Annotated in this window: 52 protein-coding genes (2 of these 52 cut by a window edge); 32 read left to right on the forward strand and 20 right to left on the reverse strand. The window is 64.3% G+C overall.

The window, feature by feature from the left end; translation table 11 throughout:
* The 7 genes from prfB to JYG34_RS05890 all read left to right on the forward strand — a co-directional run.
* Positions 1-306 (forward strand): peptide chain release factor 2 gene (prfB, locus tag JYG34_RS05860; protein ID WP_213659852.1); it begins 790 nt to the left of the window's first position. Within the gene, positions 1-306 belong to an annotated coding region that runs on past the window's edge; the region does not span the whole gene.
* 93 nt (positions 307-399) lie between these two features.
* On the forward strand, positions 400-1,902 hold the full coding sequence (gene lysS / locus JYG34_RS05865; protein ID WP_011532564.1) for a lysine--tRNA ligase: 1,503 nt from the start codon (positions 400-402) through the stop codon (positions 1,900-1,902).
* 191 nt (positions 1,903-2,093) lie between these two features.
* Positions 2,094-2,798 (forward strand): TetR/AcrR family transcriptional regulator, encoded by a 705-nt coding sequence (locus tag JYG34_RS05870; RefSeq protein WP_213661119.1) that lies wholly within the window; start codon positions 2,094-2,096, stop codon positions 2,796-2,798.
* A gap of 29 nt (positions 2,799-2,827) precedes the next feature.
* Positions 2,828-3,376: a hypothetical protein gene (locus JYG34_RS05875; RefSeq protein WP_213659853.1), complete on the forward strand. Its 549-nt coding sequence runs from the start codon at positions 2,828-2,830 to the stop codon at positions 3,374-3,376.
* Positions 3,377-3,450: 74 nt separating this feature from the next.
* On the forward strand, positions 3,451-4,728 hold the full coding sequence (locus JYG34_RS05880) for a flavohemoglobin expression-modulating QEGLA motif protein (protein WP_213659854.1): 1,278 nt from the start codon (positions 3,451-3,453) through the stop codon (positions 4,726-4,728).
* Entirely contained in the window at positions 4,700-5,623 is a 924-nt protein-coding gene (locus JYG34_RS05885; protein WP_213659855.1) for an alpha/beta hydrolase, read from the forward strand. Before JYG34_RS05880 ends, JYG34_RS05885 begins: the two co-directional genes overlap by 29 nt.
* A complete protein-coding gene (locus JYG34_RS05890; RefSeq protein ID WP_213659856.1) occupies positions 5,620-5,946 on the forward strand; it encodes a hypothetical protein in 327 nt (108 codons plus the stop codon). Before JYG34_RS05885 ends, JYG34_RS05890 begins: the two co-directional genes overlap by 4 nt.
* A 348-nt stretch (positions 5,947-6,294) precedes the next feature.
* Here JYG34_RS05890 and JYG34_RS05895 read toward each other — a convergent pair whose 3' ends face one another.
* The 3 genes from JYG34_RS05895 to JYG34_RS05905 form a co-directional block, all read right to left on the reverse strand.
* Positions 6,295-7,083 (reverse strand): OmpA family protein, encoded by a 789-nt coding sequence (locus tag JYG34_RS05895; RefSeq protein WP_213659857.1) that lies wholly within the window; start codon positions 7,081-7,083, stop codon positions 6,295-6,297.
* 45 nt (positions 7,084-7,128) lie between these two features.
* Complete coding sequence (locus JYG34_RS05900) at positions 7,129-7,542, reverse strand: DUF4398 domain-containing protein (protein WP_213659858.1); 414 nt, start codon at positions 7,540-7,542, stop codon at positions 7,129-7,131.
* A gap of 265 nt (positions 7,543-7,807) precedes the next feature.
* The gene (locus tag JYG34_RS05905; protein WP_011532572.1) at positions 7,808-8,152 is read right to left on the reverse strand and encodes a hypothetical protein; all 345 of its coding nucleotides are present in this window, start codon (positions 8,150-8,152) and stop codon (positions 7,808-7,810) included.
* Positions 8,153-8,296: 144 nt separating this feature from the next.
* Here JYG34_RS05905 and ppc point away from each other — a divergent pair, with 144 nt between their 5' ends.
* The 6 genes from ppc (at position 8,297) to JYG34_RS05935 (ending at position 14,754) form a co-directional block, all read left to right on the forward strand.
* Positions 8,297-10,924 carry a phosphoenolpyruvate carboxylase gene (gene ppc, locus JYG34_RS05910; protein ID WP_213659859.1) on the forward strand — a complete coding sequence of 876 codons (2,628 nt, stop codon included), beginning with the start codon at positions 8,297-8,299 and terminating at the stop codon, positions 10,922-10,924.
* 258 nt (positions 10,925-11,182) lie between these two features.
* A complete protein-coding gene (adk, locus tag JYG34_RS05915; RefSeq protein WP_213659860.1) occupies positions 11,183-11,833 on the forward strand; it encodes an adenylate kinase in 651 nt (216 codons plus the stop codon).
* A 90-nt stretch (positions 11,834-11,923) separates the two neighbouring features.
* Positions 11,924-12,598 carry a tRNA (adenosine(37)-N6)-threonylcarbamoyltransferase complex dimerization subunit type 1 TsaB gene (tsaB, locus tag JYG34_RS05920; RefSeq protein ID WP_213659861.1) on the forward strand — a complete coding sequence of 225 codons (675 nt, stop codon included), beginning with the start codon at positions 11,924-11,926 and terminating at the stop codon, positions 12,596-12,598.
* A 131-nt stretch (positions 12,599-12,729) separates the two neighbouring features.
* Positions 12,730-13,020 (forward strand): hypothetical protein, encoded by a 291-nt coding sequence (locus JYG34_RS05925; RefSeq protein WP_213659862.1) that lies wholly within the window; start codon positions 12,730-12,732, stop codon positions 13,018-13,020.
* Between the two features lie 3 nt (positions 13,021-13,023).
* The gene (locus tag JYG34_RS05930; protein WP_213659863.1) at positions 13,024-13,893 is read left to right on the forward strand and encodes a DUF72 domain-containing protein; all 870 of its coding nucleotides are present in this window, start codon (positions 13,024-13,026) and stop codon (positions 13,891-13,893) included.
* Between the two features lie 30 nt (positions 13,894-13,923).
* On the forward strand, positions 13,924-14,754 hold the full coding sequence (locus JYG34_RS05935; RefSeq protein ID WP_213659864.1) for an isocitrate lyase/PEP mutase family protein: 831 nt from the start codon (positions 13,924-13,926) through the stop codon (positions 14,752-14,754).
* 395 nt (positions 14,755-15,149) lie between these two features.
* Here JYG34_RS05935 and JYG34_RS05940 read toward each other — a convergent pair whose 3' ends face one another.
* Positions 15,150-15,770, reverse strand: a complete 621-nt coding sequence (locus JYG34_RS05940; protein WP_213659865.1) for an energy transducer TonB — start codon at positions 15,768-15,770, stop codon at positions 15,150-15,152.
* Between the two features lie 94 nt (positions 15,771-15,864).
* On the opposite strand from JYG34_RS05940, the gene JYG34_RS05945 reads away from it, so the two are divergent.
* Entirely contained in the window at positions 15,865-16,647 is a 783-nt protein-coding gene (locus JYG34_RS05945) for a class I SAM-dependent methyltransferase (protein ID WP_213659866.1), read from the forward strand.
* An 84-nt stretch (positions 16,648-16,731) separates the two neighbouring features.
* Here JYG34_RS05945 and JYG34_RS05950 read toward each other — a convergent pair whose 3' ends face one another.
* Positions 16,732-17,196, reverse strand: a complete 465-nt coding sequence (locus JYG34_RS05950) for a CopD family protein (protein WP_213659867.1) — start codon at positions 17,194-17,196, stop codon at positions 16,732-16,734.
* A gap of 98 nt (positions 17,197-17,294) precedes the next feature.
* Here JYG34_RS05950 and dinG point away from each other — a divergent pair, with 98 nt between their 5' ends.
* The 5 genes from dinG (at position 17,295) to pdxH (ending at position 24,754) form a co-directional block, all read left to right on the forward strand.
* Entirely contained in the window at positions 17,295-19,439 is a 2,145-nt protein-coding gene (gene dinG, locus JYG34_RS05955; protein ID WP_213659868.1) for an ATP-dependent DNA helicase DinG, read from the forward strand.
* Between the two features lie 80 nt (positions 19,440-19,519).
* The gene (locus JYG34_RS05960) at positions 19,520-21,739 is read left to right on the forward strand and encodes a beta-galactosidase (protein ID WP_213659869.1); all 2,220 of its coding nucleotides are present in this window, start codon (positions 19,520-19,522) and stop codon (positions 21,737-21,739) included.
* A gap of 134 nt (positions 21,740-21,873) precedes the next feature.
* On the forward strand, positions 21,874-23,019 hold the full coding sequence (locus JYG34_RS05965) for a serine hydrolase domain-containing protein (protein ID WP_213659870.1): 1,146 nt from the start codon (positions 21,874-21,876) through the stop codon (positions 23,017-23,019).
* 99 nt (positions 23,020-23,118) lie between these two features.
* Complete coding sequence (locus tag JYG34_RS05970) at positions 23,119-24,087, forward strand: OmpA family protein (RefSeq protein ID WP_213659871.1); 969 nt, start codon at positions 23,119-23,121, stop codon at positions 24,085-24,087.
* A 19-nt stretch (positions 24,088-24,106) separates the two neighbouring features.
* Entirely contained in the window at positions 24,107-24,754 is a 648-nt protein-coding gene (pdxH, locus tag JYG34_RS05975; protein ID WP_213659872.1) for a pyridoxamine 5'-phosphate oxidase, read from the forward strand.
* A gap of 30 nt (positions 24,755-24,784) precedes the next feature.
* Here the strand turns inward: pdxH and JYG34_RS05980 are convergent, their stop codons facing one another.
* Positions 24,785-25,015, reverse strand: a complete 231-nt coding sequence (locus tag JYG34_RS05980) for a hypothetical protein (RefSeq protein WP_213659873.1) — start codon at positions 25,013-25,015, stop codon at positions 24,785-24,787.
* Positions 25,016-25,163: 148 nt separating this feature from the next.
* Here JYG34_RS05980 and JYG34_RS05985 point away from each other — a divergent pair, with 148 nt between their 5' ends.
* Complete coding sequence (locus tag JYG34_RS05985) at positions 25,164-25,628, forward strand: glycine zipper 2TM domain-containing protein (protein WP_198744839.1); 465 nt, start codon at positions 25,164-25,166, stop codon at positions 25,626-25,628.
* A gap of 94 nt (positions 25,629-25,722) precedes the next feature.
* On the opposite strand, the gene JYG34_RS05990 is transcribed toward JYG34_RS05985, so the two are convergent.
* The 7 genes from JYG34_RS05990 to JYG34_RS06020 all read right to left on the reverse strand — a co-directional run bounded on the left by JYG34_RS05990 (position 25,723) and on the right by JYG34_RS06020 (position 33,277).
* Positions 25,723-27,330: an NAD(P)/FAD-dependent oxidoreductase gene (locus tag JYG34_RS05990; protein WP_213659874.1), complete on the reverse strand. Its 1,608-nt coding sequence runs from the start codon at positions 27,328-27,330 to the stop codon at positions 25,723-25,725.
* Between the two features lie 103 nt (positions 27,331-27,433).
* Entirely contained in the window at positions 27,434-28,111 is a 678-nt protein-coding gene (locus tag JYG34_RS05995; RefSeq protein ID WP_213659875.1) for a COG3650 family protein, read from the reverse strand.
* A 169-nt stretch (positions 28,112-28,280) separates the two neighbouring features.
* Positions 28,281-28,982 carry an ABC transporter ATP-binding protein gene (locus JYG34_RS06000; protein WP_011532591.1) on the reverse strand — a complete coding sequence of 234 codons (702 nt, stop codon included), beginning with the start codon at positions 28,980-28,982 and terminating at the stop codon, positions 28,281-28,283.
* A complete protein-coding gene (livG, locus tag JYG34_RS06005) occupies positions 28,983-29,750 on the reverse strand; it encodes a high-affinity branched-chain amino acid ABC transporter ATP-binding protein LivG (protein ID WP_213659876.1) in 768 nt (255 codons plus the stop codon).
* Positions 29,747-31,003, reverse strand: coding sequence for a high-affinity branched-chain amino acid ABC transporter permease LivM (locus tag JYG34_RS06010; RefSeq protein ID WP_213659877.1), 1,257 nt, complete (start codon positions 31,001-31,003; stop codon positions 29,747-29,749). The genes livG and JYG34_RS06010 overlap by 4 nt, the downstream gene beginning before the upstream one ends.
* Complete coding sequence (gene livH / locus JYG34_RS06015) at positions 31,000-31,923, reverse strand: high-affinity branched-chain amino acid ABC transporter permease LivH (protein ID WP_011532594.1); 924 nt, start codon at positions 31,921-31,923, stop codon at positions 31,000-31,002. Before livH ends, JYG34_RS06010 begins: the two co-directional genes overlap by 4 nt.
* Before the next feature lie 238 nt (positions 31,924-32,161).
* Positions 32,162-33,277 (reverse strand): branched-chain amino acid ABC transporter substrate-binding protein, encoded by a 1,116-nt coding sequence (locus JYG34_RS06020; RefSeq protein WP_213659878.1) that lies wholly within the window; start codon positions 33,275-33,277, stop codon positions 32,162-32,164.
* Between the two features lie 360 nt (positions 33,278-33,637).
* On the opposite strand from JYG34_RS06020, the gene JYG34_RS06025 reads away from it, so the two are divergent.
* On the forward strand, positions 33,638-33,943 hold the full coding sequence (locus tag JYG34_RS06025) for a DUF2288 domain-containing protein (RefSeq protein WP_213659879.1): 306 nt from the start codon (positions 33,638-33,640) through the stop codon (positions 33,941-33,943).
* A 231-nt stretch (positions 33,944-34,174) separates the two neighbouring features.
* Here the strand turns inward: JYG34_RS06025 and JYG34_RS06030 are convergent, their stop codons facing one another.
* Positions 34,175-36,358: a hypothetical protein gene (locus JYG34_RS06030; protein WP_213659880.1), complete on the reverse strand. Its 2,184-nt coding sequence runs from the start codon at positions 36,356-36,358 to the stop codon at positions 34,175-34,177.
* A gap of 192 nt (positions 36,359-36,550) precedes the next feature.
* Between JYG34_RS06030 and JYG34_RS06035 the strand changes: the two genes are divergently transcribed.
* Positions 36,551-37,438 carry an NAD(P)-dependent oxidoreductase gene (locus tag JYG34_RS06035; protein WP_213659881.1) on the forward strand — a complete coding sequence of 296 codons (888 nt, stop codon included), beginning with the start codon at positions 36,551-36,553 and terminating at the stop codon, positions 37,436-37,438.
* On the opposite strand, the gene JYG34_RS06040 is transcribed toward JYG34_RS06035, so the two are convergent.
* Both JYG34_RS06040 and rapA read right to left on the reverse strand, forming a co-directional pair.
* Positions 37,338-39,602, reverse strand: coding sequence for a putative bifunctional diguanylate cyclase/phosphodiesterase (locus tag JYG34_RS06040; RefSeq protein WP_213659882.1), 2,265 nt, complete (start codon positions 39,600-39,602; stop codon positions 37,338-37,340). The genes JYG34_RS06035 and JYG34_RS06040 overlap by 101 nt on opposite strands.
* A 235-nt stretch (positions 39,603-39,837) precedes the next feature.
* The gene (gene rapA, locus JYG34_RS06045) at positions 39,838-42,684 is read right to left on the reverse strand and encodes an RNA polymerase-associated protein RapA (protein WP_213659883.1); all 2,847 of its coding nucleotides are present in this window, start codon (positions 42,682-42,684) and stop codon (positions 39,838-39,840) included.
* Between the two features lie 127 nt (positions 42,685-42,811).
* Here rapA and JYG34_RS06050 point away from each other — a divergent pair, with 127 nt between their 5' ends.
* From JYG34_RS06050 to JYG34_RS06075, 7 genes are all read left to right on the forward strand, one after another.
* Positions 42,812-43,507 (forward strand): M949_RS01915 family surface polysaccharide biosynthesis protein, encoded by a 696-nt coding sequence (locus JYG34_RS06050; RefSeq protein ID WP_213659884.1) that lies wholly within the window; start codon positions 42,812-42,814, stop codon positions 43,505-43,507.
* 112 nt (positions 43,508-43,619) lie between these two features.
* Entirely contained in the window at positions 43,620-43,946 is a 327-nt protein-coding gene (locus tag JYG34_RS06055) for an aspartate-semialdehyde dehydrogenase (protein WP_213659885.1), read from the forward strand.
* Positions 43,947-44,012: 66 nt separating this feature from the next.
* Positions 44,013-44,174 (forward strand): hypothetical protein, encoded by a 162-nt coding sequence (locus tag JYG34_RS06060; protein WP_213659886.1) that lies wholly within the window; start codon positions 44,013-44,015, stop codon positions 44,172-44,174.
* Positions 44,175-44,309: 135 nt separating this feature from the next.
* Positions 44,310-44,426, forward strand: coding sequence for a cytochrome c oxidase subunit CcoM (ccoM, locus tag JYG34_RS26425; RefSeq protein ID WP_011532604.1), 117 nt, complete (start codon positions 44,310-44,312; stop codon positions 44,424-44,426).
* A gap of 254 nt (positions 44,427-44,680) precedes the next feature.
* Positions 44,681-46,669 carry an FUSC family protein gene (locus tag JYG34_RS06065; protein WP_213659887.1) on the forward strand — a complete coding sequence of 663 codons (1,989 nt, stop codon included), beginning with the start codon at positions 44,681-44,683 and terminating at the stop codon, positions 46,667-46,669.
* The gene (locus JYG34_RS06070; RefSeq protein WP_213659888.1) at positions 46,656-46,862 is read left to right on the forward strand and encodes a DUF1656 domain-containing protein; all 207 of its coding nucleotides are present in this window, start codon (positions 46,656-46,658) and stop codon (positions 46,860-46,862) included. The genes JYG34_RS06065 and JYG34_RS06070 overlap by 14 nt, the downstream gene beginning before the upstream one ends.
* A gap of 11 nt (positions 46,863-46,873) precedes the next feature.
* Positions 46,874-47,743, forward strand: a complete 870-nt coding sequence (locus JYG34_RS06075; RefSeq protein ID WP_213659889.1) for an efflux RND transporter periplasmic adaptor subunit — start codon at positions 46,874-46,876, stop codon at positions 47,741-47,743.
* 99 nt (positions 47,744-47,842) lie between these two features.
* On the opposite strand, the gene JYG34_RS06080 is transcribed toward JYG34_RS06075, so the two are convergent.
* A complete protein-coding gene (locus JYG34_RS06080) occupies positions 47,843-48,571 on the reverse strand; it encodes an SDR family oxidoreductase (RefSeq protein ID WP_213659890.1) in 729 nt (242 codons plus the stop codon).
* Positions 48,572-48,672: 101 nt separating this feature from the next.
* On the opposite strand from JYG34_RS06080, the gene JYG34_RS06085 reads away from it, so the two are divergent.
* Positions 48,673-49,452 carry a LysR family transcriptional regulator gene (locus tag JYG34_RS06085; RefSeq protein ID WP_213659891.1) on the forward strand — a complete coding sequence of 260 codons (780 nt, stop codon included), beginning with the start codon at positions 48,673-48,675 and terminating at the stop codon, positions 49,450-49,452.
* A 4-nt stretch (positions 49,453-49,456) separates the two neighbouring features.
* Here the strand turns inward: JYG34_RS06085 and JYG34_RS06090 are convergent, their stop codons facing one another.
* A complete protein-coding gene (locus JYG34_RS06090) occupies positions 49,457-50,215 on the reverse strand; it encodes an SDR family NAD(P)-dependent oxidoreductase (RefSeq protein WP_213659892.1) in 759 nt (252 codons plus the stop codon).
* Positions 50,216-50,334: 119 nt separating this feature from the next.
* Here JYG34_RS06090 and JYG34_RS06095 point away from each other — a divergent pair, with 119 nt between their 5' ends.
* Positions 50,335-51,252, forward strand: a complete 918-nt coding sequence (locus JYG34_RS06095; protein WP_213659893.1) for a LysR family transcriptional regulator — start codon at positions 50,335-50,337, stop codon at positions 51,250-51,252.
* Here JYG34_RS06095 and JYG34_RS06100 read toward each other — a convergent pair.
* The gene (locus tag JYG34_RS06100) at positions 51,191-52,405 is read right to left on the reverse strand and encodes a GAF domain-containing sensor histidine kinase (RefSeq protein ID WP_213659894.1); all 1,215 of its coding nucleotides are present in this window, start codon (positions 52,403-52,405) and stop codon (positions 51,191-51,193) included. The two genes, JYG34_RS06095 and JYG34_RS06100, sit on opposite strands and share 62 nt — an antisense overlap.
* Positions 52,406-52,592: 187 nt before the next feature.
* Here JYG34_RS06100 and JYG34_RS06105 point away from each other — a divergent pair, with 187 nt between their 5' ends.
* On the forward strand, positions 52,593-52,919 hold the full coding sequence (locus tag JYG34_RS06105; RefSeq protein ID WP_213659895.1) for a DUF2025 family protein: 327 nt from the start codon (positions 52,593-52,595) through the stop codon (positions 52,917-52,919).
* Positions 52,920-52,930: 11 nt separating this feature from the next.
* Here the strand turns inward: JYG34_RS06105 and JYG34_RS06110 are convergent, their stop codons facing one another.
* On the reverse strand, positions 52,931-55,482 hold the 3' portion of the coding sequence (locus JYG34_RS06110; RefSeq protein ID WP_213659896.1) for a bifunctional diguanylate cyclase/phosphodiesterase. Its footprint extends 31 nt past the window's final position; the window shows 2,552 of its 2,583 coding nt (coding positions 32-2,583); the start codon falls outside the window, past its right edge — the gene reads right to left on this strand; it ends in the stop codon at positions 52,931-52,933.

Consider the following 55,482-nt stretch of genomic DNA (forward strand, 5'->3'; position numbering starts at 1 on the left):
CACGTGCCCACCAACACCGTGGTGGCCTGCCAGAACGAGCGCTCCCAGCACGCCAACAAAGACACCGCCATGAAAATGCTGCGGGCCAAGTTGTACGAGCTGGAAATGCAAAAACGCAACGCCGCCTCGCAGGCGCTGGAAGACAGCAAGTCCGACATCGGCTGGGGCCACCAGATCCGTTCGTACGTACTCGATGACTCGCGCATCAAGGACCTGCGTACCGGCGTCGAGCGCAGCGATTGCCAGAAGGTCCTGGACGGCGACCTCGACCAGTACCTGGAAGCGAGCCTCAAGCAGGGGCTGTAATCCGCACACCACCGCCGCGATATGAAGCCGTCGGCCCGTATCGCGTGCCCTGCCCGACAGGGGCAACGAACACCTGATGGAAAGAATGACGACATGAGCGACCTCAAGACCGAAGCGCAAGACCTGCAACAGGAAGAAAACGCCCTGATCGCCCTGCGCAAGGAAAAACTTGCCGCAGAGCGCGTAAAGGGCAATGCCTTCCCCAACGACTTCCGCCGCGACAGCTACTGCAACGACTTGCAGAAACAGTACGCGGACAAGACCAAGGAAGAGCTGGAAGCAGCCGCCATCCCGGTCAAGGTCGCCGGTCGCATCATGCTCAACCGTGGCTCGTTCATGGTCATTCAGGACATGACCGGTCGCATCCAGGTCTACGTCAACCGCAAGACCCTGTCGGAAGACACCCTCGCGGCGGTCAAGACCTGGGACCTGGGCGACATCATCAGCGCCGAAGGCACCCTGGCCCGTTCCGGCAAGGGCGACCTGTACGTCGAGATGACCAACGTGCGCCTGCTGACCAAGTCGCTGCGCCCGCTGCCGGACAAGCACCACGGCCTGACCGATACTGAACAGCGCTACCGCCAGCGCTACGTCGACCTGATGGTCAACGAGGAAACCCGCCACACCTTCCGCGTGCGTTCGCAGGTGATCTCGCATATCCGCAAGTTCCTCATCGAGCGTGACTTCCTCGAAGTCGAAACCCCGATGCTGCAGACCATCCCGGGCGGCGCCGCGGCCAAACCGTTCGAAACCCACCACAATGCACTGGACATGGCCATGTTCCTGCGCATCGCGCCTGAGCTCTACCTCAAGCGGCTTGTTGTTGGTGGTTTTGAAAAAGTGTTCGAGATCAACCGCAACTTCCGCAACGAAGGCGTGTCGACCCGGCACAACCCCGAGTTCACCATGCTCGAGTTCTACCAGGCCTACGCCGACTACCGCGACAACATGGACCTCACCGAGGAACTGTTCCGCGAGCTGGCGCAGCTGGTGCTGGGCAGCACCGATGTGCCGTACGGCGACAAGGTGTTCCACTTCGGCGAGCCGTTCGTGCGCCTGTCGGTGTTCGACTCGATCCTCAAGTACAACCCGGAGCTCACCGCCGCCGACCTGCAGGACGTCGACCGTGCCCGCGAGATCGCCAAGAAAGCCGGCGCCAAGGTGCTGGGCCACGAAGGCCTGGGCAAGCTGCAGGTGATGATCTTCGAAGAGCTGGTCGAGCATAAGCTGGAGCAGCCGCACTTCATCACCGAGTACCCGTTCGAAGTCTCGCCGCTGGCCCGTCGCAACGACGACAACCCGGCCGTGACCGACCGCTTCGAGCTGTTCATCGGCGGCCGCGAGATCGCCAACGCCTACTCCGAGCTCAATGACGCCGAAGACCAGGCCGAGCGCTTCCTCGCCCAGGTCGCCGAGAAAGACGCCGGCGACGACGAGGCCATGCACTACGACGCCGACTTCGTCCGCGCGCTGGAATACGGCATGCCGCCGACTGCAGGTGAAGGCATTGGTATCGACCGTTTGGTGATGCTGCTGACCAACTCGCCGTCGATCCGCGACGTGATCCTGTTCCCGCACATGCGTCCACAGGCCTGAGCGATGTGAACAAGCCGCCTTTCGAGGCGGCTTTTTCATGCCCGGCTGTAAGTTGCCTGTAGTGGTCCTTTCGCGGGCAAGCCTGTTCTCACATGGGGCGCGCTATACCTGTGGGAGCGGGCTTGCCCGCGAATGGGTCGGTACGAACGCTAGATGACTTGAATCATGAGGTACCCATCGTGACACCCGCCATGCCCCACCAGGGCGCCGCCGGCATCGCCACCGCCGTCGCCGAGAGCGTGCAATACCAAGGCCGCAAGACCGCCCGCCAGGGCAGCGAGCAGCGCCGCCAGCAGATCCTCGACGCCGCCATGCGCATTGTCGTGCGCGATGGTGTGCGTGGCGTGCGCCACCGCGCCGTGGCCGCCGAGGCCGGTGTGCCGCTGTCGGCCACCACCTATTACTTCAAGGATATCCAGGACCTGCTGGCCGACACCTTCGCCCAGTACGTCGAACGCAGCGCGGCCTACATGGCCAAGCTGTGGACCAACACCGAAGGCGTGCTGCGCCAGTTGCTGGCTCAGGGCGACGGCACGCCCGAGGCCCGGGCACGTCTGGCCGACGAGGTGGCGCGCATGCTGGCCGACTACGTCCTGCGCCAGCTCAATAATCGTCGCGACTTCCTCATGGCCGAGCAGGCCTTCCGCCAGGAGGCGCTGCTGTGCCCACGTCTGGCTGAACTGGTGCAGGCCCACGAGCAGATCCTGCTGCATGGTGCGCGGCAGATCCTCCAGGTGGTCGGCTCGCACCAACCCGGGCAGGACGCCCAGATGTTGACGGCGATAATCGAGCAGATGGAATATCAGGGCCTGCTCAAGGCTGCGGATGCGCCGGCCGATGAGCAGATGCTCGCTATCCTTGTCCGATACCTGCAGATGGTGCTGGCATCGGCCTGAGCGGCACACGAATTTCCAAGGAGAAGCGGATGAAAGCCTGGCGTGTGGTGTTGTTGACCTTGTCATTCCTCCTGCTGGGCGGTTGTCTGGTGACTTTCGACGAACCGCTGCCCGGCAACCAGGTGGCGCCCAAGGCCTTGCTTGGCCAGTGGAGCAGCAAGGATGCCTGGGGCCAGCCGCTGAAGCTGAACATCAGCCGAGCGGGTGGCAACACCTACAAGGCTGTGGCACGTGCCCGGGGTAAGGCGCCCGAGGAGTATGCCTTCACCGTGGCTCGTCACGGCAACCGCTGGTACCTGTCGGCGGGCGTGCCCAAGCGTTTGGGCGGCCGCTTCCTGATTGGTGGTTTCGAGGTGGTCGATGGCAAGCAGTTGGTGGTCTACAACCTTGACGTAGAGCAGGTGCAGCAGGCGGTGGACAAGAAGGAACTGAGCGGGCGCAGCACCGAGGTGCCGGAGGGCAACGGCCCGGGCGTGCTGATTGACAGTCCGTCGGAGCGGGTCCTGGCTTATCTGGACGACCCGGCCAACTCCGACCTGTTCGTCGAAGTGGCGCGTTTTGAGCGCGTGGCTAAATAGCATGGGCTGTTCGTCGGCAAGGCGGCGAACAAGGCCCGACTGATTGCAGGGCAATCCGATTCAAGGAGTCCCCGGTGGACGAGTACCAGCAGACCATACGCGCACTGTCCGATCGCATCGTCACCGCGCAGACCCCCATCCGCGTGCTCGACGCGGTGAAGTGGGACGACGGCATCCGCCAGGGCTTTCTCAAGACCAAGGGCAAGGAGCCTCCGGCGGTGGACCGCGCGTACTACCAGAACCGCCCGTTGTCGTTCGACTCCAGCGCGGTGAAGGCCGAATTCCAGAACATCGAGCGTGACATCACCCGTCAACTCGGCCAGTTCAACCCGGTCGGGCAGATCATGCGGCGCATGTGCAAGGAGTACCGCATGGTCGTGCGCATGCTCGAAGCACGCGGTACCGAGGACTTCGGGCTGATCTCGCAGGAGCTCTACGGTGCCGCCTCCGACGCTTTCCATGCCGGCGACCCGACCCTTGCCGACCTGGGGCTGATGCTCTCGGACTACCTCAACAATATCGATGGCCGTGGCGACCTGAAGGACGAGCCGAAGAACCTCACCGCGAAGGAGGCCGTGGAAATCCTCCAGCGCCGCTTGAACAAGGTGTTCGGCGAAGCCGAGGAAACCATTCGCGTGTTCGAGTCCGACGGCATCGTCGCCGATGCTGCGGCTGGCGCCGACTACATCAAGGTGCGCGCCGACGCCATGTTCAACAGCCGCGACGTGCGTGCGCTCGAAGTACACGAGGGCCTGGTGCATGTCGGTACCACCCTCAACGGCCTGAACCAGCCGATCTGCACCTTCCTGGCCAAGGGCCCGCCCTCGTCGACGGTGACCCAGGAGGGCCTGGCCATTCTCATGGAGGTGATCGCCTTCGCCTCCTACCCCAGCCGCCTGCGCAAGTTGACCAACCGCACCCGCGCCATTCACATGGTGGAGGAGGGCGCCGACTTCATGCAGGTCTACGAGTTCTTCCGTGGCCAGGGCTTCGAGATGGGGCAGAGCTACAGCAATGCCAGCCGGGTGTTCCGTGGTTCGGTGCCCAACGGGCTGCCATTCACCAAGGACTTGTCCTACCTCAAGGGCTTCATCATGGTTTACAACTACATTCAGTTGGCCGTGAAGAAGGGCAAGCTGGAGCAGATCCCGTTGCTGTTCTGCGGCAAGACCACCCTGGAAGACATGCGTACCCTGCGCCAGCTGGTCGAGGAAGGCCTGGTGGAGCCGCCCAAGTACCTGCCGGAGCAGTTCCGCGACCTCAACGCGCTGTCGGCGTGGATGTGCTTCTCCAACTTCCTCAATCACCTGAGCCTGGACCGCATTGAAGCCGACTACGCGAATATTCTCTGACGCCTGCTGTCACCTCGCCGTCGGCCTCGGGCTGCTGCTGTTGTGCGGCTGCAGCAGCCTGCTGTTCTACCCCGAGCGCGGCCAGCCGTTCACCCCGGAAAAGGCCCGCCTCCAATACCAGGACCTGACGATTGCCGCCGCGGATGGCACGCGCCTGCACGCGTGGTGGTTGCCGGCGAAGGAGGGTGTCGAGGTCAAGGGCACCGTGCTGCACCTGCATGGAAATGGCGGCAATCTCGCCATGCACCTCGGCGGTAGCTATTGGTTGCCGAAGGAAGGGTATCAGGTGCTGATGCTCGATTACCGTGGTTATGGGCTGTCCCAGGGCAAGGCAACCCTTCCGGCGGTATATGGCGATATCGAGGCGGCGCTGGCCTGGCTCGACAAGGCACCACAAGTGCAGGGCAAGCCCTTGGTGCTGCTGGGCCAGAGCCTGGGCGGCGCCATGGCCATCCACTACCTGGCGCAGCACCCCGAGCAGCGCCGGCGCTTCAGCGCCCTGGTGTTCGATGGCGTACCTGCCAGTTACCGTGCGGTGGGGCGTTATGCCCTCAGCATTTCGTGGATGACCTGGCCGCTGCAGGTGCCGCTGTCCTGGCTGGTGCCCGACGGCGACAGCGCGATCAACTCGATCGAGCGTCTGGACAGCCCGCCAAAGCTGTTCTTCCACAGCATCGACGACCACCTCGTACCACTTGAGAACGGCCTGCGCCTGTACCGGCATGCGCTACCGCCCCGAGTGTTGCAACTTACCCGCGGCGACCATGTGCAGACCTTCGCCGACCCGACCTGGCGCCAGGTGATGCTGCGCTTCCTGGATGACCCCACGCATTTCAACGGCCTGCGCCGCCTGGCCGAAGTCCCCAATTACCCTGACGAGAAGAACGCGCAATGAGTGAAGAACGCAACGCCATCCCGCTGATCCTGACCGGTATCGGCAGCATCATCGTGACGGTGGGGACCCTCTGGTACTACGGCTACCTGCATTTCGCCAAGCCACAGGACGCCCTGTTGCTGCAAGACTTCACCATGCTCAAGACCATCCCGGGCGAGGACTACAAACTCTCGCTGACACCGGCACCGCAAGTGGCGCAGTGCATCGATGGCGTGTTAGTGCTGTTCGATACCGAGCAGAAGGGCCTGACCGGCGTGCTGGTGGACAACCGCAAGCGCGCGGTGCGCTGCATGGGGCAGGAGACGCCGCAGCAGGTGCACTGATCGGGCCTGTGGTCGCAGAGGTGCAGTGGCTGTGAGATTGAGCGCCGCCTGTGCGGCGCATCGCGGATGAATCCGCTCCTACGGCCAGGCGGGGCGGCGGCGCCAGCCGAAACATCGCGTCGGGCCAATCAGGCTGGCAACCGTGGCCTCACAGGTGCGGCACGTTGCAACCGATGTAGGAGCGGATTCATCCGCGATGCGCCGCGCGGGCGGCGCTCGATCTGGAGTGCGCTGCAAGCCAGTCGTCTAGCGCTTCGCGACGCACCATGATTTGAGGGCCGGCACGAAAAACCCCGCCATAGAAAAACCCCGCCATAACAGCGGGGTTCCTCCCTCAAGCATCAGCCATTACTGAATCTGGCTCACCGTCCGCGGTGCCACTGGCTGGTTGTCGTTGGAGATGGTCACCTCCACCCGACGGTTCTGCGCGCGCCCGGAGTTGCTGCTGTTGTCCGCCACCGGATACTCCTTGCCATAGCCTTGGGCAACGATACGCGCCGGGTCCACACCCGCCCGCACCAGCGCCATGCGCACGCTGTTGGCGCGACGCTCCGACAGGGTCTGGTTGTAGTTGGCCGAGCCGACACTGTCGGTGTAGCCCTCGATGATCACCTTGCGCTCCGGGTTCTCCTGGAGGAACTGCGCCAGCTTGGTGATGTTCGGGTAGGCGCTGGTCTTGAGGTTGGCCTTGTTGAAGTCGAACAGTACGTCACCGAAAGTCACCAGGGTGCCACGGTCGGTCTGCTTGGCGTTCAGGCTGTCCTGCAATTTCTTGATCTGCGCGTCGCGGGCATCGAGCTTGGCCTGGGCGCGCTGGGCGGCGGCGTTTTTCAGCTCGGCTTCGGCGGTGCGCAGGGCGATGGTCTGCTTGGCCACCTCGACACGCTGGTTGGTGAGGTAGGCGAGCTGGTCGACCTTCTTCTCGTTCTCGCGCTCCATGTAGGCCTTGTCGGCCTTGTTCAGCCAGTCCTGGGCGTCCTTGGTCTCGAGCGCAGCCACTTTGCTTGACTGCGGATCGCTCTGTAGCGCGGAGAAGTTGGTGCGAGCCGACTCGAGGTTGGCATTCGGGTCGTGGGAGCAGGCGGCCAGGCCTACGCTCAGGGCCAGCAGGGCGGGAATCATGACGTAGTTGCGCATAGTGTTCATCCTTTGATCTTCAAGAGGGGGGCAGTGGCCGGCAGCTCATTCAGCGCTGCGCAGGCCTTCCTCACGCACGTCGCGGACACCCTGGCGAGCATCCTGCACGGCTTTCTGGGCCTTGGCCGCCTGGGCCTTGCGCTCGGCGACGCGGGCGTCCCACTCGGCTTGCTCGGCCAGCAGTTTCGCCTGGTCGTATTGCTTGTCATGCATGGCGATCTCGGCCTTCTTGAACTTGTCCTGGGCCGCTTTCATTTCCACTGCCGCGAACTCGGTGCCGCCGGCACTTACCGCCGAATTGACCGCCGATTGGGTCACGGCGTACTGCTCGGAGGGTGGATTGCCGGCGCAACCGGCCAGCACCAGGCTGCTGCCCAGCGCCAGGGCGGCCAGCTTGAGCCCGCGCAGGTGGGTGGAGGTGGGGTGTGCGATGCGGGTCTTCATGAGGGTCAACTCCATGGGGTCACTCCTGTTAACGACGATGTCCGCAATGGGCCTATCGCTGTTTCCTTGTGCCAAGGCGAGCGCGGCAGCGCCTGTGTCTACAAGGTTTGGCCGTGATGGCTATTGGCTGTGACCGAGGCGTTTTTTCAAAGGTTCAGAAAAATTCGCACGCTAACGATATTTTTTTCTGACTAATCAGTCAGCGCGAAAAGGCTGGAACTTTCGGCTGTAGGAGGGGTATCCGAGACCCTCGGGCAGGGCCTCGGTCGAAAAGCGGAGGTCAGTGGCGCTTGTTCTTTTCCAGGCTGCCAAGAGCTTGCAGATGACGCCTGGACAGCGCCAGGAAGCGTGGCGTCGGACCGATATCCTCATATAACGGATCACCTTCCTCATCAGTCGCGATCACTTGCTGGCCCTTGATGTAGGGGAAGCTGGCCTCCAGTTCCTCGAGCGCTGCGGCAACCAGTTCGCCCAGCAGTTCCTCGGGGCTGCGCTTGGGGTACATCTCGATCAGCGCGGCCAGGCGCGCTTCGGCTTCCATGTCCAGATGCAGGACATGGCCGGTGGGGCTCAGGCGGCCGGCGGCATTCTGTTCCCAGTGCTGGGCGAGTTCGCGGATTTTCATGATGACCTCTGTCAAAGCCTTGGAAGGGGCATTGCTTCGGATGACCTTCCTTCACTTTAGTTGCTTTGGTGGTTCGCGGCTTGCCAGCCGAGGCCTGCCATAGGCACTCTTGGGGCCTGCTGTTTCCTGGAGTGGAGAAGCCCGATGAGCGATATCGATCAGCGCCTGCGTGAGGATGTGCATCTGTTGGGGGAACTGCTCGGCGAGACCATTCGCCAGCAGCATGGCGAGGCGTTCCTGCAGAAGATCGAGGACATCCGCCACAGCGCCAAGGCCGACCGGCGCGGGGAGGGCGAGCAGCTCAGCTCCACCCTCGGCGACCTGGCCGAAGACGACCTGCTGCCCGTGGCGCGGGCGTTCAACCAGTTCCTCAACCTGGCCAACATCGCCGAACAGTACCAGTTGATCCATCGTCGCGACGCCGACCAGCCGGAGCCGTTCGAGGCCCGCGTGCTTCCCGAGCTACTGGCGAGGTTGAAGGCGGCCGGGCACGGCAACGATGCCCTGGCCCGGCAACTGGCCAGGCTCGATATCCAGCTGGTGCTCACGGCCCACCCTACTGAGGTGGCTCGCCGCACCTTGATCCAGAAATACGATGCCATCGCCGCGCAACTGGCGGCGCAGGATCACCGCGATCTCATTCCTGCCGAACGCCAGCAAGTGCGCGAGCGCTTGCGCCGGCTGATCGCCGAGGCCTGGCACACCGAAGAGATCCGGCGCACCCGGCCCACGCCGGTGGACGAGGCCAAATGGGGCTTCGCAGTGATCGAGCACTCCTTGTGGCAAGCGGTGCCCAATCACCTGCGCAAGGTCGACAAGGCGCTGTTCGAGGCCACTGGCCTGCGCCTGCCGCTGGAGTCGGCACCGGTGCGCTTCGCTTCGTGGATGGGCGGCGATCGCGATGGCAACCCCAACGTGACGGCTGCCGTCACCCGGGAGGTTCTGCTATTGGCGCGCTGGATGGCGGCCGACCTGTTCCTGCGCGATATCGATTACCTGGCCGCCGAGCTCTCGATGCAGCAGGCCAGCGACGCCCTTCGCGAGCAAGTCGGCGACAGCGCCGAGCCCTACCGCGCGCTGCTCAAGCAACTGCGCGACCGCCTGCGAGCCACCCGCGCCTGGGCCCATGCTTCGCTGGCCGGCCCGCAACCGGCCAGTGCCGCGGTGCTGGTGGACAACCGCGAGCTGATCGCGCCGCTGGAGCTCTGCTACCAGTCGCTGCACGCCTGCGGCATGGGTGTGATCGCCGATGGCCCGTTGCTCGACTGTCTGCGCCGGGCGGTGACCTTCGGGTTGTTCCTGGTGCGCCTGGACGTGCGTCAGGACGCCGCCCGGCACCGCGATGCGTTATCTGAGATCACCGATTACCTGGGCCTCGGGCGCTATGCCGATTGGGACGAAGAGCGCCGCATCGAGTTCCTCCAGCACGAGCTGAAGAACCGCCGGCCATTACTGCCGGCGCACTTCAAGCCGGCTGCCGAGACGGCCGAGGTGCTGGCCACTTGTCGAGAAGTCGCCGCCGCGCCGGCCGCTTCGTTGGGGTCGTATGTGATCTCCATGGCCGGCGCCGCTTCGGATGTGCTGGCCGTGCAACTGCTGCTCAAGGAGGCCGGGCTGACCCGGCCGATGCGCGTGGTGCCGCTGTTCGAGACCTTGGCCGACCTGGACAACGCCGGGCCGGTGATGGAGCGGTTGCTGGGGTTGCCGGGCTATCGCGCCGGATTGCACGGCCCGCAGGAAGTGATGATCGGCTACTCCGACTCGGCCAAGGATGCCGGCACCACGGCGGCAGCGTGGGCCCAGTACCGCGCCCAGGAGAACCTGGTGCGCATTTGCCGTGAGCACCAGGTCGAACTGCTGCTGTTCCATGGCCGTGGTGGCACCGTGGGGCGCGGCGGTGGCCCGGCCCACGCGGCGATCCTGTCGCAGCCGCCAGGCTCGGTGGGCGGTCGTTTCCGCACCACCGAGCAGGGCGAGATGATCCGCTTCAAGTTCGGTCTTCCAGGCATCGCCGAACAGAACCTCAACCTGTACCTCGCCGCAGTGCTGGAGGCGACCTTGCTGCCGCCGCCACCACCTGAACCTGCATGGCGCGCGCTGATGGACCAACTGGCCGCTGACGGCGTGAAGGCCTACCGCGGCGTGGTGCGGGACAACCCGGATTTCGTCGAGTACTTCCGCCAGTCCACCCCGGAGCAGGAGCTCGGGCGCCTGCCGCTGGGCAGCCGCCCGGCAAAGCGTCGGGCCGGTGGGATCGAGAGCCTGCGGGCGATTCCGTGGATCTTCGGCTGGACCCAGACACGCCTGATGCTGCCGGCCTGGCTGGGCTGGGAGACCGCGCTGAACAATGCGCTGGCGCGGGGGCAGGCCGACCTGCTGGCACAGATGCGCGAGCAGTGGCCATTCTTCCGCACCCGCATCGACATGCTCGAGATGGTCCTGGCCAAGGCCGACGCGCAGATCGCCGAGGCCTACGACGAACGTCTGGTGCAACCACGGCTGCTACCGTTGGGCGCTCACCTGCGCGACCTATTGTCGCAGTCGTGCCAGGTGGTGCTGGGCTTGACCGGGCAGCAGGTGCTACTGGCGCACAGCCCGGAAACCCTGGAATTCATCCGCCTGCGCAATACCTACCTGGACCCGCTGCACCGTTTGCAGGCCGAGCTGCTGGCCCGTTCGCGCAGCCGCGAAGCCGCTCTGGACAGCCCGCTGGAGCAGGCCTTGCTGGTCACCGTGGCGGGTATCGCAGCCGGTTTGCGCAACACCGGCTGAATTGCCCGGGAGGCCCGGGCAAGGGTTGTGCCTGCCGCTGTCGGGCAGGGCAGGGATGGCGGGTTGCGCCGGGCGCAACCCGCACCCCGGCAGGCCGCGATTGGCGCGTTCCTGCCACTTTGGGACGCTTGTCGGGGGGGCGGGCGCTGTGTATCTTGAGCAGCCTTTTGACCGATTTTGCGGTCTCGTCCGATTTTCCGGAGTTGGCCTTGTGCGCCGAATCCGTTGATTTGCATAGAAAAATATGAGGAGCACAAGATGCGCGTAATTCTGCTGGGAGCTCCCGGGGCCGGTAAAGGTACTCAGGCAAAGTTCATCACCGAGAAGTTCGGTATTCCCCAGATCTCCACCGGTGACATGCTGCGTGCCGCCGTCAAGGCCGGTACTCCGCTTGGCCTGGAACTCAAGAAAGTCATGGATGCCGGCCAGCTGGTCTCCGACGAGCTGATCATCAGCCTGGTCAAGGAGCGCATCGCCCAGCCGGATTGCGCCAAAGGCTGCCTGTTCGACGGCTTCCCGCGCACCATCCCGCAAGCTGAAGCCATGGTCGCCGCCGGTGTCGACATCGACGCCGTGGTCGAGATCGCCGTGGACGACGAAGAAATCGTCGGCCGCATGGCGGGCCGCCGTGTACACCTGGCTTCGGGCCGCACCTACCACATCGTCTATAACCCGCCGAAAGTCGAAGGCAAGGACGATGTCACCGGTGAAGAGCTGATCCAGCGTGACGACGACCGGGAAGAAACCGTGCGTCATCGCCTGTCGGTCTACCACAGCCAGACCAAACCGCTGGTGGATTTCTACCAGAAGCTGTCGGCCGCGAACGCCGGCAAGCCGAAGTACAGCCACATCGAAGGTGTCGGTTCGGTCGAGTCGATCACCGCCAAGGTGCTGGCAGCCCTGAGCTGATCCAACACCGTGCGTCACGACGGCCCGCTTGCGGGCCGTTGTCGTTTATACTGCCGCTCTTTTTCCCCTGTCGCTTGGATACCGCGTTCGATGACCACCCTGCTGGCCCTGGATACCGCCACCGAAGCCTGTTCCGTTGCCCTGCTGCATGACGGCAAGGTGACCAGTCACTACGAGGTCATCCCGCGTATGCATGCGCAGAAGCTGCTGCCGATGATCAAGCAGTTGTTGGCTGACGCTGGTGTGCCATTGAGCGCCGTCGATGCCATCGCCTTTGGTCGTGGGCCAGGTGCTTTCACCGGCGTGCGCATCGCCATCGGCGTGGTCCAGGGGCTGGCCTTCGCCCTGGAGCGTCCGGTGTTGCCGGTATCGAACCTGGCCGCCCTGGCCCAGGGCGCGTTGCGCGAGCGTGGCGTGCAGCAGGTGGCGGCGGCCATCGATGCGCGCATGGACGAGGTGTACTGGGGTTGCTACCAGGCGCAGCAGGGCGAGATGCGCCTGATCGGCCAGGAAATGGTGCTGCCACCGGAGCGCGTGGTGCTGCCGGAAGGTTTGGGTGGCGAGTGGTTCGGCGCAGGCACCGGCTGGGGCTACGCCGAGCGTCTGGCGGCGCAAGTCGGCGCCAGCGATGCGGCGGCATTGCCCAACGCCCTGGATATCCTCAGCCTGGCCACCGGCGCCTGGAACCGAGGCGAGGCCGTCGCCGCCGAGCAGGCGCAACCGGTGTACCTGCGCGATAATGTAGCTACGCCCAAGGCGCGCTGAGGCATTTCGTCGGCTATCGCCGTTCGAGATAAAACCTTTTGCGCGAACTGTGGTCCAGTTATCAGTTCGGGCATTAGCGATGGATCCCTGATGCTGCTAAATTGCCATCATTGATCCTGAGTGCCCAGTCCATGCGTATCGACGGCTTTTCCTCGCATAGCTACCCCATCAAGCGCGCACCGCGCAAGGCGTCGGTGCGTGATGAAGCCGTCGATGAGGCCGATGCCGAGATCATCGACGAAGTCGAGGTCCAGGTGGCCCGTAGCAAAAGCCGTGGCAGCAACCTGCCAGCCCGCCAGCAGGACCTGATCTTCCCCCGTGCCCGTGACCGGCGCACTTCCACCGCCCTGGCCAGCTATCTCACCACTGCGGGCTTCACCGACTGGGAGATGGAAGTGCTGGGGCTGGACCTGTACATTTGATGGATGACACCATCACCCCTCCCTTACTACCTCGGTTGTCCGTCCTGGAGCGAAAACGCCTGGCGCGATTACCTGTACCCCACCGATTCCCGCCCCACTGAATTTCTTGGCCTGTACAGCCAGGTGTTCAATGCCGTTGAAGGCAACACCACCTTCTATGCCCGTCCTGCGCCCGCCACGGTGGAGCGCTGGGCCCAGGTCATGCCGCCCGGATTTCGATTTACCGCCAAGTTTCCCGGCGATGTCAGTCATGGGGGTGATCTGCGTGCCCAGCTCGATTCGGCTATCGACTTCACTCGCCTGATGGCGCCGCTGGGGGAGCGGGTATCACCTTACTGGCTGCAGTTGCCCGCGCAGTTCGGTCCGGCGCGCATGGGTGAACTGGCCCATTTTCTCGACGAGATCGGCGTGCCGGTGGCCGTGGAGGTACGCAACGATGCGTTCTTCGCCCGGGGTGAGGAAGAGCGCCAGCTCAACCGGTTGCTGCATGACCGCGGGGTTGAACGTATCTGCCTGGACCCACGGGCCCTGTTCAGCTGCACTTCGCGTGACCCCGGTGTGCTGCATGCCCAGTCCAAGAAGCCCAAGGTACCGCCGCGCCCTTGCGCCTTCAGCCTGCACCCGCAGGTGCGCTTCATCGGCCACCCCGAGCTGGCCGCCAACGATACCTTCCTCACCCCCTGGGTCGACAAGGTCGCGGCCTGGATCGAGGAGGGTCGTAGCCCATACATGTTCCTGCATACTTCGGACAACCGCCTGGCCGCCGCCCTGGCCCAGCACTTTCATCAGCGCCTGATGGTGCGCTTGCCTGGGTTGGCCGGGTTGCCGGAATTGCCTCGCGCTCCAGAGGTCGAACAACTAGGGCTACTCTGACCACACTGTTCATTTGCCGGAGGTTGGACCATGGATGTGCAAACCCTGCGAGCCGAGGCCTTCAAGGCGTTGCATGAGCGTGAGGGCGCGTTCGTCATCCCCAACCCGTGGGATGCCGGCTCCGCCAAGCTGCTGGCGAGCCTGGGCTTCGAGGCGCTGGCCAGTACCAGCGCGGGCCTGGCGTTCAGCCTGGGGCGGCCGGATGCGGAAGGCGCCCTGACCCTTGATGAAACCCTCGCGAACGCCCAGTCGATTGTCGACGCCACGCCTTTGCCAGTGGCCGCGGACCTGGAGAATGGCTTCGCCGACCTGCCCGAAGACTGCGCCCAGGCCATTTTGCGCGCCGCCGGGGTGGGCCTGGTTGGCGGTTCGATCGAGGATGCCAGCGGCCGTAGCGATGTGCCCATCTACGACTTCGAGCTTTCCGTCGCCCGGGTGCGCGCAGCGGTGCAGGCCGCACGCAGCCTGCCATTCCCTTTCACCCTCTGTGCCCGCGCTGAAAACCTGTTGCATGGGCGCCTGTACCTGGATGACACCATCAAGCGCTTGCAGGCGTATGCCGAAGCTGGCGCCGATGTGCTGTACGCCCCTGGCCTGCGCAGCGTCGATGAAATCCGCGCGGTGGTCCAGGCGGTGGCGCCGAAGCCGGTGAATGTGCTGATGGGCATGCCGGGTGTGGCGCTGAGCGTGAATCAATTGCAGGACCTGGGGGTACGGCGCATCAGCGTGGGGTCGTCACTGGCGCGCGCCGCATTGGGTGCTTTCCAGCGGGCGGCGCAGGAAATCCGCGAGCAGGGTACGTTTACCTATGGTGAGCAGACCTTGCCGTTCGCCGAGCTCAATGGGCTGTTTCGTCGTTAAAGCCAGTGCGTTCAAGGTGCTCGCCGTTAGAGTTGCAGTGCTCTGGCGATCGAGCGCCGCCCGCGCGGCGCATCGCGGATGAATCCGCTCCTACGTTTGTTTCGGTCCAGCCATGCCTGGGAGTGCACCGGTGTTCGCCTTGTTGGCAACACGCGGTTTATCGGCTGGCGCTACCGCCGCCCCGCCTCATTCAAGCCATGCGCCAAGGCTGGCAACCATGGCCTGACAGGTGCGGCACGTTGCAACAGATGTAGGAGCGGATTCATCCGCGATGCGCCGCGCGGGCGGCGCTCGATCTCGAGACCGCTGCAAGGCCATCGCCAAGCGCCTCGCCGCCACCACTGATCAATAACCTTGTGGCCAAACACCTAAAACGGGCTGGTGGTTGAGAGCGCTCAGGCCTGCACGCGAACGTTGTTGAGAACCACCGGGCGCGCCCAGTGGGTATCGAACTCCAGTTCGTTCTGCTGCTTGGCGAGGGTGGGCGCGTCGAAGGGTTCCGGTGCCGGGTCGAGCAGGTTCATCTCGAACTCGGCGATCGGCAGGAACAAGGGGCGGGGCGAGGGGGCCGGGCCAGGCTCGGGAAGGGGGTGGCCCTGGCTCATCACTAGCGGGCGCAACCAGCTGTTGTTCAGGTCGAGCTGGCGCTGCTGTTCGATCAGTTCAACCGTGCTGTAGGGCTCCGCAGCGGGCTCCAGCAGGTTGGCTTCGAGCTCCGCCTTGGGCAGGAACAGGGGCTCGGGTGGTGTCACCTCGGTGTCCTGCACCGGCAGGGCGCGCTGGGCGTCGATCAAGGCCAGGGCCTTGGCGCCGCCGATGGGTTCGCCGCTTTGCTGGTCGTACTGCACCAACGCCAGGTTGAAATCGTCGGTTGCGGCACCTTGCTGCTCGGCCATGGCGCGGGCAAAGAAATCCTGCCACAGGTGGCTGACGCCACCCAGTGCCTGGGTATTCTGCCGACCGTAGTTGCCGACAGGCGACAGGTAGGTCAAGCCGATGGGGAGAGTATCTGACATGGCAGTCGCGCGCGTTGTGCTCTGGCAGAATAGCGGATACTGCGTGTATCGGCCGTGGCCGGGGTTTCATTAATTTTTTCGAGTGCGGGAACGGATGGCAGAGCAAGAACAGGGCACAGGTATCAGGGTCGAGGCGTTGGCCCCCGAGTTCCAGGCGCAGGCCCAGGCTTGGGCGCAGCGGCTGGGCTTGCCGATGATCGACGACGAGGCCGGCTTTGCCGTGCAGGTCGGCGTCGATGGCCTGCAGGTCCAGCAGTTGGGGCCACAGGCGCCCGGGCCGGTGCGGGTGGACTTCGTCGAGGGGCAGGCGGCGCATCGGCGGCTGTACGGCGGCGGCAGCGGGCAGATGATCGCCAAGGCGGTCGGTATCGCCCAGGGTGTTCGGCCGCAGGTACTGGATGCGACTGCGGGGCTTGGCAAGGATGCGTTCGTGCTGGCCAGCCTGGGCTGCCAGATGACGCTGATCGAGCGCCAGCCATTGATTGCCGCGCTGCTTGAGGATGGGTTGGCGCGGGCGCGGGGTGATCTTGAAGTGGGTGGGATTGTCGAGCGCATGCGCTTGCTGACGGGCAATGCCATCGAGCGGATGCGGGCCTGGGAGGGGGAGGCGCCGCAAGTGATCTACCTCGATCCGATGTTCCCGCATCGGGACAAGAGTGCCCTGGTGAAGAAGGAGATGCGGGTGTTCAGGCCCTTGGTCGGAGATGACCTGGATGCGCCTGCCTTGCTTGAGGCGGCCCTGGCGTTGGCGTCGCACCGGGTGGTGGTCAAGCGGCCGCGCAAGGCGCCGATCATCGAGGGGGTGAAGCCGAGTCACAGCCTGGAGGGGAAATCGAGTCGGTACGATATCTATCCCAAGAAGGCGCTGAAGGGGTAATTCGCCCTTTTGGCCGGCTCTTTCAAGGTGTTCGACCGTCGAGTTGCGGCGCCGAACATCTGAAAGTCCCGGCCAAACCCAACCTCAAACCAGCACCCGCGACCCTGCCACCGCCACCACCAACAGCCCGATCGCCAGGTTGACCCCCACCATCCGCCTAATCCGCCCCAGGACCCCGGCCCCCAACGCCCAATCCTCAGCCTGCACAGCGGCCCGCAACTCCGGCAGCAGCAACGACTGGATCCGCATGAACAAGGCGAACATCACGATCCCGCCACCGATCATCACCTGCACGTACCGGGGCGCCGTCTCGAAGCCGGCAAAGCGCAGATGAATCATGCCCACTCCGCTGACAGCCAGCACCGCAACCGCCAGCCAGACCCATCTGAAGAACCGCTGGAAAACTTCCACCCACAACCGCAGGCGCGCCGGCCCTTCGAGGGCGGCAACCGTGGCTGGGCGCAGCACCAGCCAGGCGAAGAACATACCGCCGACCCAGACCAGGGCGGCAAGCAAGTGCAGGGTGTAGGGCAGGGCAAAGGCGAGCATCGGGATCTCCATGCGGCACAAAGGGCAATAGCGGGGTATGATAGCCGGCCCATGCGAAACACTGAAAATATATCCAGCCCTCCGGGCGCCTGCAGACCATGATCAGCAACGAACTCAAAGCCACCATCCAGGGCGCCTACTCGCGTTTCCTCGAAGCCAAAAGCCTCAAGCCACGCTACGGCCAGCGCCTGATGATCGCCGAAGTCGCCAAGGTGCTCGGTGACATCGCCTGCGACGACGAAGGGCGCCGCGCCGGCGAGCCCGCCGTGGTGGCGGTGGAGGCCGGTACCGGTACCGGCAAGACGGTCGCCTACAGCCTGGCCGCGATTCCCGCCGCCAAGGCCGCCGGCAAGCGCCTGGTGATCGCCACCGCGACCGTGGCCCTGCAGGAACAGATCGTGTTCAAGGACCTGCCCGACCTGATGCGTAACAGCGGGCTGAACTTCAGCTTCGCCCTGGCCAAGGGGCGGGGGCGTTACCTGTGCCTCTCCAAGCTCGACATCCTGCTGCAGGAAGGCCACGCGCAGTCGGCCACCGCCCAGCTGTTCGAGGAGGAAGGCTTTCACATCGAGGTCGACGAGCGCAGCCAGAAGCTGTTCAACAGCATGATCGAGAAGCTCGCCGGTAATCGTTGGGACGGCGACCGCGACAGCTGGTCCGAAGCCATCGAGGATCAGGACTGGGCACGCCTGACCACCGACCACAGCCAGTGCACCGGCCGACACTGCCCGAATTTCCAGCAGTGCGTGTTCTACAAGGCTCGCGAAGGCATGGGCAAGGTCGATGTGATCGTCACCAACCACGACATGGTCCTGGCCGACCTCGCCCTTGGCGGCGGTGCCGTGCTGCCCGACCCGCGCGACACGATGTATGTGTTCGACGAAGGCCACCACCTGCCAGACAAGGCCATAGGCCACTTCGCCCATTATTCGCGCCTGCGCTCCACCGCCGACTGGCTGGAACAGACCGCCAAGAACCTCACCAAGCTGCTGGCCCAGCACCCGCTGCCGGGCGATCTGGGCCGGTACATCGAGCAGGTGCCGGAGCTGGCCCGCGAAGTGCGCACGCAACAGCAGTTCATGTTCACCCTTTGCGAGCAGGTCGCCGACTTCCGCGCCGGCGAGGACATGGAGGGGCGTGATCGCCCACGTTACCGCTTCGAAGGCGGCGTGGTGCCCGAGCAGATCCGCGAAGTCGGTATCGAGCTGAAAAAGGGGTTCGCCCGCCTCAACGACCTGTTCACGCGCCTGGCCGACCTGCTCAAGGAAGGCATGGATGGCGAGAACAATATCGGCATCGCCAGTCACCAGGCCGAAGAGTGGTACCCGCTGTTCGGCAGCCTCGTGACCCGAGCCCAGGGCAACTGGGAGCTGTGGACCGCCTTCACCGCCGAAGACCCGGAAGACAGCCCGCCCATGGCCCGCTGGCTAACCCTGGCTGAGTCCGGCGCACTGTTCGATATCGAGGTCAATGCCAGTCCGATCCTCGCCGCCGAAATGCTGCGCAAGAGCCTGTGGAACGTTGCCCACGGCGCCTTGGTCACCTCGGCTACGCTCACCGCCCTGGGCAAGTTCGACCGTTTCCGCATGCGTTCGGGCCTGCCCCGCGACGCGGTCACCTGCGTGGTGCCCAGCCCGTTCGTGCATGGTGACGCCGGCCTGCTGCGAGTGCCCGACCTCGGCGCCGACCCGCGGGACGCCACCGCCCACACGGCGGCGATCATTCGTGAACTGCCGACCATCGTCGAGGAGGCCCGTGGCGCGCTGGTGCTGTTCTCTTCGCGCAAACAGATGCAGGATGTGTTCGACGGCCTGGACCGTGACTGGCGCAAGCTGGTGCTGATCCAGGGCAATCTCTCCAAGCAGGAGACGCTCAACAAGCACAAGGCGCGGGTCGACGACGGCCAGCACAGCGTGCTGTTCGGTCTCGCCAGCTTCGCCGAAGGGGTCGACCTGCCCGGTGCCTATTGCGAGCACGTGGTCATCGCCAAGATTCCCTTCGCCGTGCCCGACGACCCGGTCGAGGCGGCCCTGGCCGAGTGGATCGAGGCCCGGGGTGGCAACCCGTTCATGGAGATCGCGGTGCCCGATGCCTCGCTGCGCCTGATCCAGGCCTGCGGCCGCCTGCTGCGCACCGAGCAGGACCGTGGCGTCATCACCTTGCTCGACCGGCGCCTGGTCACCCAGCGCTACGGCAAGGCTATCCTCAATGCACTCCCGCCCTTCCGGCGGGAAATCAGCTGACTGCCGGAGTATTGCGCCCCGGCACGTTGTCAAAGTCCGGTCGTGAGCCCAGCAGGGCTCTGAAGGAGAGCAACCGCCCCATGATTCGCCGTACCCTGCCTGCCTTGCTAACCCTGTTGTTCAGTGCCCCTTCGCTGGCCGGGCAACAGACGCTGTTCAGTTTTGTCCGCCCTGCCTCGGTCGTGAACGTAACCACTCAAGATGCCGGGATGCCGCAGTACAACGCGGAACAAACAGCCGAAGGCGAGGCGTTGCGGCGCGTGGTGTTCAATCCGGTGGCGCAACCGACGTTGCGCCTGAGCCCCCAGGTCGGTGCCTGGGACTGGACCAGCGTCCAGGCCCTCACGCTACGCCTGCAAAGCGCCATGGACTGGGCCCTGACCGTCGATGTGACCGTGCAGAGCAGCGACGGTCGCACGCTCAGCAGCCGCATCGACCTGCCGGCGGGGCCTGCGCAGACCGTGATGATTCCGCTCAAGGCCAGTTCGCCGCTGAGCCAGGGGATGCGTGCCGGGCCTCCGATGCCCTGGGCCTTCGAAGGGCAGCGCCTGCTGCTGACCAGCAGCACGGGGGAAGCCGATCTCAAGCAGGTCACCTCGCTCAGCCTGACCATCCCCAACCCCAAGGTGGCCCAGAGCCTGCTGATCGAAAAGGTCGGTTTGCAGGACGACGACTTGGCATTCAAGGCGGCCTACAGCGAGTTGATCGACGTCTACGGCCAGTCCACCCGAGCGCGGTGGCCAGAGAAGATCGCCAGCGACGATCAGCTCAAGGCGGCCGGCAACCGTGAACAATCCGTGCTCAAGCGCTGGCTGGCCGAGCGGGACAAGCAGGGTCTGGACCCTTATGGCGGTCTGCTGGCAGGGCAGGCGTTCGAGGCCAAGGGATTTTTCCGCGCCGAAAAGCGCGAAGGGCGCTGGTACCTGGTCACCCCTGACGGCCACCCATTCTACTCGCTGGGGGTCAATGCCGTGGCCGCCGACGGTGGCCGCACCTACGTGGCGGGGCGTGAAGGCATGTTCAAGGCCTTGCCAGGGGAGGGCGACGCATTTGCTGCTTACTATGGCGAGGGCAACAACGACGATGGCAATGCCTCGTCGCAGGGGCGCAACTTCAAGCAGGGGCGCTGGTTCGACTTCTATGCGGCCAATCTGCAACGCACCCATGGCCAGCCCTGTGTTCCAGGCGCCCAATGCCCGCCTCTGGCTTTCGATGCGCAACGCTGGCAGGGACATACCCTCGACCGCCTGCAGGCTTGGGGCTTCAATACCCTCGGCAACTGGAGCGACGCGGCCTTCACCCAGGTCAAGCGTATGCCCTACACCCTGCCGCTGGCGATCGTTGGTGATTACGCCAGTATCAGCACCGGCATGGATTGGTGGGGGCGCATGCCCGACCCATTCGACCCACGCTTTGCCATGGCCACCGAGCGTGCCGTGGCCATCGCCGCCCGTGACCACCGTGACGACCCCTGGCTGATCGGCTACTTCGCCGACAACGAACTGGCCTGGGCCGCGCCGGGCGAAGATCCCAAAGCCCGCTATGGCCTGGCATATGGCACCTTGCGCCTGACCACCGACGTGCCCGCCAAGCGCGCTTTCCTCAAACAGTTGCGCGACAAGTACCGCAACCAGGAAGGGTTGTCCAAGGCCTGGGGCATCGAACTGACGGCCTGGGAACTGATGGAAGACCCGGGTTTCGAGGCCCCGCTGCCCAACCCGGAGCATCCGGAAATCGAGCGTGACTACCAGTACTTCCAGCAGGTGTTCGCCGAAACCTACTTCAAGACCATCTCCGATGCGCTGAAATGGCATGCACCCAACCACATGCTCCTGGGTGGTCGCTATGCGGTGAGCACGCCCGAAGCGGTCAAGGCCTGCGCCGAGTTCTGCGATGTGCTGAGTTTCAACTTCTATACCCTCAAGCCCGAGGACGGCTACGACTTCGCACGCCTGGCCGAGTTGGACAAGCCGGTGCTGGTCTCGGAGTTCCAGTTCGGTTCTCGTGATCGTGGCCCGTTCTGGCCAGGCCCGGTGGAGGTTGCCCGTGAAGAGGACCGTGGGCTGGCCTACGCCAACTTCCTCAAGGCTGCCCTGGCCCAGCCGATGATCGTGGGTGCGCATTGGTTCCAGTACCTCGACCAACCCGCCAGTGGCCGTCTGCTCGATGGCGAGAATGGCCACCTGGGGCTGGTGGCCATTACCGACGTGGCTTATCCGGGGTTTGTCGAGGCGGTACGCCGGAGCAACCTGCAGGCCATCGGTCAGTTGCGCGACACGCTGGACAAACCCAGCCACTGAACGAGTCCGGGGGTGTCACGCCCTCGGATTGTCGACTTTTCTTCATGACCATCCAGCCACATTCAGTTTGCAAAACGGCCAACTGCTGAAACAATGCACGCTTTTGCACGTTAGGTCGTACGGAGAGCAGTCGGGTGCAGATCCAGGGTCACTATGAGCTGAAGTTCGAGGCGGTGCGCGATGCCTTCGCCGCGTTGTTCGAGGATCCCCAGGAGCGTGGTGCGGCCTTGTGCATCCAGGTCGGCGGGGAAACCGTGGTCGACCTGTGGGCCGGCAGCGCCGACAAGGACGGCCGCGAGGCTTGGCACAGCGACACCATCGCCAACCTGTTTTCCTGCACCAAGACCTTCGCCGCCGTCACTGCCCTGCAACTGGTGGGTGAGGGCAAGCTGGCCCTCGACGCCCCCGTGGCCCGCTACTGGCCGGAGTTCGCCCAGGCTGGCAAAGAGACCATCACCCTGCGCCAACTGCTCAGCCACCGTGCTGGCCTGCCGGCGATTCGCGAGTTGCTGCCGGCCGAAGCGCTGTATGACTGGCAGGCGATGGTCGATGCCCTGGCCGCAGAGACCCCCTGGTGGACGCCTGGCACCGAGCATGGCTACGCCGCCATCACCTACGGTTGGTTGATCGGCGAGCTGATCCGCCGCGCCGATGGCCGTGGCCCGGGCGAGTCCATCGTGGCCCGCACCGCCCGGCCGTTGGGGCTGGACTTCCATATCGGCCTGGCAGACGAAGAATTTCATCGCGTGGCGCACATCGCCCGCGGCAAGGGCAACCCAGGCGACGCTGCGGCACAACGTTTGCTGCAGGTGACGATGCGCGAGCCCGAGGCACTGTCGACCCGTGCCTTCACCAACCCGCCGGCCATCCTGACCAGCACCAACAAGCCGGAATGGCGGCGCATGCAGCAACCCGCAGCCAATGGCCATGGCAATGCGCGCAGCCTGGCGGGTTTCTACGCCGGTTTGCTCGATGGCAGCCTGCTGGAATCCGATCTGCTCGACGAACTGACCCGCGAACACAGCCTGGGCCAGGACCGTACCTTGCTGACCCAGACGCGTTTCGGCCTGGGCTGCATGCTCGACCAGCCCGACGTGGCGAATGCCACATTCGGCCTCGGTGGCCGCGCCTTCGGTCACCCGGGCGCGGGTGGCTCGGTCGGGTTCGCCGACCCTGAACATGACGTGGCCTTCGGCTTTGTCACCAACACGCTTGGCCCTTACGTGCTGATGGACCCGCGCGCCCAACAACTGGTGCATATCCTTGGCAGTTGCCTTTGATCGGGTAATGCGGGTATTGCCCGGGCCCTTTGACTATCCTCAATGCCAACGCCTGATGCGTGTGGGCAAAATTTCTTTCAATTTCATGGTGTATCGCTGATGTCTTCACATAAAACCTTAGCACTTGCCCTGTGCCTGACCATGACCGGCTGTGCCAGCCACTCCCAGGACGCATCCAAGGAAAGCAGCCTGAGCTGGTGGCCCTTCGGTTCCGACAAGGTCGCCGAACAGGAAGTGAAGGCCGCCGTCACCGAGAACGTGGCCAAGGCTGATGCCAAGTCCGAGAGCAGCAGCCGCTGGTGGTGGCCGTTTGGTTCCGAGGAGAAGAAACCGGCGGCCGCGGCCGTACCGAAGATCGACCAGAAGGCCACCCAAGCCTGGCTCGACCAGTACGAGCCCAAGGTGCGTGAAGCCATCAAGGGCAGCAAGCTCGAGCTCGAGCGCCGCGAAGATGTGCTGGCGGTGACCATCCCGGTGGACAGCGCGTACAACCCGGACCGCCCGAACATGCTGCTGCCGATCACCCTTGGTCCGATCACCCAGGTGGCCAAGGTCATTGAAACCGATACCAAAACAGCCGTGCTGATCCTCGGCCATGGCGACAGCAGCGGCGCCACCGCGGCCAACCAGAAGCTCAGCCTCGAGCGCGCCGCTTCGGTGTCGGCAATCTTCCGCCTCAGCGGCCTGCAGCGTGATCGCCTGATGCTCAAGGGCATGGGTTCGGTGATGCCACGTGCCGCCAACGACAGCGCCGAGGGCCGTGCCCTGAACCGTCGCGTCGAAATGCTGCTGACCCCACAGAACACCATGGTCGCCCTGTTGGCCAAGTACCAGCAGGCGGCTCCGGCCCCAGCTCCGGCGTCGATGGTTGCCACCCAGGAAACCAAGGCACCCGTGGCCGCCAAGCCAGCCGCCAAGCCAGCCGTGAAGAAACCTGCTGCCAAGGCCAAGGCGCCGGCCAAGGCCAGCACCGCCGCGAAGAAGAAAGCCGCTCCGGCCAAGCCAGCCGCGAAGAAGGCCGCCACCGACAAGAAAGTCGCCGCCAACAGCCCTGCGAAGACCAACTGATCGTCAAGGAAACGCAGCCATGACCCAATCCCTGGCCGATATGCGCCGCGACTACACCCGTGATGGCCTGGCCGAAGCCCAGGCCCCGGGGGAGCCGTTCGCGCTGTTCCATCAATGGTTCGCCGACGCGGTGAAGACCGAGCAGCTGCCGGTGGAAGCCAACGCCATGACCCTGGCCACGGTGGATGCCGATGGCCGTCCGCATTGCCGGGTACTGTTGCTCAAGGCCCTCGATGCGCGGGGGTTCACCTTCTTCACCAACTACGAAAGCGCCAAGGGCCAGCACATCGCGGCCAATCCCTTCGCCGCCATGACGTTCTTCTGGCCGGCGCTGGAGCGTCAGGTGCGTATCGAAGGGCGGGTGGAGAAGGTGACGGCCAAGGAGTCCGATGACTACTACCAGGTGCGCCCTATGGGTAGCCGCCTGGGGGCCTGGGCGTCGCCGCAGAGCCGGGTGATTGCTGACCGTGAGGAATTGGAGGGGCTGGTCAAGGCGACTGAGGCGCGCTTCTCCGACACGCAACCCCATTGCCCCGAGCATTGGGGCGGTTACCGCCTGTTGCCGGAGCGCATCGAGTTCTGGCAGGGGCGGGCCAGTCGCTTGCATGATCGGCTGAACTATCGCCTGGTCGATGGCCAATGGCAGCGCGAGCGCCTGGCCCCTTGAATCAAACGGGGCTGCAAAGCAGCCCCCGTTTCACCGATACCCCACCGATTCCCGCTCCAGCCACGCCGCCAGCTCCTTGCGGCTGACTTTCTCCGCCCGCGCCCGCTCCAACAACCCAAGCATGTATTCACGCTTGCCCGGATCCTCCCCCGCCAGCGACAACGCCAGGTCGCGGTCCATCCAGCGGCGCATGCGCACGTACAGCCACCAATGGAAATACAGGCCCGTGGCGGTCACGATGACGACGATGAAGTAATCCATGGCTATCCTTGGTCCAACGTTTGAGCCGGCTTCACAGCCCGTTGTGGCTGTACCAGAGCTGAATGAGAACAAATTTATAACGTTTGCGCCGTGACAGCAGTCAAGACGAAGCGTCTAATGAGCACCTGTAACTTTTGGAGATTACCCCATGCGTAAATCCGCTTTGCTGCTGGCCAGCTTCACCACCGTGTCGCTGCTGCTGGGCGGCTGCCAATCGTCGCTGACCGGCGACAGCTACTCCCGTGATGAGGCCCGCCGCGTGCAGACCGTGCGCATGGGCACCATCGAATCCCTGCGTCCGGTGAAGATCGAAGGCACCAAGACCCCGATCGGTGGTGGTGCCGGCGCTATCGTCGGTGGAGTCGCCGGCAGCGCCGTCGGTGGTGGCCGTGGCAGTATCGTCGCAGCCGTGATCGGTGCCGTGGCCGGTGGCCTGGCGGGCTCCGCTGCAGAAGAAGGCCTGACCCGCACACAGGGCGTCGAGATCACCGTGCGCGAAGACGATGGCAGCATGCGCGCCTATGTGCAGCAAGTGCAGCAGAACGAAGTTTTCCGCGTGGGCGAGCGTGTGCGGATCATGACGGTTGATGGCACCAGCCGCGTCACTCACTGATCGCCGCTCGTAAAGAAAACCCCGAACGGGCCTGGCCTGTTCGGGGTTTTCATTTGCCTGTTCCACCATCTTCGCGGGCAGGCCCGCGAATCGGTTATAGGCCGAGCATGTCCCGAGCTACCGCCTCGGCGATACGGATGCCATCCACGCCGGCCGAGAGAATGCCACCGGCATAGCCCGCGCCTTCACCTGCCGGGAATAGGCCCTTGAGGTTGAGGCTCTGGAAGTCGGCGCCGCGGGTGATGCGCAGTGGCGATGAGGTGCGCGTCTCGATGCCGGTCAGCACCGCATCGTGCAGGTTGTAGCCCTTGATCTGGCGGTCGAAGGCCGGCAGCGCTTCACGGATCGCCTCGATGGCGAAGTCCGGCAGGCTCGGTGCCAGGTCACCGAGGGTGACGCCGGGTTTGTAGGAGGGTTCGACGCTGCCCAGTGCCGTGGACGGGCGGCCAGCGACGAAGTCACCCACCAACTGCGCGGGGGCCTGGTAGTTGCTGCCACCCATCACATAGGCGTGGGCTTCCAGACGCTCCTGCAACTCGATGCCGGCCAGTGGGCCGCCCGGGTAGTCACGCTCGGGGTCGATACCGACAACGATACCGGAGTTGGCATTGCGCTCGTTGCGTGAGTATTGGCTCATGCCGTTGGTGACCACACGGCCAGGCTCGCTGGTGGCGGCGACGACGGTACCGCCCGGGCACATGCAGAAGCTGTACACCGAACGGCCGTTCTTGGCGTGGTGCACCAGCTTGTAATCGGCGGCGCCGAGTTTCGGGTGGCCGGCGTATTTGCCCAGGCGTGCCTTGTCGATCAGCGACTGCGGGTGCTCGATTCGGAAACCGACCGAGAACGGCTTGGCTTCCATGAACACGCCTTTGGCGTGGAGCATACGGAAGGTGTCGCGGGCGCTGTGGCCCAGGGCCAGGACTACATGACGCGAATGCAGCTGTTCGCCGCTTTGCAGCACCACGCCGGTGAGCTGCTCGCCGTTGATCAGCAGGTCGGTAACCTTCTGCTCGAAGCGCACCTCACCGCCCAGGGTGATGATTTCCTCACGCATCTTCTCGACCATGCTGGTCAGGCGGAAGGTACCGATGTGCGGCTTGTTGATGTAGAGGATTTCTTCCGGGGCGCCCGCCTTGACGAACTCTTCCAGCACCTTGCGGCCGTGGTGGTTCGGGTCCTTGATCTGGCTGTACAGCTTGCCGTCGGAGAAGGTGCCGGCGCCGCCTTCGCCGAACTGCACGTTCGATTCGGGGTTGAGCACGCTCTTGCGCCACAGGCCCCAGGTATCCTTGGTGCGCTGACGTACTTCCTTGCCGCGTTCGAGGACGATGGGCTTGAAGCCCATCTGTGCCAGCAACAGGCCGGCGAAGATACCGCAAGGGCCGAAGCCGACCACGATCGGGCGTTCCTGCAGCTCGTTCGGCGCGTGGCCGACGAACTTGTAGCTGACATCCGGCGCGACGCCGACCTTCGGGTCGTCGGCGAAGGTGCGCAGCAGTTCGGCTTCATTGCTGGTTTCGAGATCGATGGTGTAGATGAACAGCAGCTCGCTGTTCTTCTTGCGCGCATCGTAGCTGCGCTTGAACAGGGTGAAGCCGAGCAGTTGCGCGTCGCTGATCCCCAAGCGCTGGACGATGGCGGCGCGCAGCTCGTCGTCGGAGTGGTCCAGGGGCAGCTTCAGTTCGGTGATTCGTAGCATGGCAGGGTCCAGTATCCCGGCCATGGGCGGCCGGCGGCTTTACACAAACCGCCAAGTATAAGCTGTTAGCCGCCCCGACTGGCAGGATAAAAGCACCTGGCGATCAGAGGTCGCGGGCACCGCCATAGTAGGCGCAGCCCTGCAGGGTCTTGCCGTCGATGCGCAGCTCGGCCTTGAGATGGCGGATGGCACCGGTGGCACCATCGACGCAACGCTGCGGCGCGACCCACAGTTCGATGTGCTGGCCGTTGGCTTCGCTGGACAAGCTCAAGCCGCCGCCAGGCATTTCCTCTTCCAGATAAGGTAGCGGCAGTGGGTCCTGGCCGATGCGGTTGAGCACCATGCCCTTGCCGCTGGCCTTGATGTCCCAGTCCGGCTCATGGCCGCCGGCGCGCAGGGTCAGTTGCTTGAAGTTCGGGTCTTCGCAGCCTGGGTGTTCGGAGGATTCAAGGCGGTACAGGCGGGTCACGTCGAGCTGGCCGTCGCTGCCTGCCTGCTTGCTGCCGGCCAGGCGTCCACGGACATCGGCGAACAGTTTGTCACCGGCGTCGTCGGCCAGGTTCGCGGCTTCTTGCAGGATACCGGTCGCGGCGGCGTCGTTGACGATGAAGCGACGGCTTTCGCTACAGGGCTTGAACAACAGGTGGCCGCCGGCCGCACTCAGTTCGCCCTGCATGCGGGTGGTGCCCAGGTTCGGGTCGACCGGTTTTTCGGCCAGCACCTGGCAGCCGGCGAACAGGGGCAGCAGGGCAGTGAGCAGCAGGGAAGGGGTGAGACGCATGGGGCGGGCTCCGGGATTTTTTGCAAAATAGCGGGACACGGTACCCATGCTGGGCGGTGATCACAAGTGAACCTTGTACCGGCCCTCTCGCGGCTAAAGCCGCGAAAGGGCCGGTACCGGCGATGCTTTCTGGCAGATAGAAAAAAGGGCCCGAAGGCCCTTTGATCGTTTAGCCCCCGAGGTACGCGTCGCGCACCTTCGGGTCGGTCAACAGTGCTTCACCGGTACCCTGCATCACCACCTTGCCGTTTTCCAGCACATAGGCGCGGTCGGCGATCTTCAGCGCCTGGTTGGCGTTCTGTTCCACCAGGAACACCGTCACGCCGTCGCGGCGCAGTTGTTCGATGATGTCGAAGATCTGCTGGATGATGATCGGCGCCAGGCCCAGCGACGGCTCGTCGAGCAACAACAGTTTCGGTTTGCTCATCAATGCCCGGCCGATGGCCAGCATCTGCTGCTCGCCACCGGACATGGTGCCGCCACGCTGGATATAGCGTTCCTTCAGGCGTGGGAACAACTGCAGGACCTTGTCCAATTGCTCCTGGTAGTCACCCTTGTCGGTGAAGAAACCGCCCATGGCCAGGTTTTCCTCGACCGTCAGGCGCGAGAACACGCGGCGACCTTCCGGCACCACCGCGATGCTCTTGCGCATGATGTGCGAAGAAGACTGGCCGACCAGTTCCTCGCCCAGGTACTTGATGCTGCCGCTGCTCGCCTGGGGCGAGCCGCAGAGGGTCATCAGCAGCGTCGACTTGCCGGCGCCGTTGGCGCCGATCAGGGTGACGATCTCGCCCTGGTTGATCTCGACGTTGACGCTGTGCAGCGCCTGGATCTTGCCGTAGAAGGTGGAAACGTTCTCGAACTTCAGCATTTACGCCTCCCCCAGGTAGGCCTTGATCACATCAGGGTTGCCGCGGATCTCGTCCGGCGTGCCATCGGCCAGGGGCGTGCCCTGGTTGATCACCACGATGTGGTCGGAAATGCTCATCACCAGCTTCATGTCGTGCTCGATCAGCAGCACGGTCACGTTGTGGGATTCGCGCAGGTAGGCGATGAGGGCCTTGAGGTCCTCGGTCTCCTTGGGGTTCAGGCCCGCGGCCGGTTCGTCGAGCATGATGATCCGCGGCTGGGTCATCATGCAGCGGGCGATTTCCAGGCGCCGTTGCTGGCCGTAGGCGAGGGTGCCGGCGGTACGGTTGGCGAACTCGGTCAGGTGGACCTTCTCCAGCCAGTACTGCGCGCGTTCCATGGCCTCCTTCTCGCTGCGGCGGAAGTTCGGGGTCTTGAACAGGCCGGCGAAGAAGTTGGTGTTGAGGTGGCGGTGCTGGGCGATCAGCAGGTTTTCCAGCGCGGTCATCTCCTTGAACAGGCGCACGTTCTGGAAGGTCCGCACCACGCCCTTGCGGGCGATCTGGTGGCCGGCCAGGCCCTGGATCGGCTGGCCGTCGAGCAGGATGGTGCCGCCGCTCGGTTTGTAGAAGCCGGTGAGGCAGTTGAACACCGTGGTCTTGCCGGCACCGTTCGGGCCGATCAGCGCCACCACCTGTTTTTCCTTGACGGTCAGGCCCACGCCGTTGACCGCCAACAAGCCGCCGAAGCGCATGCTCAGGCCGCTGACTTGCAGAATTTCGCGGCTCATCGAGGCAGCTCCATGTGCGGACGTTGCATAGGCAGCAGGCCTTGCGGACGCCAGATCATCATCAACACCATCAGCGCACCGAACATCAGCATCCGGTATTCGCTGAACTCACGCATCATTTCCGGCAGCAGGATCATCACGATGGCCGCGAGAATCACGCCCAGTTGCGAACCCATGCCGCCCAGCACGACGATGGCGAGGATGATCGCCGACTCGATGAAGGTGAACGACTCCGGTGTCACCAGCCCTTGGCGGGCGGCGAAGAAGCTGCCGGCGAAACCGGCGAAGCAGGCACCCAGGGTGAATGCCGAGAGTTTGATCACGGTGGGGTTCAGGCCCAGCGCGCGGCAAGCGATCTCGTCTTCACGCAGCGCTTCCCAGGCGCGGCCGATCGGCATGCGCAGCAGGCGGTTGATGACGAACAGCGCCAGCAACGCCAGCAGCAGGGCCACCAGATAGAGGAAGATGACCTTGTTGATCGAGTTGTATTCCAGCCCGAAGAACTCGTGGAAGGTCTGCATGCCCTCGGCGGCGCGGCGTTCGAAGGTCAGGCCGAAGAACTCCGGCTTGGGGATGTTGCTGATGCCGTTGGGGCCGCCGGTCCAGTCGGTGAGGTTGCGCAGGAACAGGCGGATGATCTCGCCGAAGCCCAGCGTGACGATCGCCAGGTAGTCGCCGCGCAGGCGCAGCACCGGGAAACCGAGCAGGAAGCCGAAGGTGGCAGACATCAGGCCGGCAATCGGCAGGCACACCCAGAAGCTCCAGCCCAGGTAGTGGGAGAGCATGGCGTAGCTGTAGGCGCCGACGGCATAGAAGCCCACGTAACCCAGGTCGAGCAGGCCCGCCAGGCCGACCACGATGTTCAGGCCCAGGCCCAGCAACACGTAGATCAGGATCAGGGTGGCGATGTCGACCGCGCCGCGGGAGCCGAAGAACGGCCAGATCAGCGCCGCGACGATCAGCCCGATGATGACCCAGCGCTGGGTCTTGGGCAGGGTGAGGAAGTTGGTCACCGCAGGCGGTACCAGCTTGCGGTCCGAGCGGCGGCCCATCACCGCGCTCCACTGCTTGTCAAACAGCACACGCAGGAACATCAGCACCGAGCACACGGCGATGACGGTGAGGGTGAACGGGCCCTGGCTGTGCACGGCCAGGCTGATGCCGTCGATGCTGAGTTTCAGGCCCAGTACCGGGAAGGCCACGGCCCAGACCAGCAAGGCGCTGAAGAACGCCTGTTTGAGATTTCTGTTCATACTTTTTCAACCTCCGGGCGGCCCAGGATGCCGGTCGGCCGGAACAACAGGACGAGAACCAAGAGACCGAATGCCACCACGTCCTTGTACTGGTCGCCGAAGATGTCGGCGCCGAAGGCTTCGGCCACGCCCAGCACCAGCCCGCCGAGCATGGCGCCCGGGATGCTGCCGATGCCGCCCAATACCGCCGCGGTGAAGGCTTTCAAGCCCACCAGGAAGCCGGCGTTGGGGTTGATCACCCCGTACTGCATGCTCAGCAGCACGGCCGCCACCGCCGCCAGCGCGGCGCCGATGACGAAGGTCAGGGCGATGATGTTGTTGGTGTTGATGCCCAGCAGGTTGGCCATCTTGATGTCCTCGGCGCAGGCGCGGCAGGCGCGGCCGAGGCGGGAGCGGGAGATGAACAGGGTCAGGCAGGTCATGGCGATCAGCGTGACCACGAACACCAGGATCTGCATGTACGAGACCAGCACTTCCTCCGCGCCGCCCGGGCCGAAGGAGAAGGCGCCGGGAATCAGGTTGGGGATGGACTTGTCTTTCGAGTCCTGCGACAGCAGGACGGTGTTCTGCAGGAAGATCGACATGCCGATGGCGGAGATCAGCGGGATCAGCCGGTTGCTGTTGCGCAGCGGCCGGTAGGCGACCCGTTCGATGCTGTAGCCGTAGGCACTGGTGACGCAGATCGTGGCGACGAAGGCCACGGTCATGAGGATCGGCAGGGAGTGGATGCCCATCATGGCCAGCCCGGCGAGGGCGATGAAGGCCACGTAGGAGCCGATCATGTACACCTCGCCGTGGGCGAAGTTGATCATGCCGATGATGCCGTACACCATCGTGTAACCGATGGCGATCAGGGCGTAGGTACTGCCGATGGTCAATCCGTTAACCAGTTGTTGGAGGAAGTGGTAGATCTCAGGCATTACAGCGCTCCTAAAAACCTGATTTGCATTTCTCTGGCGGGGGTGACCCGGGCCCATTTGTTCTCGCGGTCTTCGCCACGTGATCGTTGTGCGGGCACTGCCAGGAAACCGCGGGTGACGGTTTTAAGATTTTCAGGTGAACCGGCTCCCGGATCGCGGGAATCAGGTCCATAGAACCTCGTAAAACAAAGCCCACTGCTCGCACAGTGGGCTTCTCGGTCAGCTATTAGTCACGCAGTTACTGAGGGGAGACTTCGGTCTTCGGCTTGCCGAAGTGCCATTCGTAGACCACGAACTTGAAGTCCTTCAGGTCGCCTTTGGCGTCGTACGACAGCTCGCCGGTCGGGGTCTTGAAGGTGCCGGCGTGGATCGCTTCGGCCACCTTCGTGGTGTCCTCGGACTTGGCCGCCTTGATACCGCCAGCGATCAACTCGACCGCAGAGTAGGCCGGGAACACGAACGGACCGCTCGGGTCCTTGCCGTCGGCCTTGATGGCGTCGACGATGGCCTTGTTCTCTGGGTCGGTGTCGAACGACTTCGGCAGGGTGACCAGCAGGCCTTCGGAGGCGCCCTGGGCGATCTGCGAGATGGAGTCGTTACCCACGCCTTCCGGGCCCATGAACTTGGCTTTCAGGCCTTTCTCTTGCGCCTGGCGCAGGATCAGGCCCAGCTCCGGGTGGTAGCCGCCGTAGTAGACGAAGTCGACGTTGTTCTGCTTGAGCTTCTGGATGATCGAGGAGAAGTCCTTGTCACCGGCGTTCAGGCCTTCGAAGACGGCCACCTTGGTGCCTTTCTTCTCCAGCGTCTGCTTGACCGCGGTGGCGATGCCTTCACCGTACTGCTGCTTGTCGTGCAGGACGGCGACCACTTTCGGTTTGACGTGGTCGGCGATGTAGTTGCCGGCGGCCGGGCCCTGGGCGCTGTCCAGGCCGATGGTGCGGAAGATCAGCTTGTAGCCACGGGCGGTGATTTCCGGCGAGGTGGCGGCGGGGGTGATCATGATCACGCCTTCGTCTTCGTAGATGTCGGACGCAGGCTGGGTGGAGCTGGAGCACAGGTGGCCGATCACGAACTTGACGCCATCGTTGACCACTTTGTTGGCGACGGCCACGGCCTGTTTAGGGTCGCACGCGTCGTCGTATTCCTTGGCTTCGAGCATCTTGCCGTCGACGCCGCCCTTGGCGTTGATGTCCTTGATGGCTTGCTTGGCACCGGTGAACTGCATGTCGCCGTATTGAGTCACGGGACCGGTCTTCGGCCCGGCGATACCGATCTTGATGGTATCGGCGGCAAACGAATGGCTGGCAACCCCGGCCAGAACCATTGCGGCAAACAGCTTGGAAATCTTGATCATAGTGCTCCACTCATTCTGTTGTAATTCTTATAGTCCTGAGGCCAGGGCTACAGACCGGGCGGGATTCGCGGCCTGGCTACGCCATGCCGTAAGCCCGCCTTCCCCCGGAACATGTCCCGGAACTGTACCGGTACAGTGTAGAGCGCCGTCCGAGCGCTTGAAAAGCGGGCGAAAAGCGTCTGTCTCGAGGGGTGTCGCCTGATCGACATAAAGATACAGAAAAGCGCCATCAATTTGCCTGCATCTTCGGCCCGTCCCCACAAACTCGGGCCGGATCGACCAAATTACGTATTTGAAACCGGGTTTTTCTGCAAAAATGCCGACCTTTTTTGTTGGTCGATTCTTTGCGCAGGTAAACCCATGACTGATCAAGTAAGCACCCTCTATGCCAAATTGCTCGGCGAGACCGCCGTCATCGAGTGGAAAGCCCTGGAGCGTTTCTGGGCCAAGGGTGACCTGATTTGGGTCGACCCCAGCCTCGACCTGATCGCCGTTGCCGAGGCGATGGCCGAGAATCGCAGCGAGATCTTCGCCAAGTGGCGTAGTGATGGCACTGTCGGGCCGGTTTCCGCCGAGCAGGCGCTCGACCTGCAAACCCGCGATCCAGAGATCTGGGCGGTGGTGGTTTCGCCGTTCATCGTGATCCAGGCGAAGAAAGCGGAATAAGCACGCGCTTTTTTAGTGCGTGAAAATGCACAGGCGCCTCGCGCTGGTGCGCGTTGACGCTCACGTAAGGTGGAAGTTGGTAACAGTGGCGGGGTGATTTGGCGGGGCGGTAACAGTTTACGGCATGCGTAACTGGGGCTGCTGCGCAGCCCGTTCGCGGGTAAACCGCTCCCACAGGTATCGTAGGAGCCGGCTTGCCGGCGAAAGGTCCGCAGAGCGGCCCTTGCTGTCTCAGTAGTCCACGCGCCCGGTATGGCTGTTCAGCGAAATCACCCGGGTCTTGCCGATGCGGTGCCTGAAGATCTCGCGCAGGTACTTCACCGCCTTCTTCACGCATTCACGCGACAGGCGAATGTCGTTGATCGACACGAAGCGGCTCTTGTCGTTGATCAGCTCGCGGTACTTCTTCTCGTACATCGGCTTGATCGCGTACCAGTTGGTGTCGAGGATCTTCGCCGGGTTCTCGAATTCGTTCAGCAGGTCGTCGATGCTGTCTTCATCGAAGTGCTCGCTGGTGATGAAGTCGAGGATGGCGTTGTCCAGGGTGTCGTCGAAGCGGTACGGCGTGCGGGCGAAGCAGCGCTTGATGAAGGCCACGATCAGGGTCAGGAAGTCGTCCGACAGGCACGGGCTCTTGGCGATCAGGGTGGTCAGCGACAGGTTGGCCGAGGCGCCGATCACCAGCGCGTAGCGCTTGAGCGTGGTGTTGGGGAACAGGCTGTTGAGGTGGGTCTTGAGCCGGTTCAGGTCCATGTACGACAGCTTGTAGTCCTTGGGCAGCGAGACGATCGACACCACCGACGAACAGTTCTTGAAGAAGTGCAGGTCGTGCAGCGCCGCGGCGTCGTAGCCCGAGGCCTGGTATTGCTCCAGCGCGGCGCGGTAACGGCGCGACTCGATCGGCAGCAGGCTGATGCCTTCGATGGCCTGGGTCTGCTTGTTGAAGTGCGGCAGGTCGATGGAGCGGAAGAACAGGTCGTCGATATCCAGGCGCGGTTGCTCGCGCTCGAACACCTTGAACTTGTCCGAACCCTGGGCCGGGATCTCCGGCACCACCGACTCGGCGTAGGCGATGGCCACGGGGCCTGCCAGGCTCATGAACAGGTCGTTGGCGTCCAGGCGGATGGTTTCGCCGATGTCGATACCCGCGCGGCGGAAGTAGTTCTGGTCGTAGTCGGTGGTCACCGCCTGGGCGGTGAGGATGTTGAAGATCTGCTGGGAGATGTACTGGTTGGCGTGCTTCTCCATGGCGTTGACGTCGATGTTCTGGATCGTGCCGTCGTCGCTCTCTTCGGCGTAGCGCATGATGTCGTTGGAGATCAGCATCATCGCGTTCCATGGGCGGATGCGGCCCATGACGCTGGCTTCGCTGCTGTCTTCATTGTCGAAGTTGTACGAGAAGTCCCATTCCTCCGACAGGTACTTGCACAGCAGGCGCCCGGCGTTGATGTGCAAGGCTTCGGACATTTCGCTGCGGTGGTCGGAGGCGTTCGGCAGCACGCAGATGCCGCTGGTGAAGATCGGCTCGAAGACGAACGAATGCCCGCTCTTGCCGTCGTTCTCGTCGGCCGGCTTGGTGTCGAAGGTCTTGTTCATGTACGAGTACTGCTGGGCCAGGCCGAACTCCGAGGCCATGCCCGAGCCGGTACCGCCGCCGGCGCTGAAGATGTAGAAGTACAGGCGCGACTGGTTCGCCTTGATGCCGCAGGAGTCGATCAGGTACGAGTGGATCAGCTTCCAGTCGGCGCTGGAGAAGCGCTGGGTATCCTTGTTGAGGATGATCTTGGCCAGGTACTGGCCGAGGATCGGCGCGTTGCCGGCGCCGCCGGCATGCACCTCGGACAGGTCCATGATCTTCATCTTGCTGTAGTCGCGCAGGAACCCGCCGCGCTCGCCCTTGCGCGAGAAACGGATGCGCCCGGCGATGTCCTTGTCCAGGTCGCCGAGCATCACCAGGGGCTCGACCAGGAACACCGGCTTGGTGCCCTTGTTCTGCACCAGGCGCAGGTTCTGGCGGATCCAGCGTGCCGGGCTGTAGCCGGTTTCGCCCTTGTGCCGGTCTTCGTTGTTGAACTCGTTGAGGAAGAACGTGCGGGCGTTGTACACCAGCTCCGCCACGTCCAGGGCGATGTTCGAACCGCAACGGCCCAGGCCGATCAGGCACACCGAGGGGAACTGCTGCTCCAGGCGCAGCTGGTCTTCGCTCTCGACGTGGAGGTTTTGCGGGAACACCAGGTCGCGCAGGCCGTCGAGGTTGTCGAGGATGCGCTGGATGTCCTGTTCGGTGAAGTACAGGTACTGATGCGTCGGCAGATTGCGGCTGGCAGGAAGATCTCGAGCACCACCGGCAGTCAGTGACGTGGGAGTGAGCGACGACTCAGGGACCGCATTGGCAGAAGTGTTCGTAGAGGTCATAGTGCGCCATTTGCCTGGAGTGGTGGGTTCCCCGTCGAGGTATGTCATGTAGCCATCACGGAGAAATTTCGCGACTTTATCAGTGCGTCTTTTTCTTGTGCGATAGGGGTTTTCCCTAGGCGTTCTAAGGTTTTCTCCTCGCACCCGCATTGCATCGTCCGTTTGTCACGCTTCTTTAATCTGGAGTCGTTCATGAATACTGCTTTGCCTTCGCTGGGGTTCGCCGGGATCGGCCTGATGGGCTTGCCGATGTGTCGGCGACTGCTGGCGGCGGGTTATCCGCTGACCGTGTGGAACCGCAGCCCGGACAAGTGCGCCGAGCTGGTCGCCGCAGGGGCCCGCCTGGCCGCGAGCCCCGAGGATCTGTGCGAAGGGACGGAGATGGTGCTGCTGTGCCTGGCCGACACGGCAGTGGTGCGTGAGGTGGTGTTCGGCGAGCGCGGCGTTGCCAGAGGAGGGCGCAAAGGCCAGTTGCTGGTGGACTTCTCCAGCCTGGAGCCGACCGCTACCCGTGAAATGGCCGCCGAACTGGCCGCGCTGTGCGCCATGGCCTGGCTCGATGCGCCGGTTTCGGGCGGTACCCCGGGTGCCGAGGCCGGCACCTTGGCGATCATGGTCGGTGGCGAATCTGCGGATCTTGAGCGGGCACGCCCGGTGCTCCTCAGCCTGGGGCAGCGGGTGACGCACATGGGTGGCGTTGGCGCGGGCCAGGTGACCAAGGCCTGCAACCAGATGATCGTGGCCTGCAATGCGCTGGTGATCGCCGAGGTGGTTGCCCTCGCCGAACAGTCAGGGGTGGACGCTACCTTGATCGCCGAGGCATTGGCCGGTGGTTTCGCCGACTCGAAACCCTTGCAGATCCTCGCCCCGCAAATGGCCGAGAGCCGTTTCGAGCCGGTCAAGTGGCATGTGCGCACCCTGCTCAAGGACCTCGACACCGCGGTGAAATTCTCCCGCGAGCAGGGCTCGGCGACACCGCTCAGTGGCCTCGCCGCGCAACTGATGCGCCTGCACGGTAGCCAGGGCCATCTGCAAAAAGATCCGGCGACCCTGGTATCGCTGTATCGCAGCAAGGGCTGAGCGTGTCGTGCTGGCGGTCGAGCCGTTCGAGCACTGGCCGCAGTTCGCTCGGTGGCAACGGGCGGCTGAGCAGGTAACCCTGCAGGCAGTCGCAGCCGTGGGCGGCGAGGAACGCCTGTTGCTCGGGCGTCTCGACGCCCTCGGTGACCACCTTCAGGTGCAGGGTGTGGGCCATGATGATGATCGCCTGGACGATTTCCCGGTCCTTCTGGTTGCCGGGCACTTCCTGGATGAACGAGCGGTCGATCTTCAGCACGTCCAGCGGCAAGCGTTTCAGGTAGGCCAGTGACGAATAACCGGTACCGAAATCGTCGATCGACAGCGCCACGCCCTGGGCGCGGATGTGCTTGAGCAACTCGATGGTATGGTGGATGTCGCCCATCAGGGCGTTCTCGGTGACTTCCAGCTCCAGCTGCCGCGCAGCCAGGCCCGCCTGGAACAGCGCCATTTCCACTTCGCTGGCCAGTTCCTCGCGGCCCAGGGTGAGCGCCGAGCAGTTGACCGTGACCTTGAGGTGGCCATAGCCATGTCGGTTGAGCTGGGCCAGGTCCTCGCAGGCACGGCGCAGCACCCACAGGTCGAGTTCGGCGATCAGGCCGTTGGCTTCGGCGATGGGGATGAAGCGGTCGGGGCTGAGCAGGCCATGTTGCGGGTGCTGCCAGCGCACCAGGGCTTCCAGCTTGCTCACTTTCCGGCTGTGCAGGTCGAAGATCGGCTGGTAGTACACGCATAACCCCCGTTCCTCGAACAGGGCCAGGCGCAGTTCCTCTTCCAGTTGCAGCTCCAGGGTGGCGCGGGTCTTCAGGCCGCTGCTGAAGAAATGCAGGCTGTTGCGCCCGCAGCCCTTGGACTGGTAAAGGGCGAGGTCGGCGTTTTTCAGCAGTTCCTCGGTGCTGTGGCCGTCGTCGGGGAAGATGCTGATACCGATACTGGTGGTCATCACCATACGCCGCCCGGCCAGGTCGACCGGTTCCTTCATCCGCTGCATGATGCGCTGCGCCAGGTGGCGCGCCTCGTCGCGGCTGTTCAGGCTGGTGACGATGCAGAATTCGTCGCCACCGAAGCGCGATACCAGGTCGTTGCCACGGGTCGCGGCCTTGATATGCCCGGCGATGACCTTGAGCAGTTCGTCACCGGCGACATGGCCGAGGCTGTCGTTGATGCGCTTGAAGTGGTCGATGTCAAGGAACATCACCGCCAGCATGCCATCGTTGGCGGTCTGCTCGGCCAGGCGCTCGGCGAACACCTGGTTGAAGCCTCGGCGGTTGACCAGGCCGGTCAGGGCGTCGTAATGAGCGGCCTGCTGCAGGGATACCCGGGCCTGGTCGAGCTGGCTGAGCAGCAGGTTGACCCGGCGCAGGTCGTGTTCCTTGCTTTGCAGCTTCTTGTCGGCCAGCGCGGCGCTGATGCTGCTGCCGCTGATCAGCAGGGTAATGAAGGCGATGGTCAGCGCCAACTGCAGGCTGTTGTCGGCAGAGGGCAGGCTCAGGGCGGCACCACCGGGAATCACCAGGGTCATCGCGGCCATGCCGGTGAAATGGGCGAGCACGATGCCCGCAGCCATCAGCAGGCTGGCACCATGCTTCATCAACAGGTGCAGGGTGCCGCTGCCTTGGCGGAAGTACCGCGCCATCAACAGTGCCAACAGGCTGGTGGCCATGGCGATGCCGATGGACGCCAGCAGCAGCCCGGTCTGGTAGTACTGCTGGGCGCTGGTCTGCAACGCGGCCATGCCGACGTAGTGCATGGTGCTGATGCCCAGGCCGATGAACAGTGTGGCTTGCAGGTAATGGCCCAAGCGCATCTCGCCGCGGTCGAGGCTGTTCATCGCCAGCCAGGCGGCAATCAATGCAATCAATAGGGACAAGGCGGTCAGCGGGGCGTCGAAGTGGAGTTCCAACGGGGCCTGGAAAGCCAGCAGGCTGATGAAGTGCATGGCCCAGATGCCACCGGCCAGGCAGCAGGCGCCCAGTACCCGCCATTGGCGGCGCGCCGTGGGGTCCTCGCAGTGGCTCTGGCGCTCGGCCATGCCCAGGGTGGCGAAGCAGGCAGCACTGGCCACGGTGAAGGCGAGCATCACCAGGAAGGGGTTGTGTCGGCAGTCGAGGATGATTTGTCCGGTCGCCGGTAGCTCGGCGAACAATCGCAGTCCCAGCCACTCCATTGCAGGCCTCTTCGTCGAGTGAGCCCTTGTCCCCACTGAGCGCGGATGGAGACTGTTCCTGGAGGAGTATAGGAAGGGGTGCTTAAGCCTTCCTGATTAATGGCACTTTGATCTCTATCGTTTGGATATGAGGCTAATAGCGCAGAGGTCTAAACGAGTGTTTTTTGTGGGTGGTTCGCTGGCAAGCCGGCTCCTACGGGTATCTGTAGGAGCCGGCTTGCTGGCGAACGGGGTATCAGCCTGCCACCAGCACCCGAATGGCCTCCAGGCGCAGCGCCGCTTTTTCCAGCGCTGCCATGCCATCTTCACGCTGCTTGCGCAGGGCGTCGATCTCAGTGTCGCGCACGGTAGGGTTGACCGCCTTGAGCGCGGTCAGGCGCGCCAGCTCTTCGTCCGCCTCGGCCACCAGGCGTTGCTGGGCCTGGGCGACACGCTCCTCATGAGCCGGCAGGACCTTGGCCTCGCCTGCGGCGATGCGCTTGGCCAGCACGTCGCGCTGGGCCTGGACGAACTTGTTGGAACTGGCCCGTGGCACGCTCTCGAGCTGGTCGTTGAGCGTTTCGAAGGCAACGCGCGCCGCCAGATCGTTGCCGTTGGCGTCGAGCAGGCAACGCAGCGCCGCCGGTGGCAGGTAGCGGCCCAGTTGCAGGCTGCGTGGCGCCACCACCTCGCTGACATACAGCAGCTCGAGCAGCACGGTGCCGGGCTTGAGCGCCTTGTTCTTGATCAGCGCGACTGCGGTGTTGCCCATCGAGCCGGACAGCACCAGGTCCATGCCGCCCTGGACCATAGGGTGCTCCCAGGTGAGGAATTGCATGTCTTCACGCGACAGGGCCTGGCCACGGTCGTAGGTGATGGTCACGCCTTCATCGTCACCCAGCGGGAAGCTGGCATCGAGCATCTTCTCGCTGGGCTTGAGCACCAGGGCATTCTCTGAGTGGTCCTCGCTGTCGATGCCGAAGGCGTCGAACAGGGTTTCCATGTAGATCGGCAAGGCGAACTGGTCGTCCTGCTCGAGGATCGCCTCGACCAGTGCCTGGCCTTCGCCGGCGCCACCGGAGTTGAGTTCCAGCAGGCGGTCGCGGCCGCTGTGCAGTTCGGCTTCGAGCTTTTCACGTTCTGCGCGGGCTTCAGCCACCAGCTTGCCCCAGGCTTTCTCGTCACCTTCGGCGAGCAGCGGCAGCAGGCGCGGGCCGAACTGATGCTGCAGGGCGTTGCCGGTCGGGCAGGTGTTGAGGAAGGCATTGAGGCCTTCGTGGTACCACTGGAACAGGCGCTCCTGCGGGCTGTCCTGCAGGTACGGGATGTGCAGCTGGATCGTATGTTTCTGGCCGATCCGGTCGAGGCGGCCGATACGCTGCTCGAGCAGGTCCGGGTGGGCCGGCAGGTCGAACATCACCAGGTGATGGGCGAACTGGAAGTTGCGGCCTTCACTGCCGATCTCGGAGCAGATCAGCACCTGGGCGCCGAACTCTTCGTCGGCGAAGTAGGCGGCGGCACGGTCGCGCTCGAGGATGCTCATGCCTTCATGGAACACCGTGGCTGGAATACCGGAGCGCACGCGCAGGGCATCTTCCAGGTCCATGGCGGTCTCGGCGTGGGCGCAGATCACCAGCACCTTGGTGCGCTTGAGCATCTTCAGGGTGTCGATCAGCCAGTCGACCCGAGGGTCGAAGCGCCACCAGCGGTCGTCGTCTGCCACGTCGCCCTGGGCCTGGAAGGCCACTTCCGGGTAAAGCTCGGCGCGTTCGCCCGACGGCAGTTCGGCGTATTGTTCGGGGTTGGCCAGCGGGTAGGGGTGCAGCTGGCGCTCGGGGAAGCCCTGGATCGCCGCGCGGGTGTTGCGGAACAGCACGCGGCCGGTGCCGTGGCGGTCGAGCAGCTCGCGGATCAGGCGTGCGCTGGCCTGGCTGTCGCCATCGCTGACCGCGGCCAGCAGCGCTTCGCCTTCGGCCCCGAGGAAGCCTTGGATAGTCGCGTGGGCCTTGGCCGACAGGCGGCCTTCGTCGAGCAGTTCCTGCACCGCCTCGGCTACCGGGCGATAGTTTTCGCTCTCGGCGCGGAACGCGGCCAGGTCATGGAAACGGTTGGGGTCGAGCAGGCGCAGGCGGGCGAAGTGGCTGTCCTGGCCGAGCTGTTCAGGCGTCGCGGTGAGCAGCAGCACGCCCGGGATGACCTGGGCCAGTTGCTCGACCAGTGCATACTCGGGGCTGGCCTGTTCCTCGTGCCAGACCAGGTGGTGGGCCTCGTCGACCACCATCAGGTCCCAGCCGGCGGCGAACAGTGCGTCCTGGGCCTTCTCGTCGTCGACCAGCCATTCCAGGGCCACCAGCGCCAGCTGGGCATCCTCGAACGGGTTGCTGGCGTCGCTTTCGATGAAGCGCTCGGCGTCGAACAGCGCCACCTGCAGGTTGAAGCGTCGGCGCATCTCCACCAGCCACTGGTGCTGGAGGTTCTCGGGCACCAGGATCAGTACGCGACTGGCGCGGCCGGACAACAGCTGGCGATGAATGACCAGGCCCGCTTCGATGGTCTTGCCCAGGCCCACTTCGTCGGCCAGCAACACGCGCGGGGCGATGCGGTCGGCCACTTCACGGGCGATGTGCAACTGGTGGGCGATAGGTTGCGCACGCACGCCGCCCAGGCCCCACAGCGACGACAGCATCTGCTTGCTGTTGTGTTGCAGGGTGTTGTAGCGCAGGGAGAACCACGACAGCGGGTCGATCTGACCGGCGAACAAACGGTCGCTGGCCAGGCGGAACTGGATGAAGTTCGACAACTGCGTCTCAGGCAGCGTGTGTGGCTGGTTCTGCCCGTCAATGCCGTGGTAGACCAACAGGCCATCGACGTCCTCGACCTCGCGCACCGTCAGCTTCCAGCCTTCGAAGTGGGTGATCTGGTCGCCAGGCGAGAAGCGCACGCGGGTCAGCGGCGCATTGCGTAGCGAGTACTGGCGGGTGTCGCCCGTGGCCGGGTAGAGCACGGTCAGAAGGCGGCCATCCTGCGCCAGGATGGTCCCAAGACCGAGCTCGGCTTCGCTGTCGCTGATCCAGCGTTGCCCCGGTTGATACTGCTGCGCCATACTGCCAAAACTCCCGCGATGAAAAAGCCGGCTATGTTAACGGATCGGCTTCGCCAGACCAATGAATGTGAAGAGTCTAGCGCTTTCATCGACGAATACCGTCCCGTCACGAGGGCCACGCACAAACATGGTTGCCAAGCACCGCTGGTTGAACGTCACCTTGGGCCTGGGCAGCCTTGCGCTGCTGGCCGCCTGTGAACAGAAAAGTTTCGAAGTGCTGCCGCCGATCCCGGTCGAGCAACTCGAAGTGCTGGGCGTGCAGACGCCGATCAAGAGCGTGCACTTCCACGACCGTGAGGGCGAGGGCCTGCTGGTGCTGAGCCGGGTCGACGGCCAGGCCACCGACCCCGACACCGAGGAAGAAGTCGACAAGGTGGTGCTCAAGGCCACTCTTTATGGCCGCAACGCTTCGTCCGATGCCTTCAAGCCGCGTTGGCAGATCGAGCAGGAAACCACCTGTGCCGGCCTGGATCTGGATGTCGACTTCTACAACGACGTCAGTGACGTCACCGACCTGAACAAGGACGGCGTGGCCGAAGTGACCGTGGCCAGCCATTCCTTCTGCGGTGGCGGCATCGACCCCCACGACATCGCCATCGAGATGCGTGAAGGCCAGGCGGCCTACACGATCACGGGGCAATCGCTGATCAGCCCTCCCGGTGAAGACGCGTTCGGCGGCGAGCGCGAGGACAGCGCCTCGCTGAAGAGCGCCCCGCAGGTCTTGCGCGAGCACATGGACGCGGTCTGGCAGCAGGTCTACAAGCGGCCCTGGAGCGAAACCACCGCGCCAGCCGACGACGACCCGGAAGACGATACCGAGTAAGCGCTGGCTATACTTGCGCAGGTGCGGCGCTGTGACGCGCCGCACAGCCTGGCCCGCGCGCATTCAAGGCGGCTGAGCACCGGCCGACACAGTGGCCATAGGAGACCCTGCCATGCTGCCACCGATCATCCCGCTCAGCGCCGCGCCCGTCACGTCGCAACTCGACCCGGTAAAACCGACGCCGGACATCCCGCCGGTGGTGCCCGCGCAGCCGTCCTCCAGCGACGGTACCGTCGACCTCAAGCAGCACCGCGACCCCGAAGAGCAGGCGCTGTTGCTGCGCGAGGAGCAGCGCCGCCAGCAGCAACGGCGCAAGAGCGGCGAGGCGGAGCGCTTCGACGCCGTGCCGGGCGACGAACTCAACGCCGACAACACCGTGCCGGTGGCCCCCATGGGCGAACGTACGCGCCAAGGGTTGCTGGTGGACATCGAGGTCTGACCCCGCTCTAGCCAGCAGCGCCATCTACCTTCATCATTGAGGCCTCTGCTGTCCGTCGAGCCCGCCATGAGCCAAGACAACCTGATCGACTTCGGCGCCGAACGCGCCAAACGCATCCACGACCTCAACGACAAGCGCTTGAACGACATGCGTCAGGCCTTCGAACAGGCCATGCCGCTGGCTGCAAAGAAGAAGAAAAAGCCCAAGGGCACGCCCAAGAAGCGCTGAAACTTGATGCAGGTCAACCCTGCACCCGCCTCCCGTGCCCGGCCCCGGGCACCATTGACCCCGGTCAATTTCCCCCCTCCCGCCATTGGTTACCTTGCACCCATCGGATGACGGCACACCAAGGGAGGGGCCGACATGTTCTTCGACAACGTGGTTATCGCGGGTGTGGTAACGGTCGGGCTGATGTTGGCGTTCTTCGCCGGTCTGGGAATTTTCATCTGGAAGGATTCGAACAAGCGCAAGCAGCGCTGATCCTTCCCGATTCACGAGCACGCAAGGCATTTAGGGCGACTTCGGTCGCCCATTTTTTTGCCTGCAATTTTGTGCGTCTTGGGGTGGGAGCGGATTCATCCGCGATGCGCCGCCCCGCAGCGCTCGATTTTGCAGGCGCAGCAAAGCTCTCTGTCAAACAAGATGATTAGCTAGCTAATTAATGCTTTCCACTTTATCCTCTCTCCCGTTGTCTATCGTTCTCTCTACACCCAATCCCCCGCAAGGTCCGATTCGTGCCCATCACCTTCCAGGCCCTGTTCGCACCCAGCAGCCTCGCCCTGAAGTTCGCCCTCAAGACCCTGCTTGGTGGCGGCCTGGCGCTGTGGCTGGCGTTGCGCTGGGGACTGGAGCAGCCGGCCTGGGCCTTGATGACCGCGTTCATCGTGGCCCAGCCGCTGTCGGGCATGGTGGTGCAGAAGGGCCTTGCGCGCTTGGCCGGGACGCTGGTCGGCACCTTCATGTCGGTGGTGTTCATTGGCCTGTTCGCGCAGACGCCTTGGCTGTTTCTGTTCACCCTGGCGCTCTGGCTGGCGCTGTGCACCGCCGCCTCCACCCAGTTGCGCAGCGCCTGGGCCTATGCCTTCGTACTGGCCGGCTACACCGCGGCGATCATCGCCCTGCCGGCGATCGACCACCCGTTGCAGGTGTTTGACCAGGCCGTGGCCCGCTGCACCGAGATCAGCCTGGGGATTTGTTGCGCCACCGCCAGCAGTGCCCTGGTCTGGCCCATGCGGGTGGAACAGCAGCTCGCCGGCCAGGCACGCCAGGCCTGGCAGAACGGCTTGCAGGCGGCCAGTGCCATGCTCGCAGGCGAAGACGAAGCGCGCAAAGGGTTGCTGGAGACCCTCGGGCGGATTGTCGCCATCGACGCCCAGCGCGAACACGCCTGGTTCGAAGGCAGTCGCGGCCGACAACGGGCCCGGGCGATCCAGGGCCTGAGCCAGAAACTCATGGTGCTGTTGCGCCTGTCGCGCTCGGTGCGCCGGCAATGGCGCCAACTCGACGAAACCGAAGCCCGGCACCTGTTGCCCTGGCTGGACGAGGTCCGCGCCCAGCTGGCCACACCCAGCCAGCCCAACCTGCTGGTGCTGCGCCAGCGCCTCTGGGACGCGGCCCACGACGAACGGATAAGCGCCGCCGAGCACTACTGTCTGGCACGCCTGACCCTGCTGCTGGACTACGCGATGGCCGCCAGCCAGGCCCTCGACGATGTGGAGCAGGGCAGGGCGCCGAAGGAAGTCGCGCAAAGCCTGGCCGCCCACCGCGACCTGTCGCTGGCCCTTTTGTTCGGATCACGCAGTGCCCTGGCGTTCCTGGTGATGAGCAGCTTCTGGCTGGCCACTGCCTGGCCTTCGGCGCCGGGGGGGCTGGTGTTGACCTGCGTGGTCTGCAGCCTATTCGCCAGCCGCGAGAACGGCGCGCAGATCGGTTTGAGCTTCCTGCGCGGCATCCTGCTGGCGATCCCGGTGGCGTTCCTGGTCGGGCAGATCCTGCTGCCGCAATGGAGCAGCTTCGCCATGCTTTGCCTGGGCATGGGCGTGCCATTGTTCTTCGGCGCCCTGGGCATGGCTCATCCGCGCATCGGCGCCACCGCCACCTCCTACTGCCTGCACTTCATCGTGCTGGTGGCGCCGCTCAATGCCATGCATTTCGACGTGGCGAGCATGCTCAACAGCGCCCAGGCCATGCTGGTGGGGGTGGGCGCCGCAGTACTGGCTTTCCGCCTGGTGGTGCTGCGCCATCCGGCCTGGCTGGGCCGGCGTCTGCGGGCGGCCACCCAAGGCGACCTGGTGCGATTGACCCGGCGTGATCTGCGCGGTGCCGACAGCTGGTTTGGCGGCCGCATGGCCGATCGCCTGATGCAGTTGGCGCGGCATGCCAGCGAATTGCCGGAAGCTGAGCGCAAACGTTGGGATGATGGCCTGCACGGCCTGGACATTGGCGACGAACTGGTGCACTTGCGCTTGTGCCTGGCCGTGGCCAATGCCCCCCTGGGCAGCGCCGAGCGTCAGTATTTGCAACAGCTGGGGGCGGTGCTCGCCAGCGGCCCGGCACCTGGCCGCGGCCAGCGCCTGGATGCCGCCAGCGAACAGTTCATCGAAGCCCTGCGTCGCCAGCCGCCCAGCGATCCGTTGCGTCTGGCCGAGGGGGCGGTTTTGCAGCTGCGCAAGAGCTGGGGCAAATGGTGCCGCTGGCAGGAGGATCCCCATGGGGTTGCGTGAATGGGCGCTGGGCGGCGTGCTGCTCAGTCCGTTTCTGGTCTACGTGTTGATGGCGCTGTTGCTCACCGGCGTGCTGCGCCTGGTGGTCCAGGCCACCCCCCTGGGGCGCTGGATCTGGCATGAAGCGCTGTTCGACGCGGCGTTGTTCGTTTGTGTCCTGTACCTGGTAGTACGTCTACTGGGCCCAATGTAAGGAGTCATTCGATGCGTACAGCCGTACGTACCCTGGTCACCCTGTGCGTGGTGATCCTCGCCGTGTTCGCCGGCTACCAGCTCTGGCAGTACTACATGCTCACGCCCTGGACCCGGGATGCGCGGGTGCGGGCCGATGTGGTGGTGATCGCCCCTGATGTGTCGGGCTGGGTCAGCGCGCTCAAGGTCCGCGACAACCAGCAGGTCAAGGCCGGTGAACTGCTGATGACCATCGACCGCGAGCGTTTCCAGGCCGCCTTCGACCAGGCCAGCGCCGTGGTCGAGACCCGCACCCAGCAACTGCGTCTGCGTGATCGCGAAGCGGCGCGGCGCACGGCGCTGGGGACCGAGGCGATCAGTGCCGAGCTGCGCGAGAACGCCCAGATCAACGCTGCCGTTGCCCGCGGCGAACTGCACGAAGCCGAGGCGCAGTTGCAGGTGGCCAGGATCAACCTGGCACGTAGCGAAGTGCGCGCCCCACGTGGCGGGCATATCACCAACCTGCGCCTGGCCGAGGGCAACTTCGTCAATACCGGGCAGTCGGTGATGGCGCTGGTGGACGATGCCACTTTCTATATCCAGGCCTATTTCGAGGAAACCAAGCTGCCGCGCATTCGTGTCGGCGATACGGTGAACGTGTGGTTGATGGGCGCGGGCGAGTCGATGCAGGGTCATGTGGAAAGCATCAGCCGCGGGATCACCGACCGCAATTCGACACCTGACGGGCAGTTGCTGCCGGAAGTGGAGCCCACCTTCAACTGGGTGCGGCTGGCGCAGCGGATTCCGGTGCGCATACGGTTGGACCAGATCCCCGAGGGGGTGACCCTGAGCGCGGGGATGACAGCTAGCGTGCAGGTGCATGAGGACCAGGGGCAGCGATGAGCCTGGCCCAGTGGGGCAATGGGACGCTCAGCGCCCCTGGCCCGGCTATGCCGGGCATCGCCAGCAAGGCTGGCCCCTACAGATGAGCGGCGGCAGTTCTCAGGGCTGCTGTGCGGTGGCTGCCAGTACGATTTCGCGAATGCACACCTGTTGTGGCTGCTGGTAGGCCCACAGGATCGCCCCGGCCACATCCTCGGCACTCAGCACCACGCCGCCCATGTCATTGGCTTTCCAAGCCTCGTAGCCGCGCTTGATGTCCTCGTCGGTGGTATGCCCCAGCAACTCGGTCTCCACCGCTCCCGGTGCGATGGTGACCACGCGCACGTTGTGCGGTGCCAGCTCCTCGCGCAGGTTCTCCGACAAGCCATGCACGGCGAACTTGCTGCCGACATAGGCGACATGGTTGGGGAAGGTCTTGCGCCCGGCCACGGAGCTGACGTTGATCAGCGTGCCATGGCGCCGCTCGAGCATGCCGCCGACCAGCGCATGCACCCCATTGAGCAGCCCCTTCACATTGATGTCGAACATGCGCTCCCACTGCTCCGGGTCCTGCTCGCTCATCTGCCCTAGCAGCATCACCCCGGCGTTGTTCACCAGCGCGTCGGCCGGCCCATGCAGGGATTCGGCTTCCTTCACGGCCGCCACCAGCGCGGCACGATCACGGATGTCCACCGCACGGCACAGGGCATTGGGCAGTGCCAGGGCTTCCAGGCGCTCCAGGCGCCGGGCAATCAGCAGCAAAGGGTGGCCCGCGGCGGAAAACAGACGGGCGGTGGCGGCACCGATGCCGGAGCTGGCGCCGGTGACGATGATCAGTGGTTTGTTCATGGTGGCCTCCAAGGCATAATCGCTTTCGATGGCGGGAATTCTAGATAGCGTTCCCGGCCATTAAAAACGGCTTATTTCTCTGGCTGGCATCGGTTCTATCTATGGATATCCGTCACCTCAAGGCGTTCATCGCGGTATTCGAAGAGCGCAACATCACTGTAGCCGCCCAGCGCCTGTGCGTGGCCCAGCCGACCTTGTCGGTAACCATTCGCCAGCTGGAGGACGACCTGGGCGCCGAACTGTTCCTGCGCCAGGCCCGTGGCGTCGAAGTCAGCGAACAGGCTCGCGAACTCTACCCCCTGGCTTGTCGCATGGTGGCCGAAGCCGATGCATTGCGCCTGCGTTTTCGCCAGGGCCAGGAGCGGGTGCCCTTGACCTTGGGCATCGAGGCGGATATCGCCCCGGCCCAGGTCGAGTCCTGCGTGCGTCTGGCCAGCCAGGCGGTGCCCGGGTTGCAACTGACCTTGCTGGAAGGATGCGCCGGGGATGCACGACTGGCCGATGAGGCCCAGCGGTGTGAGGACGAACTGTTCCTGCCGCTGTGGGACGAGGCCTTTGTCCTGGCGATGACCACAGGCAGCCAACCGGATGGACGCTGGATCACCTGCCCGCAGCACCCCTCGCACCAGCGGCTGATGAGCCTCTATGACGAGGGGGAGCAGGTCGGGCAGGCCGGCTCGCTGCAGCAGTCTCTTATCATGGTCGCCGCTGGCCTGGGGAGTGCCTGGCTGCCCCAGTCGCTGGTCGAGCGGTATCCAGGGGTCTATTGGCAACCCGCCCCAGGGCTGTCGTTGCGCCGCCGTGTCGGTTTGTGCCTCACCACCCAGGCCCTGGCGCTGCCGGCATTGGCCAGCTTGCACCAGGCACTCATGGGGACTTGATCGATCAGAGGAACATGCCGCCGGAGACCTCCAGGCGCTGCCCGGTGATCCAGCCGTTGCCCTCTTCCAGCAACAACGCGATGGCCGCGCCAATATCATCGGGCAAGCCAACCCGCCCGAGCGCGGTGTTCCCGGCAATGAAATCGTTGACTTGCGCGTTGTCGCGCACCACGCCACCGCCGAAGTCGGTCTCGATGGCGCCCGGCGCAAGTATGTTCACCCGGATGCCGCGTGGCCCCAGCTCCTTGGCTTGGTAACGGGTCAGCACTTCCATCGCCCCCTTCATCGCCGCATAGGCGGCATAGCCGGGCAGGGTGAAGCGGGTCAGGCCGGTGGAAATATTGACGATGCGTCCACCGTCGGCAATCAAGGGTAGCAGGCGCTGGGTCAGGAAGAAGGGGCCCTTGAGCTGGATGTTCAGCAACTGCTCGAACTGCGCTTCGCTGGTTTCGCTGAACGGCACATTCAAGCCGATGCCGGCGTTGTTCACCAGGAAGTCCAGCTGACGGCGGCCAAAGCGCTGCTCAAGGGTGTCACCCAGGCGTTCGATGAAGGTGGCGAAGCTGGCGCTGTCACTGACGTCCAGCTGCAACATGGCCGCCCGCACGCCGGCCTGTTCCAGCCTTGCTGCCACGGCCTGGGCCTCGTCGGCCTTGCTGTGGTAAGTGCCGATGATATCGATGCCGCGGGCGGCGAGGTGTTCGGCGGCGTTGCGGCCCAGGCCGCGGCTGGCGCCGGTGATCAGGGCGATCTTGCGAGTCATTGCGGTTACCTCGTGGTGGGGCGGTGGCTGTTGGCGACAGGTTATTGATCGGATGGTGGCTGTTAAATCCTGTGAACTCGGAAATACTGTTCGCAAAATTTGGACAGTTGGTGCCATCGATGAACAAGCTGGAGCTTTTGCGCACCTTCGTGAGGGTCAGCGAGTTGTGCAGTTTCACCCAGGCCGGCGACAGCCTCGGGTTGCCGCGTTCGACCGTCTCCGAGCAGGTGCGGGCCTTGGAGCGTTTGCTTGGCACACGCCTTTTCAACCGCACCACTCGCCGCGTGCAGGTGACCCAGGATGGCGCGTTGCTGTACGAGCGCAGCAAGGACCTGCTGTCGGGCATGGACGAAATCGAAAGCCTGTTCCGCGCCGACGATGCCGAGCTGGCCGGGCGTTTGCGCATCGACCTGCCGACCATGATGGCGCGTCGGGTCATCGTGCCGGCCCTGCCAGGGTTTCTCGAGCGTTTCCCGCGACTGGAGGTGGAAATCAGTTGCACCGACCGCCAGGTCGACCTGCTGCGCGAAGGCTTCGATTGCGTGATGCGGATCGGCACGCTGGGCGACCTGGACGTGGTGGCTCGCCCGGTTGGCCGCCTGAGCATGTGCAACTGCGCCAGCCCCGCGTACCTGGAGCGCCACGGTATGCCGCGAAACCTCTCGGACCTCGCCGACCATCGCTTGGTCCATTACGTGCGTACGCTGGGTGGCCGCAGCCAGGGTTTCGAGTACGAGCAGGACGGCGAACTGCGTTTCCAGGCCATGGGCGGCGTGGTCACGGTCAACAACGCCGAGGCTTACTCTGCAGCCTGCCTGGCCGGCCTTGGCTTGATCCAGGTGCCGATGGTCGGGGTGGATGAACACCTGCGTCGGGGTGAGCTGGTGTCGGTGCTCGAGCCCTGGCAGGCGCAAGCGATGCCGGTGTCGCTGCTCTATGCCCGGCAACGCCATGTGCCGCGTCGGGTCCAGGCCTTCATGAACTGGCTGGCGGTGTTGCTGGAACCCCAGGTCGATCCAGCGGCAGGCGCAAGCTGAACAAGGTACCGCCCTGGACGCTGGACGCCACTTCCATATGCCCGCCGTGGGCCAGGGCGATCTGGCTGGCAATGTACAAGCCCAGCCCCAGGCCTTGTTGCGGGGTGTCGGACATTGGGCGAGTGAAGGGCTGGAACAGCAGTGGCAAGGTCTGTGCGGGAATTGGCGTGCCTTGATTGTGCACGCTCAGGTTGAAGGTACGGGCCTCGATGCTGGCTCGCACGGTGACCGGACTGTCTGGCGCGCCATGGGCCAGGGCGTTGGCGATCAGGTTCGACAGCAGTTGCGTGAGCCGTTCGCGGTCGCAGTACAGCCCATCGACTTCGCCGATCTGCAGGTCGATGCGCCGTTGCGGGTGCACCCGCTGCAGCTCCGAGGCGACATGGCACAGGGCCGCGCGCAGGTCGCGGCAGGGTTGCAGGTTGAGCGCGATACCGGCCCCCAACCGCCCACGGGCGAAGTCCAGGACATCCCGTACGAGCTGAGTGGCACGTTGGCCGCAGGTCAGGATGTGCTGGGCGATCAGCAGCTGTTTATCGTCTTGCAGGCGCTGGCTCAACAGTTCGGCGCCGGCGGTGATGGCGAACAGCGGGTTGCGCAGGTCGTGCCCCAGCACGGCGATGAACTGTTCACGCACCTCGGCCATGGCCCGTTCCTTCAACAGGGCCTGTTCGGTGCGTTGGGCGTTCTCCTCGCTCTCGATCTGAATCGCCAGCAAGCGCGCGAAGGATTCCATCATCGGCTGGATGGCTGTCCCTTTCAACGCAGTGGGGTTGGGGTCGAGGGCGCAGATGGTGCCGAAGAAGCTACCATCGGTGCGCAGCACCGGCACTGAAATGTAGCTTTCGAAGCGGTATTGGCGCGGCGTGTGATGATGGCAGTACTGCTCGTCCTCGCTGGCCTTGTCGATCACGATGGTCTGGCGGGTGCTGCGGATCTCGTGGCACAGCGTGGTGGTCACGTCGAGTTCGCCACCCACATCCAGGCCGAAACCCAGGGTGTCGAGCACGGCGCAGGCCGTCCAGCTGTTTTCGGTTACCCGCGCCACGGCGGCAAAGCGTAGGCCGGTGGTCTCGCAGATCACCTGGAGAATGGCGGGCACCGCATTGATACGGCCGATGATAGCGATGTCGGTGTTGACGGCCTGGGTCATGAAAGGTCCGGAGTTAAAGCGGGTAAAAGGGGCCATGACCCAGTTTAGCGGGCTTGTGAAAAACGAATGAAAAACCTTGGCGAACCGTCTCGCAGTTGCGTTAGGCTGGCACCTGCGCGTTGCCCGCCAGAGGCGACCGCCCCAGCCCGGCGTGCGTCACTTCCGAATTTCTTTGCGAGGTTACGTCATGGCCATCACGTCACAGGACATCTGCAACGCCGCCGACCAGCTCAAGGGCTTCGTCGGTTTTCATGGCAAGCGCGGCACCCATATCGTGCGCTTTTCCGAAGACTCGTTCGGCATGGATGTGGCCGACGACAGCATCACCCCCTGCAGCGAGTTCGTATGGCGCGCCGATGGCGACTTGCGCATGGCACTGTGCCGCGAGCGCCTGGCGCTGCTGTTCGACCAGCATGTGGACGACCGCCTGAACATCGGCGAGCCACTGCGCCTCTACCTGCGGCGTACCGACTTGCCGGAAATCGTTGCCGAGCGCAGCCCCGTCAGCCGGTAAGTGTCGTTGCTTCAGGAGACACCCTGGCGCACCTCTCGCGCTGACAGCAGAGCTTCGAAGCCTTCCCGGTCCACCGGTCTGCTCAGGTAGTACCCCTGCACTTCGTGGCAGTTTTCCTTGCCCAGCGCCTGGAGCTGCTGCTCGGTCTCCACCCCCTCGGCGGTGACGGTCAGGCCCATGGCCTGACCGAGGTTGATGATGGCCTGAACCACCGCCTTGTCATTACCGCTCTGGCTGTTCAGCCCGGCGATGAAGCGCTTGTCGATCTTGATACTGTCGAACGGATAGGTGCGCAGGTAGCCCAGCGACGAGTAGCCAGTGCCGAAATCATCCATGTTCAGGCGCACGCCCAGCTCCTTGAGCGCAAGCATGGTGGCCAGGGCGCCTTCGATATCGTTGAGCATCACGTTCTCGGTGATCTCCAGCTCCAGGCGCTGGGCCGGGAAGCCGGTTTCCAGCAACACCTGGCGCACATCGGCAACCACGTCGCTGCGGGAGAACTGCGCGGGTGACAGGTTGACCGACACCAGCAATTCTTCCGGCCAGTCACGGGCATTGCGACAGGCTTCTGTCAGCACCCAGCGACCCAGGGGCACGATCAGGTCGCTCTGCTCGGCCAGCGGGATGAACGTGTCCGGCCCCAGCAGCCCCTCCTGCGGGTGTTGCCAGCGCAGCAAGGCCTCGACCGAGACGATGTGCAGGTCATCCAGGCGATAGCGCGGTTGGTAGTGGAGCACGAACTCGTGTTGCTTGATGGCTCGGCGCAGGTCGTTTTCCAACTGGCGACGGTACTGGATCTGCTGGTTCATCTCCGGCGAGAAGTAGCGCCAGGTGTTCTTGCCGTCGGCCTTGGCCTGGTAGAGGGCGATGTCGGCGCAACGGATCAGTTCGCCGGCATCGTAGCCCTGGACCCGAGTCTGGGCGACGCCGATGCTGGCGCCGATATGCAATTGATGCTCCTCGTAGCTGATGGGTTGCTGCAGCAGGTCAAGCAGGCGGGCGCAGAAGCGGTCGATCTCAGTGCGGGTGTCCAGGCCGTGCAGCACCAGGACAAATTCGTCGCCGCCCAGGCGGGCGACCAGGTCATCGTCACGGGTGGTGTCGCGCAGGCGATTGGCGACTTCCTGCAGCACCGCGTCGCCAGCCGGGTGGCCGAGGGAGTCGTTGATCGGCTTGAAGCTGTCCAGGTCGAGCAGCAGCAAGGTCAGGGGCGGCGAGTCACTGCCACGCAGCAGCGCCTGCTCCAGGTGGCGCGAGAGTTTGTTGCGGTTGGCAAGGCCCGTCAGGGCATCGTGCATCGACAGGTGCTGGATGCGGGCATGGGCGGCGACCTCGTCGGTGATGTCGCTGGCGGTGCCGCGAAACCCTGCGAGCTTGCCGTCGAACACGATCGAACGTGCCGAGACGCGGCAATAACGGTTCTGCCCGGTGGCGTCGTCGTAGTTGCAGCGCAGGTTGGCCAAATGTTGCGCATCGCTGTCGGCCTGGCTATCGAGCCAGGGCAGCAGGGGCGTGGTGTCGCAGGCCAGCAACTGGTTGAGTGGCTGCCCCAGCCAGTGCTCGACCGGGTAGCCGGTGACTTTGACGAAGCGTTGCGACAGATACGTCAGCCGATGGTGCCGGTCGGTTTCCCAGATCCAGTCGGACGCTGCCTCGGCCACGGCCCGAAAACGCTGCTCACTGGCTTCCAGTGCCTGGTTGCTTTGCTGCAGGCGCAGCAGGCTCTGGTCGATGGCATGAGAACTGCTCAATGCGTGACGGAACAGGTAGACCAGCACCAAGCCCATGATCAGCAGCACGCCAAGCAAGGGCGGCAGTACCGCCCAAAGCAGCTGGCGGCCTGGCTGGGGGCTGTCCCAGACCAGGTGGTAGCCAGTTTCGCCCAGGTCGATGTGCGGCTGTACGGGCGCATCGCCGGCATTTTTCTCCAGACGCATCCTGGCCAGCCCCGCGCCTTCGCCCAGGCGGGCGAGCTTGGCTTCGGTCAACTGGTCGATGAACATCATCACCGGGGCGTGGCTGACTTCGCCCTCGGTCACTTCCTTGTCGGGCCGTATTGCCGCGGCGCTGAGCACCGCTGGCCAGCCGTTGAAGCGAGTGAAGTGAGTGACCTGTTCACGGGCCGGAGCGGCCTGGCGTGCCTCGGCGATCAGCGCAGCCGGCGCGGTATCGAGGTAGGCGCCGACAGGCGAGTGGGTGGGCTTGCCCTTGAACAGCGCATAGGTGGTGGTGTCGTCCTCGACCACGAATACGCCTTCGTAGCCGCTGGCGCTGTAAAGCGATTCGCCGACATTCTTCTCGTCATAGGCCCATTGCCAGTCGACCTTGCCGACCAGGTGTTCGTAGGCGGCATCCCAGACGGCATAGCTGGAAAGAAACTGACGCGAGGCCAATAGCCGTTGCTCCAGCGCCTGGGTGGCGTGGAAGGTACTGCGCTCACGCTCCTGCCGGTCGAGGGTGGCGGCGATGTTGAACAAGGCGCCCAGGGCGATCAGGCAGGCCAGGCCGAACACGGCACAGAAGGCACTGACCAGGCGACGCATCTGCAGGCGCGAGGTGGGCG

Source organism: Pseudomonas entomophila (assembly GCF_018417595.1).
In the GTDB taxonomy this organism is placed as follows: domain Bacteria; phylum Pseudomonadota; class Gammaproteobacteria; order Pseudomonadales; family Pseudomonadaceae; genus Aquipseudomonas; species Aquipseudomonas entomophila_C.

Excerpts from the sequence above, each read along its gene's own strand:
- JYG34_RS06090 (WP_213659892.1), bottom strand. The coding sequence starts at position 50,215 with ATGACTCGCAAGATCGCCCTGATCACCGGCGCCAGCCGCGGCCTGGGC.
- JYG34_RS06030 (WP_213659880.1), bottom strand. The coding sequence starts at position 36,358 with ATGACCTCTACGAACACTTCTGCCAATGCGGTCCCTGAGTCGTCGCTC.
- JYG34_RS05895 (WP_213659857.1), bottom strand. The coding sequence starts at position 7,083 with ATGCGCAACTACGTCATGATTCCCGCCCTGCTGGCCCTGAGCGTAGGC.
- JYG34_RS05960 (WP_213659869.1), top strand. The coding sequence starts at position 19,520 with ATGATTCGCCGTACCCTGCCTGCCTTGCTAACCCTGTTGTTCAGTGCC.
- JYG34_RS06035 (WP_213659881.1), top strand. The coding sequence starts at position 36,551 with ATGAATACTGCTTTGCCTTCGCTGGGGTTCGCCGGGATCGGCCTGATG.
- JYG34_RS05985 (WP_198744839.1), top strand. The coding sequence starts at position 25,164 with ATGCGTAAATCCGCTTTGCTGCTGGCCAGCTTCACCACCGTGTCGCTG.
- JYG34_RS06105 (WP_213659895.1), top strand. The coding sequence starts at position 52,593 with ATGGCCATCACGTCACAGGACATCTGCAACGCCGCCGACCAGCTCAAG.
- JYG34_RS05945 (WP_213659866.1), top strand. The coding sequence starts at position 15,865 with ATGGCAGAGCAAGAACAGGGCACAGGTATCAGGGTCGAGGCGTTGGCC.
- JYG34_RS06085 (WP_213659891.1), top strand. The coding sequence starts at position 48,673 with ATGGATATCCGTCACCTCAAGGCGTTCATCGCGGTATTCGAAGAGCGC.
- JYG34_RS05940 (WP_213659865.1), bottom strand. The coding sequence starts at position 15,770 with ATGTCAGATACTCTCCCCATCGGCTTGACCTACCTGTCGCCTGTCGGC.
- ppc (WP_213659859.1), top strand. The coding sequence starts at position 8,297 with ATGAGCGATATCGATCAGCGCCTGCGTGAGGATGTGCATCTGTTGGGG.
- JYG34_RS06060 (WP_213659886.1), top strand. The coding sequence starts at position 44,013 with ATGAGCCAAGACAACCTGATCGACTTCGGCGCCGAACGCGCCAAACGC.
- JYG34_RS05995 (WP_213659875.1), bottom strand. The coding sequence starts at position 28,111 with ATGCGTCTCACCCCTTCCCTGCTGCTCACTGCCCTGCTGCCCCTGTTC.
- JYG34_RS05905 (WP_011532572.1), bottom strand. The coding sequence starts at position 8,152 with ATGAAAATCCGCGAACTCGCCCAGCACTGGGAACAGAATGCCGCCGGC.
- JYG34_RS06075 (WP_213659889.1), top strand. The coding sequence starts at position 46,874 with ATGCGTACAGCCGTACGTACCCTGGTCACCCTGTGCGTGGTGATCCTC.
- dinG (WP_213659868.1), top strand. The coding sequence starts at position 17,295 with ATGATCAGCAACGAACTCAAAGCCACCATCCAGGGCGCCTACTCGCGT.
- JYG34_RS05930 (WP_213659863.1), top strand. The coding sequence starts at position 13,024 with ATGACACCATCACCCCTCCCTTACTACCTCGGTTGTCCGTCCTGGAGC.
- JYG34_RS05890 (WP_213659856.1), top strand. The coding sequence starts at position 5,620 with ATGAGTGAAGAACGCAACGCCATCCCGCTGATCCTGACCGGTATCGGC.
- JYG34_RS06010 (WP_213659877.1), bottom strand. The coding sequence starts at position 31,003 with ATGAACAGAAATCTCAAACAGGCGTTCTTCAGCGCCTTGCTGGTCTGG.
- JYG34_RS05900 (WP_213659858.1), bottom strand. The coding sequence starts at position 7,542 with ATGGAGTTGACCCTCATGAAGACCCGCATCGCACACCCCACCTCCACC.
- adk (WP_213659860.1), top strand. The coding sequence starts at position 11,183 with ATGCGCGTAATTCTGCTGGGAGCTCCCGGGGCCGGTAAAGGTACTCAG.
- JYG34_RS05870 (WP_213661119.1), top strand. The coding sequence starts at position 2,094 with ATGCCCCACCAGGGCGCCGCCGGCATCGCCACCGCCGTCGCCGAGAGC.
- rapA (WP_213659883.1), bottom strand. The coding sequence starts at position 42,684 with ATGGCGCAGCAGTATCAACCGGGGCAACGCTGGATCAGCGACAGCGAA.
- JYG34_RS06020 (WP_213659878.1), bottom strand. The coding sequence starts at position 33,277 with ATGATCAAGATTTCCAAGCTGTTTGCCGCAATGGTTCTGGCCGGGGTT.
- JYG34_RS06040 (WP_213659882.1), bottom strand. The coding sequence starts at position 39,602 with ATGGAGTGGCTGGGACTGCGATTGTTCGCCGAGCTACCGGCGACCGGA.
- JYG34_RS05990 (WP_213659874.1), bottom strand. The coding sequence starts at position 27,330 with ATGCTACGAATCACCGAACTGAAGCTGCCCCTGGACCACTCCGACGAC.
- ccoM (WP_011532604.1), top strand. The coding sequence starts at position 44,310 with ATGTTCTTCGACAACGTGGTTATCGCGGGTGTGGTAACGGTCGGGCTG.
- tsaB (WP_213659861.1), top strand. The coding sequence starts at position 11,924 with ATGACCACCCTGCTGGCCCTGGATACCGCCACCGAAGCCTGTTCCGTT.
- JYG34_RS06050 (WP_213659884.1), top strand. The coding sequence starts at position 42,812 with ATGGTTGCCAAGCACCGCTGGTTGAACGTCACCTTGGGCCTGGGCAGC.
- JYG34_RS06000 (WP_011532591.1), bottom strand. The coding sequence starts at position 28,982 with ATGCTGAAGTTCGAGAACGTTTCCACCTTCTACGGCAAGATCCAGGCG.
- livG (WP_213659876.1), bottom strand. The coding sequence starts at position 29,750 with ATGAGCCGCGAAATTCTGCAAGTCAGCGGCCTGAGCATGCGCTTCGGC.
- JYG34_RS05950 (WP_213659867.1), bottom strand. The coding sequence starts at position 17,196 with ATGCTCGCCTTTGCCCTGCCCTACACCCTGCACTTGCTTGCCGCCCTG.
- JYG34_RS05970 (WP_213659871.1), top strand. The coding sequence starts at position 23,119 with ATGTCTTCACATAAAACCTTAGCACTTGCCCTGTGCCTGACCATGACC.
- JYG34_RS06100 (WP_213659894.1), bottom strand. The coding sequence starts at position 52,405 with ATGACCCAGGCCGTCAACACCGACATCGCTATCATCGGCCGTATCAAT.
- livH (WP_011532594.1), bottom strand. The coding sequence starts at position 31,923 with ATGCCTGAGATCTACCACTTCCTCCAACAACTGGTTAACGGATTGACC.
- lysS (WP_011532564.1), top strand. The coding sequence starts at position 400 with ATGAGCGACCTCAAGACCGAAGCGCAAGACCTGCAACAGGAAGAAAAC.
- JYG34_RS06080 (WP_213659890.1), bottom strand. The coding sequence starts at position 48,571 with ATGAACAAACCACTGATCATCGTCACCGGCGCCAGCTCCGGCATCGGT.
- JYG34_RS05935 (WP_213659864.1), top strand. The coding sequence starts at position 13,924 with ATGGATGTGCAAACCCTGCGAGCCGAGGCCTTCAAGGCGTTGCATGAG.
- pdxH (WP_213659872.1), top strand. The coding sequence starts at position 24,107 with ATGACCCAATCCCTGGCCGATATGCGCCGCGACTACACCCGTGATGGC.
- JYG34_RS06055 (WP_213659885.1), top strand. The coding sequence starts at position 43,620 with ATGCTGCCACCGATCATCCCGCTCAGCGCCGCGCCCGTCACGTCGCAA.
- JYG34_RS05875 (WP_213659853.1), top strand. The coding sequence starts at position 2,828 with ATGAAAGCCTGGCGTGTGGTGTTGTTGACCTTGTCATTCCTCCTGCTG.
- JYG34_RS06095 (WP_213659893.1), top strand. The coding sequence starts at position 50,335 with ATGAACAAGCTGGAGCTTTTGCGCACCTTCGTGAGGGTCAGCGAGTTG.
- JYG34_RS06070 (WP_213659888.1), top strand. The coding sequence starts at position 46,656 with ATGGGGTTGCGTGAATGGGCGCTGGGCGGCGTGCTGCTCAGTCCGTTT.
- JYG34_RS06025 (WP_213659879.1), top strand. The coding sequence starts at position 33,638 with ATGACTGATCAAGTAAGCACCCTCTATGCCAAATTGCTCGGCGAGACC.
- JYG34_RS05925 (WP_213659862.1), top strand. The coding sequence starts at position 12,730 with ATGCGTATCGACGGCTTTTCCTCGCATAGCTACCCCATCAAGCGCGCA.
- JYG34_RS05980 (WP_213659873.1), bottom strand. The coding sequence starts at position 25,015 with ATGGATTACTTCATCGTCGTCATCGTGACCGCCACGGGCCTGTATTTC.